Source organism: Vagococcus allomyrinae (genome assembly GCF_017829975.1).
In the GTDB taxonomy this organism is placed as follows: domain Bacteria; phylum Bacillota; class Bacilli; order Lactobacillales; family Vagococcaceae; genus Vagococcus_D; species Vagococcus_D allomyrinae.
In genome coordinates this window covers 1-57671 of sequence record NZ_JAEEGA010000022.1, presented here as the reverse complement: position 1 = coordinate 57671, position 57671 = coordinate 1, and the positions used below count along the sequence as shown (strand labels likewise).

Annotated in this window: 52 protein-coding genes, 1 tRNA gene, 1 riboswitch and 2 other annotated features (1 of these 56 running past the window's edge); of the genes, 5 read left to right on the top strand and 48 right to left on the bottom strand. The window is 40.7% G+C overall.

Annotated elements, in window-relative coordinates; translation table 11 throughout:
* The 5 genes from I6N95_RS24170 to I6N95_RS24150 all read right to left on the bottom strand — a co-directional run.
* Window positions 1-447 carry the beginning of an HD family phosphohydrolase gene (locus tag I6N95_RS24170; protein ID WP_209532306.1) on the bottom strand. The gene continues 1749 nt to the left of window position 1, outside the view, so only the first 447 of its 2196 coding nucleotides appear in the window; the start codon lies at window positions 445-447; the stop codon falls past the left edge of the window.
* Window positions 448-568: 121 nt separating this feature from the next.
* Window positions 569-1534, bottom strand: a complete 966-nt coding sequence (locus I6N95_RS24165; RefSeq protein WP_209532304.1) for a PhoH family protein — start codon at window positions 1532-1534, stop codon at window positions 569-571.
* A 377-nt stretch (window positions 1535-1911) separates the two neighbouring features.
* The gene (locus I6N95_RS24160) at window positions 1912-2361 is read right to left on the bottom strand and encodes a GatB/YqeY domain-containing protein (protein ID WP_209532302.1); all 450 of its coding nucleotides are present in this window, start codon (window positions 2359-2361) and stop codon (window positions 1912-1914) included.
* Between the two features lie 25 nt (window positions 2362-2386).
* Entirely contained in the window at window positions 2387-2563 is a 177-nt protein-coding gene (gene rpsU, locus I6N95_RS24155; protein WP_023605663.1) for a 30S ribosomal protein S21, read from the bottom strand.
* 169 nt (window positions 2564-2732) lie between these two features.
* Window positions 2733-3167 carry a Fur family transcriptional regulator gene (locus tag I6N95_RS24150; RefSeq protein WP_209532300.1) on the bottom strand — a complete coding sequence of 145 codons (435 nt, stop codon included), beginning with the start codon at window positions 3165-3167 and terminating at the stop codon, window positions 2733-2735.
* A gap of 71 nt (window positions 3168-3238) precedes the next feature.
* Between I6N95_RS24150 and I6N95_RS24145 the strand changes: the two genes are divergently transcribed.
* On the top strand, window positions 3239-4066 hold the full coding sequence (locus I6N95_RS24145) for a pyruvate, water dikinase regulatory protein (protein ID WP_209532298.1): 828 nt from the start codon (window positions 3239-3241) through the stop codon (window positions 4064-4066).
* Window positions 4067-4253: 187 nt separating this feature from the next.
* Here I6N95_RS24145 and thrB read toward each other — a convergent pair whose 3' ends face one another.
* The 10 genes from thrB to I6N95_RS24095 form a co-directional block, all read right to left on the bottom strand.
* Window positions 4254-5114 carry a homoserine kinase gene (gene thrB / locus I6N95_RS24140; RefSeq protein WP_209532296.1) on the bottom strand — a complete coding sequence of 287 codons (861 nt, stop codon included), beginning with the start codon at window positions 5112-5114 and terminating at the stop codon, window positions 4254-4256.
* Between the two features lie 67 nt (window positions 5115-5181).
* Window positions 5182-6468, bottom strand: coding sequence for a homoserine dehydrogenase (locus I6N95_RS24135; RefSeq protein WP_209532295.1), 1287 nt, complete (start codon window positions 6466-6468; stop codon window positions 5182-5184).
* 254 nt (window positions 6469-6722) lie between these two features.
* On the bottom strand, window positions 6723-7034 hold the full coding sequence (locus tag I6N95_RS24130; RefSeq protein WP_209532294.1) for an ArsR/SmtB family transcription factor: 312 nt from the start codon (window positions 7032-7034) through the stop codon (window positions 6723-6725).
* Window positions 7035-7463: 429 nt separating this feature from the next.
* On the bottom strand, window positions 7464-9188 hold the full coding sequence (locus I6N95_RS24125; protein ID WP_209532293.1) for a phospho-sugar mutase: 1725 nt from the start codon (window positions 9186-9188) through the stop codon (window positions 7464-7466).
* A 171-nt stretch (window positions 9189-9359) separates the two neighbouring features.
* On the bottom strand, window positions 9360-10700 hold the full coding sequence (gene glnA, locus I6N95_RS24120; protein ID WP_347340602.1) for a type I glutamate--ammonia ligase: 1341 nt from the start codon (window positions 10698-10700) through the stop codon (window positions 9360-9362).
* Window positions 10701-10728: 28 nt separating this feature from the next.
* A complete protein-coding gene (locus tag I6N95_RS24115; protein ID WP_209532291.1) occupies window positions 10729-11106 on the bottom strand; it encodes a MerR family transcriptional regulator in 378 nt (125 codons plus the stop codon).
* 424 nt (window positions 11107-11530) lie between these two features.
* Window positions 11531-12784 carry a methionine gamma-lyase family protein gene (locus tag I6N95_RS24110; protein WP_209532290.1) on the bottom strand — a complete coding sequence of 418 codons (1254 nt, stop codon included), beginning with the start codon at window positions 12782-12784 and terminating at the stop codon, window positions 11531-11533.
* The gene (gene hflX, locus I6N95_RS24105; protein WP_209532288.1) at window positions 12784-14022 is read right to left on the bottom strand and encodes a GTPase HflX; all 1239 of its coding nucleotides are present in this window, start codon (window positions 14020-14022) and stop codon (window positions 12784-12786) included. Before hflX ends, I6N95_RS24110 begins: the two co-directional genes overlap by 1 nt.
* A gap of 35 nt (window positions 14023-14057) precedes the next feature.
* Complete coding sequence (miaA, locus tag I6N95_RS24100; protein ID WP_209532286.1) at window positions 14058-14999, bottom strand: tRNA (adenosine(37)-N6)-dimethylallyltransferase MiaA; 942 nt, start codon at window positions 14997-14999, stop codon at window positions 14058-14060.
* On the bottom strand, window positions 14999-15760 hold the full coding sequence (locus I6N95_RS24095) for a glycerophosphodiester phosphodiesterase (RefSeq protein WP_209532284.1): 762 nt from the start codon (window positions 15758-15760) through the stop codon (window positions 14999-15001). Before I6N95_RS24095 ends, miaA begins: the two co-directional genes overlap by 1 nt.
* Before the next feature lie 177 nt (window positions 15761-15937).
* Here I6N95_RS24095 and I6N95_RS24090 point away from each other — a divergent pair, with 177 nt between their 5' ends.
* Window positions 15938-16105: a DUF3042 family protein gene (locus tag I6N95_RS24090; RefSeq protein WP_209532282.1), complete on the top strand. Its 168-nt coding sequence runs from the start codon at window positions 15938-15940 to the stop codon at window positions 16103-16105.
* A 75-nt stretch (window positions 16106-16180) separates the two neighbouring features.
* Here the strand turns inward: I6N95_RS24090 and I6N95_RS24085 are convergent, their stop codons facing one another.
* The 10 genes from I6N95_RS24085 to I6N95_RS24040 all read right to left on the bottom strand — a co-directional run bounded on the left by I6N95_RS24085 (window position 16181) and on the right by I6N95_RS24040 (window position 28515).
* Window positions 16181-16384: a cold-shock protein gene (locus I6N95_RS24085; RefSeq protein WP_209532280.1), complete on the bottom strand. Its 204-nt coding sequence runs from the start codon at window positions 16382-16384 to the stop codon at window positions 16181-16183.
* Window positions 16385-16578: 194 nt separating this feature from the next.
* On the bottom strand, window positions 16579-17274 hold the full coding sequence (gene radC, locus I6N95_RS24080) for a RadC family protein (RefSeq protein WP_209532277.1): 696 nt from the start codon (window positions 17272-17274) through the stop codon (window positions 16579-16581).
* Between the two features lie 58 nt (window positions 17275-17332).
* Window positions 17333-17998 carry an HAD family hydrolase gene (locus I6N95_RS24075; RefSeq protein ID WP_209532269.1) on the bottom strand — a complete coding sequence of 222 codons (666 nt, stop codon included), beginning with the start codon at window positions 17996-17998 and terminating at the stop codon, window positions 17333-17335.
* A 127-nt stretch (window positions 17999-18125) separates the two neighbouring features.
* On the bottom strand, window positions 18126-19415 hold the full coding sequence (locus I6N95_RS24070; protein WP_209532267.1) for a bifunctional folylpolyglutamate synthase/dihydrofolate synthase: 1290 nt from the start codon (window positions 19413-19415) through the stop codon (window positions 18126-18128).
* Window positions 19416-19435: 20 nt separating this feature from the next.
* On the bottom strand, window positions 19436-22078 hold the full coding sequence (locus I6N95_RS24065; protein ID WP_209532265.1) for a valine--tRNA ligase: 2643 nt from the start codon (window positions 22076-22078) through the stop codon (window positions 19436-19438).
* A gap of 132 nt (window positions 22079-22210) precedes the next feature.
* Window positions 22211-22427 (bottom strand) — a binding site (T-box leader).
* A gap of 152 nt (window positions 22428-22579) precedes the next feature.
* A complete protein-coding gene (gene tpx / locus I6N95_RS24060) occupies window positions 22580-23071 on the bottom strand; it encodes a thiol peroxidase (RefSeq protein ID WP_209532257.1) in 492 nt (163 codons plus the stop codon).
* Window positions 23072-23145: 74 nt separating this feature from the next.
* Entirely contained in the window at window positions 23146-23814 is a 669-nt protein-coding gene (locus I6N95_RS24055; protein ID WP_209532255.1) for a redox-sensing transcriptional repressor Rex, read from the bottom strand.
* A 344-nt stretch (window positions 23815-24158) separates the two neighbouring features.
* The gene (gene thiI / locus I6N95_RS24050; protein WP_209532253.1) at window positions 24159-25376 is read right to left on the bottom strand and encodes a tRNA uracil 4-sulfurtransferase ThiI; all 1218 of its coding nucleotides are present in this window, start codon (window positions 25374-25376) and stop codon (window positions 24159-24161) included.
* Between the two features lie 36 nt (window positions 25377-25412).
* Entirely contained in the window at window positions 25413-26561 is a 1149-nt protein-coding gene (locus I6N95_RS24045; protein ID WP_209532252.1) for a cysteine desulfurase family protein, read from the bottom strand.
* Between the two features lie 223 nt (window positions 26562-26784).
* On the bottom strand, window positions 26785-28515 hold the full coding sequence (locus I6N95_RS24040; RefSeq protein WP_209532250.1) for a septation ring formation regulator EzrA: 1731 nt from the start codon (window positions 28513-28515) through the stop codon (window positions 26785-26787).
* Window positions 28516-29256: 741 nt separating this feature from the next.
* Here I6N95_RS24040 and I6N95_RS24035 point away from each other — a divergent pair.
* Complete coding sequence (locus I6N95_RS24035) at window positions 29257-30612, top strand: aspartate kinase (protein WP_209532248.1); 1356 nt, start codon at window positions 29257-29259, stop codon at window positions 30610-30612.
* A 256-nt stretch (window positions 30613-30868) separates the two neighbouring features.
* On the opposite strand, the gene I6N95_RS24030 is transcribed toward I6N95_RS24035, so the two are convergent.
* Genes I6N95_RS24030 through I6N95_RS24020 form a run of 3 tightly spaced genes read right to left on the bottom strand, consistent with a single transcriptional unit; the run spans window position 30869 to window position 33071 of the window.
* Window positions 30869-31369, bottom strand: a complete 501-nt coding sequence (locus I6N95_RS24030; protein WP_209532246.1) for a pyrophosphohydrolase domain-containing protein — start codon at window positions 31367-31369, stop codon at window positions 30869-30871.
* A gap of 18 nt (window positions 31370-31387) precedes the next feature.
* Window positions 31388-32227 carry a Cof-type HAD-IIB family hydrolase gene (locus I6N95_RS24025; RefSeq protein ID WP_209532245.1) on the bottom strand — a complete coding sequence of 280 codons (840 nt, stop codon included), beginning with the start codon at window positions 32225-32227 and terminating at the stop codon, window positions 31388-31390.
* 10 nt (window positions 32228-32237) lie between these two features.
* Window positions 32238-33071, bottom strand: a complete 834-nt coding sequence (locus I6N95_RS24020) for a DUF72 domain-containing protein (RefSeq protein WP_209532242.1) — start codon at window positions 33069-33071, stop codon at window positions 32238-32240.
* Between the two features lie 119 nt (window positions 33072-33190).
* On the opposite strand from I6N95_RS24020, the gene I6N95_RS24015 reads away from it, so the two are divergent.
* The gene (locus I6N95_RS24015) at window positions 33191-34165 is read left to right on the top strand and encodes an asparaginase (RefSeq protein WP_209532240.1); all 975 of its coding nucleotides are present in this window, start codon (window positions 33191-33193) and stop codon (window positions 34163-34165) included.
* Between the two features lie 289 nt (window positions 34166-34454).
* Here the strand turns inward: I6N95_RS24015 and I6N95_RS24010 are convergent, their stop codons facing one another.
* The 14 genes from I6N95_RS24010 to I6N95_RS23945 form a co-directional block, all read right to left on the bottom strand.
* Window positions 34455-35192, bottom strand: coding sequence for a class I SAM-dependent methyltransferase (locus tag I6N95_RS24010; RefSeq protein WP_209532238.1), 738 nt, complete (start codon window positions 35190-35192; stop codon window positions 34455-34457).
* Between the two features lie 113 nt (window positions 35193-35305).
* The gene (locus I6N95_RS24005) at window positions 35306-35767 is read right to left on the bottom strand and encodes an ASCH domain-containing protein (RefSeq protein WP_209532236.1); all 462 of its coding nucleotides are present in this window, start codon (window positions 35765-35767) and stop codon (window positions 35306-35308) included.
* A 12-nt stretch (window positions 35768-35779) separates the two neighbouring features.
* Complete coding sequence (gene thrC / locus I6N95_RS24000) at window positions 35780-37273, bottom strand: threonine synthase (RefSeq protein WP_209532234.1); 1494 nt, start codon at window positions 37271-37273, stop codon at window positions 35780-35782.
* A 224-nt stretch (window positions 37274-37497) separates the two neighbouring features.
* Window positions 37498-39180, bottom strand: coding sequence for an FAD-dependent oxidoreductase (locus tag I6N95_RS23995; RefSeq protein ID WP_209532226.1), 1683 nt, complete (start codon window positions 39178-39180; stop codon window positions 37498-37500).
* An 80-nt stretch (window positions 39181-39260) separates the two neighbouring features.
* Complete coding sequence (ahpC, locus tag I6N95_RS23990) at window positions 39261-39827, bottom strand: alkyl hydroperoxide reductase subunit C (RefSeq protein ID WP_209532224.1); 567 nt, start codon at window positions 39825-39827, stop codon at window positions 39261-39263.
* A gap of 288 nt (window positions 39828-40115) precedes the next feature.
* The gene (locus tag I6N95_RS23985) at window positions 40116-40766 is read right to left on the bottom strand and encodes a YecA family protein (protein ID WP_209532222.1); all 651 of its coding nucleotides are present in this window, start codon (window positions 40764-40766) and stop codon (window positions 40116-40118) included.
* Window positions 40767-41233: 467 nt separating this feature from the next.
* Window positions 41234-42544, bottom strand: coding sequence for an alpha-glucosidase/alpha-galactosidase (gene melA / locus I6N95_RS23980; protein WP_209532221.1), 1311 nt, complete (start codon window positions 42542-42544; stop codon window positions 41234-41236).
* A gap of 109 nt (window positions 42545-42653) precedes the next feature.
* Complete coding sequence (locus tag I6N95_RS23975; RefSeq protein WP_209532219.1) at window positions 42654-43466, bottom strand: AraC family transcriptional regulator; 813 nt, start codon at window positions 43464-43466, stop codon at window positions 42654-42656.
* Between the two features lie 125 nt (window positions 43467-43591).
* Window positions 43592-44731: a hypothetical protein gene (locus tag I6N95_RS23970; protein ID WP_209532217.1), complete on the bottom strand. Its 1140-nt coding sequence runs from the start codon at window positions 44729-44731 to the stop codon at window positions 43592-43594.
* Window positions 44732-44988: 257 nt separating this feature from the next.
* Complete coding sequence (locus tag I6N95_RS23965; protein WP_209532215.1) at window positions 44989-46839, bottom strand: bifunctional homocysteine S-methyltransferase/methylenetetrahydrofolate reductase; 1851 nt, start codon at window positions 46837-46839, stop codon at window positions 44989-44991.
* 21 nt (window positions 46840-46860) lie between these two features.
* Window positions 46861-49143, bottom strand: coding sequence for a 5-methyltetrahydropteroyltriglutamate--homocysteine S-methyltransferase (metE, locus tag I6N95_RS23960; RefSeq protein WP_209532208.1), 2283 nt, complete (start codon window positions 49141-49143; stop codon window positions 46861-46863).
* Between the two features lie 116 nt (window positions 49144-49259).
* Window positions 49260-49525 (bottom strand) — a binding site (T-box leader).
* Between the two features lie 217 nt (window positions 49526-49742).
* Window positions 49743-49826, bottom strand: a tRNA-Leu gene (locus tag I6N95_RS23955).
* A gap of 143 nt (window positions 49827-49969) precedes the next feature.
* Window positions 49970-51064 carry an ABC transporter permease gene (locus I6N95_RS23950; RefSeq protein ID WP_209532206.1) on the bottom strand — a complete coding sequence of 365 codons (1095 nt, stop codon included), beginning with the start codon at window positions 51062-51064 and terminating at the stop codon, window positions 49970-49972.
* Window positions 51064-51978: an ABC transporter ATP-binding protein gene (locus I6N95_RS23945; RefSeq protein WP_209532204.1), complete on the bottom strand. Its 915-nt coding sequence runs from the start codon at window positions 51976-51978 to the stop codon at window positions 51064-51066. Before I6N95_RS23945 ends, I6N95_RS23950 begins: the two co-directional genes overlap by 1 nt.
* Before the next feature lie 241 nt (window positions 51979-52219).
* Here I6N95_RS23945 and I6N95_RS23940 point away from each other — a divergent pair, with 241 nt between their 5' ends.
* Entirely contained in the window at window positions 52220-53203 is a 984-nt protein-coding gene (locus I6N95_RS23940; protein WP_209532202.1) for an NAD(P)H-quinone oxidoreductase, read from the top strand.
* Between the two features lie 65 nt (window positions 53204-53268).
* Here the strand turns inward: I6N95_RS23940 and I6N95_RS23935 are convergent, their stop codons facing one another.
* The 6 genes from I6N95_RS23935 to thiM form a co-directional block, all read right to left on the bottom strand.
* Window positions 53269-53709, bottom strand: coding sequence for an EVE domain-containing protein (locus I6N95_RS23935; RefSeq protein ID WP_209532200.1), 441 nt, complete (start codon window positions 53707-53709; stop codon window positions 53269-53271).
* 1 nt (window position 53710) lies between these two features.
* Entirely contained in the window at window positions 53711-54175 is a 465-nt protein-coding gene (locus I6N95_RS23930; RefSeq protein ID WP_209532198.1) for a MarR family winged helix-turn-helix transcriptional regulator, read from the bottom strand.
* Window positions 54165-54578: an SRPBCC family protein gene (locus I6N95_RS23925; protein WP_209532196.1), complete on the bottom strand. Its 414-nt coding sequence runs from the start codon at window positions 54576-54578 to the stop codon at window positions 54165-54167. The genes I6N95_RS23930 and I6N95_RS23925 overlap by 11 nt, the downstream gene beginning before the upstream one ends.
* 294 nt (window positions 54579-54872) lie before the next feature.
* Complete coding sequence (gene thiE / locus I6N95_RS23920) at window positions 54873-55529, bottom strand: thiamine phosphate synthase (protein ID WP_209532194.1); 657 nt, start codon at window positions 55527-55529, stop codon at window positions 54873-54875.
* Window positions 55513-56337 carry a bifunctional hydroxymethylpyrimidine kinase/phosphomethylpyrimidine kinase gene (gene thiD / locus I6N95_RS23915; RefSeq protein ID WP_209532192.1) on the bottom strand — a complete coding sequence of 275 codons (825 nt, stop codon included), beginning with the start codon at window positions 56335-56337 and terminating at the stop codon, window positions 55513-55515. Before thiD ends, thiE begins: the two co-directional genes overlap by 17 nt.
* Window positions 56337-57131, bottom strand: coding sequence for a hydroxyethylthiazole kinase (gene thiM / locus I6N95_RS23910; RefSeq protein ID WP_209532190.1), 795 nt, complete (start codon window positions 57129-57131; stop codon window positions 56337-56339). Before thiM ends, thiD begins: the two co-directional genes overlap by 1 nt.
* Before the next feature lie 163 nt (window positions 57132-57294).
* Window positions 57295-57419, bottom strand: a riboswitch (TPP riboswitch).
* Window positions 57420-57671: the final 252 nt, after the last annotated feature.

Genomic DNA, 57671 nt, shown 5'->3' with positions numbered 1-57671 from the left:
AATATCATCTTGATTAATTGATTCGAACTTCTTTTTTAAGGCAGCCACTAATTCTTCTGTTGCCGCCGGGGCCACAGTCGCTTTATCCTTGGCAGCACTGCGTTTTGCCTCATATTCTTTATCCACCTCGGTCTTAACTTCTGACACTAAGGTGAATAATTGATTGACCAATTCAACTTGTTTCGTGGCAATGTCTTTGTCATAAGTATACTCCGGATTAACCGTCTCAGCAGCTAAACGACGTTTTTCATCGGTTTCATACTTATTTTCAATGGTCTTATTGGCGCGAATCGTCTCTGAAGCCAAATTTCCTTCTTTGATAGATACGGCCTTTTGGCGCACATTATTATAGAGCAACACAAAACACAGCAGGCCAAACACAATCACTAACCCGGTCATGTACTTCTTGCCTAATTTTTTTTGTAGCGATCCAAAATCTAATTTCATGGCTAATACTCCTTACGACTCGGTAAGCAAACAAACTATGAAAGCCACAACAGCTCCTTCACTCCCTGTTTCCTTCCTTGTTTAGCCTTGCTAAGCGTTACGACAAGGCTATGATACATCCCTACTTGTTTTCTTCTTCGTAGGCATTGATAATTTCTGCAACAACTGGATGACGAACCACATCACTGGAGGTGAATGTCACAAACCCAATTTTTTTTATCGGTTTTAAAGTTTTTTCAGCATGAATTAAGCCGCTCATGACGCCTCGCGGTAAATCAATTTGGGAGACATCGCCATTGACAATCATCTTCGAATTAAACCCGAGACGTGTTAAAAACATTTTCATTTGGGCAATCGTGGTATTTTGCGCTTCATCCAAGATGACAAAAGAATCTTCCAACGTACGACCACGCATGTAGGCGAGAGGCGCTATTTCAATCACGCCACGTTCCATTAACCGATTGGTATGATCGATTCCAAAAATCGCGTATAGGGCGTCATAGACAGGGCGTAGATAAGGGTCAACCTTTTCTTTCAAGTCACCTGGTAAAAAGCCCAAATTTTCCCCAGCTTCAACCGCTGGGCGTGTTAAGACGATTTTCTGAACTTCTCCCCGTTTTAAAGCAGAAATCGCCATGACCACCGCTAGAAAGGTTTTCCCAGTACCAGCTGGCCCAATGCCGAACGTCACATCGCGCTTTTTAATCATCTCGATGTACTCTTTTTGGCCATAATTTTTCACGCGAATGGCTTTCCCATTTTTATCTTTAATAATTTCTTCTTCATAGATATCAGTAAAATATTCCAGTGTTCCTTTTTTGGCCATTTTAAGGGCCGTCACAACATCAGGAGTGCCAATGGGAATACCTCTCAAAATCAAGACTTGCAATTTTCTTAAGACATCGTAGACGGTTTGGACATTTTCTTCCAAGCCGGTAATTTGAATCATTTCACCCCGACTCAAGATTGTCACATGCTGATTTTCTTCAATTAATTTTAAATGCTTATCATGAGTTCCTAATAACTCAGTTGCTTCGGCTTGATTTTTTACGCGGATCTCTAAAGACGCTTGATTTTGTTCTAACAAAAAAAGAACAGCTCCTTCTCTCTTTTATCTCACTATACTAACTCAAATAATACCATACTTTGTCAATTGAAAAAAGATTCTTTACAACTTGTAAGGAACCTTCCACTTATTTAACGGTTTGTCAGCAGCCACTTCCAGCAAACACTCCTTGCCGCCAGTGAGCTAAAAAAACAGAAAATTCCCACTTGATTGACACTAGTGCGACTCATAAATAGGAAAAACGCTGTTGAACTTTCCCTCAAAATTCTCAAACACGAGATCAATGCATTATACCACTGTCTCCAAATTAATCCCAATCAGAAGGTCCCCTGTGACGCTACTGTAACTGCCCCTTGAACGCAAAAAAGCCAAGAAAGTTTCCCTTCTTGGCTTCTTAGTTATTTCTCTTGTAATAATTCTTTGACAATTGCATTGACCATATTTCCATCTGCTTTGCCTTTGACTTTCGGCATGACTGCCCCCATGACTTTACCAAACTCTTTTACAGAGCTCGCACCCGTGGTGTCAATCGCATCAGCAACAATTTGACGAACTTCCGTCTCATCCAATTGCTTTGGTAAATATTTTTCGACAATAACAATTCCCGCTTTTACTGTTTCAACCAAATCATCACGACCAGCATTTTCGAATTCAACAAGTGAATCACGACGCTGTTTCATTTCTCGGGCTAAGACGGCAATTTCTTCATCAGAATTTAAGTCTTCACCTTTGGCGATTTGCTCGTTTTGAACAGAAGCTTTCAACAGCCTTAGAACATCTAAAGACGCTTTGTCTTTGGCTTTCATCGCTGTTTTAATGTCCTCGTTCAATTGGGTAAGAAGCGACATTGGGATCAGCTCCAATCATTGAAAACTAGAATTTCTTACGTTTTCTCGCTGCTTCAGATTTTTTCTTACGCTTCACACTTGGTTTTTCGTAATACTCACGTTTGCGGTATTCTTGCAAAGTACCAGTTTTTGAAACGGAACGTTTGAAGCGACGAAGAGCATCATCAAGAGATTCATTTTTCTTAACAACTGTTTTTGACATATAAATTCCCTCCCCCCGTGCTTAAAAAGTAACCGTTTTTCATAGTTTGATAGTAACTATCTCATAACAAAAAACTGTCCTTATAACATTATAGCGAAAGTCACTTTTAACGTCAACTTAATTCGACAATCTTTTCGCTTTTTTATTATAAGTATTTGCATAATCCTTATTAGACCACAAGACAGTTTTCACACTTCCCGAAGATTTCAAAGCGATGGCCTTCAATTTTGCAGCCAGCCAACTGCTCTTTGAAATAATCCATGGGACACATATGAATTTCTCGGGTAGCGCCACAATTTGTACAGATAAAATGGTGATGATGCCCCATCTCATGATGATCGCAATGAAATCTAAATTTTTTCTCTCCATCCCATTCAGTCTCTTCTAAAAGATGGATATCTGAAAAATCTTTTAAATTACGATAGATCGTGTCATAACTAATACCAGAAAACTGCTGACTCATATACTCATAAACTTCTTTGGCACTGGTGTACTTATCCGCTTCTGCTAAAAAACTCAACAACATTTCCCGCCGCTTGGTGTATTTAAACCCGTGCTCCTTCATTTTTTCTAGTGCTAAATCAATTCTCTTCATCTCTGTCATTATTCAGCCCTTCTCTCTCTTTGATATATGCTATAATAATTATGAAATAAAATCAAGAAAGGGAATTACCTATGACCAAAAAAATCCCCAGTATTTACATCATTTCCGATTCAGCCGGAGAAACAGCTGCCCGTTTAGCTCAAGCCTCCGTGGCACAATATGAAGGCACTGATATTCCATTAGTTAGAAAAACCTTCGTCTGTGAAAAAGAAGATTTGATCGCCTCACTTGAAGAAGCCAAAAATAGTGATGCGATCGTCATCCACACGATGATCTCAGAAGAATTTGTCAAGTTAGCCAATGATTTTTGTGCTGAATGCGGCCTGTTCTGCATGGATTTACTTTCACCATTGGTTAATGAGATCGCCAAGCGAACCGAAATAAAACCGAACCGTGTGGCCGGTGCGGTTCACTCCTTAGATCAAAATTATTTTAGCCGAATTAACGCCATGGAATTCGCCGTCAAATACGATGATGGCAAAGATCCAAAGGGCTTTTTAGAAGCGGACATTGTCTTACTCGGTGTTTCTCGCACCTCCAAAACACCCCTTAGCCTGTTTTTAGCTAATAAAAATCTCAAAGTGGCTAATCTGCCCTTGATTCCTCAAGCCCACATCCCTAAGCAATTGTGGGAAGTCGATCCTAAAAAAATCGTCGGTTTGACTAACGATCCAAATATTCTTAATAAAATTCGGCAAGAGCGGATGAAGGCCTATGGTCTAAATCCAGAAACAGCTTATTCCAATATTGAAAAAATCAAGGAAGAGCTAAACTTCGCCAAAGATCTTTATAAAAAACTGGATTGTCTCGTCATTAATGTTGCCGACCTGTCCATTGAAGAAACTGCCTCGATCATATTAGATGGCTTACATTTACAAGAGCACAGCTACTACGGCTAAAGCTCAAAAAAAGTTGAGGGACACTCGTCCCCCAACTTTTTTACTCTCTAGGAAAGTATAAAACTCTCTCTATATCGCAGTTTGGCTCCTGCTTCACGAGGCAGCCCTAGTCTATCCTTTGATCTCAACAAATGCTAAGTGCTCAAGCAATAAGAGCAACGGCAACGCCTCGTTCAACTTTTCTTCTTTAAAAGACTTGCGTGCCTTCTTTATCAACGGCAAGAATTTCCACTTTGCCTGCCAACCCTAAAGCCTTAACACTTGCTACAAAGGTCTCGGTTAACTCATAGGGACAGAGAGTCAAAATCGTTGGCCCAGCACCACTTAAAACGGTTCCGTATACGCCGACCTGATGACCTAAATCACGAAGCGGTTTTAAATGAGGGATTAACTCCCCTCGGTATTTTTCATGCCATAAATCCTGTTCCATCATCTTACCTGCAAGAGGTAAGTTGCCGTTGAGAACAGCCCCAATCATCACATTGCTAATACCACTAGCTGTGACGGCTTCTTTATAAGGTAGTTCCTTCGGCAAAATATCCCGACTTTCACTAGTTAACAGTTCCTGATCGGGAATAAAAACCACCACATCACAATCGGGGAAATGATGTTTGACGCTGTTAACTTCCTTCTGATCGTAACACGCTACGACAAAATCACCATAGATAGCTGGCCCCACATTATCTGGATGGCCTTCCATCTCTGTTGCGATTGCCAATTTTTCTTTTCTGGTTAAACCCAATTGTCCTTCTCGATTGGCTAGTTCAATGCCTGCGACAATCGCAGTTGAACTACTACCAAGGCCCCGAGCTGGTGGAATATCGGTTTGCATGGTCATTTTTCTTGGCTTAAGATCTGGTTTAAGCGCCAAAGCCGTGGTAATAATCAAGTTACTCTCATCATGAGACACCCCTTCTAACCGATGCTCGATCTGCCACTCTTCTGCTTCAACACCTGTATCTAAATGTAAATACAAGGATAACGCAATGCCACAGGAATCAAACCCACACCCTAGATTAGCACTTGTTGCTGGTACTCTAATTTTCATAAGCTTACTCCAAACTTCTATAAATTCCCCATCTTCATGGTCAAAAATCGATAACGCTCTTTTTCTGTTAATCTGTCCACACTTGGTAAGATGCAACTAACTCAAATTCCGATACACGATTAATTTGTTTGGCTACTTCTGCCATCTGGGCCTTGGTCATCAAATGGGTAATGGCGACAATTCTCGCTTGTTTCCCATCAGACTTCTGCTGAATCAATTGATCAATACTCGCGCCAGCTTCAGTGATAATCTGAGTTAATTTCAAAAATTGCCCGACTTTATCTTCAACATTGACTGAAAAATAGTATTTTGATTCAATGTCTTCATCTTTTGTTAACACTGTCTCACTGGCATAAGAGTTAAACATATGACCACTAATCCCTAAACGAATATTTTTTGCCACTGTAATAATATCACTGACAACACTTGTGGCTGTCGGTTTAGCACCTGCCCCTGGACCGTAATACATCGATTCGCGAACGCCAGAGCTTTGGACATACACGGCATTCATTTCATTTTGAACGGAAGCTAACGGATGGTCAGCGGGTACCAAGACGGGACCAACTTCTGCCGACACACTGCCGTTTGTCTTTTTAGACGAACCTAATAATTTCACGATATAGCCAAGTTGTTGGGCCATTTGAATGTCATCAGATGACATGCCACGAATCCCCTTTTTATCAATATCCGCTAAATCTATGCTCATCCCAAAAGCAAATTGGGTTAAAATAGCTACTTTATAAGCGGCATCGATTCCATCAACGTCATTGGTTGGATCTGATTCAGCAAAACCTAACGCCTGAGCTTCATCTAAGGCTTGTTCATAGGACCAACCTTCGTTGGCCATCTTCGTTAACATGTAGTTAGTGGTACCATTTAAAATGCCTCTGACACAGGTAATGTTATCTGCCGCTAAACTATTAGCAATCGTCCGCAAAATGGGGATCCCACCGGCAACCGCTGCTTCATAATACAAATCGCGTTGATGTTTATTGGCTGTTTCAACTAGCTCCTTACCGTGGAGGGCCAGTAGGTCTTTATTCGCCGTCACCACGTGCTTGCCGCTTTCCAAAGCCTGAATAATATAAGTTTTAGCCGGCTCAATCTGACCGATCAATTCCACTACAACTTGAATTTCTGGGTTGCTTAAAATCTCTTGATAATCTGTCGTTAATTGAATATCATAATGTTTGGCTAAATCAACTTTCTCCGCTTCATCTCTCACCAAGGCTTGCTCGACAACAATTTCTACCCCAGTAACTAAAGATATTTTTTCTTGATGTTCCTTCAAAATGAGAGGAACCCCTGACCCGACTGTTCCTAACCCTAAAACTGCTACTTTTAATTTTTCCATAGACAAACTCCTTACTTAAGCTTTGATTAAAAAAATTTCATCGTTTTTTAATCAAGATAATATCTCTCAGTATACCGAAATTTAGTCGTTTTTGCTAGTCCCAATTACGAATTCACTTAACCATCCCTATCCTTGAAACCTTGTCGCCTGTTCCACCCAGACTCTCGCTAAGTCTGATAGCCCCAAAATCAGCCGCCACCGCTGGAGATAAAAAGAGGAGCGGACAGTCGTTTTGACTGTTCGCTCCTCTTCGCTTAATCACGCCGCTGAGAATGAGTAATGTGTTTAAAACTCTGACCTAAAATATCTACCACATGTTGGTCATCTAATGAATAATAAACAGATTTCCCCTCTTTCCGAGATTTAACCAAATGATTCAAGCGTAAAAGCTTTAATTGATGAGATACTGCTGACTGTTCTAATCCAATACTTTCGACAATAGCACTCACATTTTTCTCCGAATGACTTAATAATGTTAAAATTTTTATCCGCGTTGGATCACTTAAAGCTTTATACAATTGACTCACTTTTTCAATTATCTCTGGTGTCGCCGTCAGTTCAGCCATGTTGTCACTCCTTTTTCTTTTGAAACGTTAGTGTCAAGCCCTAAACACTTTCCTTTGCTTTGATCTCATCAATCTCTAGGCATTATTCTTACCAAGTCATCGGCAGAGAAATAAAGCCACCCTAGCGTTTTAAGGCATTCTTTTTAGTCACTTTTTAACTGCCTGTAAGAGGCCTCTCGTCAAACAATCTAAATACATAGTTCCACTGGATTAACCAGATAATCGCGAGCAACCCCGGTGTTTCTAGCCTTCTTTTCAGCTGAAGGTTAACCCTTGATCGTGATTCAAAGGAGCTATCTAGTCTATTAGTACTACTTCACTATGCTAATATGTTTTCCAAAAAAAGTCTAGCCTTTTTGCTTACAAAACGAAATTATTCTTATTTACAAAAAAGAAGGCAGCAATCGTACTGACCTTCTTTTTCATCGATTATTGAATTAACAACTCAATCGCTTTTGTTATCTCGACTACTTTTTGCGAAACTGTTGCTTGCGTCTCGGCCTTAGCCGCAATATAAAATTTGATTTTGGGCTCAGTTCCTGAAGGACGAATGGCTACCCAACTACCATCTTCTAGAAGATATTTCAAGACGTTCGCTTTTGGTAAGTCAATCGACTCCTTGCTACCATCCCCAAAGATCCTCTCTTGCGCCGCAAAATCCTCAGTTGCAACGACGGCTATTCCACCAAAATCAGTGGCTCGCTCTGTCCGTGCTCTCGCCATTAAGGCGTTAATTTTAGCTGCGCCTTCAATCCCCGCCATCGTCACTGAAATGGTTTTCTCTTCAAAGTAGCCATATTCAGCAAAAATTGCCTGCAAGCCATCATACAGTGTCTGGCCTTTTTTCTTATAAAAAGCCGCGACTTCTGCTAACAACAGAAGCGTTTGGATCGCATCTTTATCGCGAACAAAGGATTTGACCAAGTAGCCGTAACTTTCTTCGAACCCAAAGATGAAAGTATGAGACCCTGTTTGCTCAAATTCTTCAATTTTTTCAGCAATAAATTTAAAGCCTGTTAACACATTTATCATCTCAACATCAAATTTTTGACAGATTGCTGTCGCCATTTCACTTGAGACAATTGATTTTAAAACTGCCCCATTTGCTGGTAAAACTCCAGCATCTTGTTTGGCCGTTAAAATATACTGAATCAATAATGCCCCGATTTGATTGCCCGTCAACACTTGATACGTACCATCCGGCAAACGAACCGCGGCTCCTAAGCGGTCAGCATCAGGATCAGTTGCAACTAACAAATCTGCCCCTTCCGCTTGCCCTAGACGAATGGCATATTCAAAAGCCGAGAGTTCTTCTGGGTTTGGTGATTTAACGGTTGTAAAGTCAGGATCAGCGATAGATTGAGCTGGTTCTAAAATAAATTGCTCAAACCCAGCTTGCTTTAACGCACGCTCACCTAACATCTTACCAGTTCCATGAAGAGGGGTAAAAACTAATTTTAACTCTTTACCGTATTCTTTAATCAACTCAAGATCAATTGACACTGATTTAATATTTTCCAAGTAAGTTGTATCTATTTTGTCGCCAACTATTTCGATATACTCAGAAGGTGATTGGTCACTGTGAGCAGCGATTTTTATCGCTAATGGGTTGTCGATTTGACGCACAAATGTCGTCAAAGCATCGGCATCTTGTGGAGGCATCTGGCCACCGTCAGCGCCGTAGACTTTATAACCATTATAGGCAGCTGGATTGTGACTCGCTGTAATCATAATCCCCGCAACGCAGTTTAACTCGCGAACGGCAAAAGACAGTTCTGGTGTCGGTCTTAAACTTTCAAAGACATACGCTTTGATCTGATGATTTGCTAGTACTCTAGCTGCTTCCAGACCAAATTCTGGTGATTGATGGCGAGAATCGTAGGCGATGACAACCCCTCTGCTTTTAGCAGGTTCATCTAAGGTTTCGATGAAACGCGCCAAACCTTCTGTCGCTTGTCTCACGGTGTAAACATTCATACGGTTGATTCCCGCTCCTAAAATACCTCGCATTCCCGCTGTACCAAATTCTAAAGGTGCGTAAAACGCATCTTCTAATTGCTCAGGATTCGTTGCTAGTTCAGCTAAATTTGCTTTTAAAGCCCCTGGTAAATCTGGCTGTTCTTGCCATTTTTTATATACTTGTTGCCAAGTCATCCAAGCCACCTCTTTCAATAAATTATACAAGTCATAGTATACCATTAATCAGTTTAGTCTGCTGATAATTTTTTCTTAAACAATTAGACTCTCTGGAAGCAACTCTGCCGGACATGTGCACAAAAAAACAGGACGGAGCCCCCCGCTCCATACCTGTTCATTCGTCATCTTTTAGTATAATTCTAAATATTGTTCTCTTTCCCACTCAGATACTTGCTGACGGAAAGCACTCCATTCAAGGCGTTTAGCTTCAACAAAGTTGGCGTAAATATGCTCCCCTAGAGCCTCTTTAATAACTTCGTCTTTGCGCAACGCTTTGATCGCATTATGTAAGGTTGAAGGCAAATCAGTGATTTGCGCCGCTTCCCGTTCCTCTTCATTCATCACATAAATATTACGGTTAACTTCTGCTGGTGGCACAATCTTATTGCGAATGCCATCAAGTCCCGCTTCAAGCAAGACTGCCATTGCTAAGTACGGATTGGCCGATGGGTCAACTGAACGCAATTCCAAACGAGTGGACAACCCACGAGATTCTGGGACGCGAACGAGTGGTGAACGATTGCGCCCACTCCAAGCCACGTATACCGGTGCTTCAAAACCTGGCACTAAACGCTTATAGGAGTTGACAGTCGGATTACAAACCGCTGTATACGCACGAGCATGCTCCAACAAACCGCCTAAGAAATGATAAGCCGTTTGACTTAATTGACGCTCGCCATTTTCATCAAAAAAGGCGTTGCCTTCTTCTGTGAAAAGAGACATATTACAGTGCATCCCTGAACCAGCAATCCCATGAAGTGGTTTAGGCATAAAGGTCGCATGTAACCCGTGACGGCGAGCAATGGTTTTCACCACTAACTTAAATGTTTGAATATTGTCGCAGGCCTCCAATACATCGGCATACTTAAAGTCAATCTCATGTTGACCAGGACCACATTCGTGATGGGACGCTTCAACTTCAAAGCCCAAGTTTTCAAGCTCCAGCACAATATCACGACGACAATCTTCTCCTAAGTCTTGTGGAGAAAAATCAAAGTAACCACCGCTATCGTTAAGTTCGGTTGTCGGTTTACCATTTTCATCTAACTTAAACAAGAAAAATTCTGGTTCTGGACCTAAGTTAAAGGACTTAAATCCCAGTTTTCCCATTTCTTTTATGACGCGCTTTAAGTTACCTCGTGGATCTCCTAAGAATGGCGTTCCTTCTGGCATGTAAATGTCACAAATTAAACGAGCCACTTTGCCATCACCATTTTCCCATGGGAATATCAGCCACGTATTTAAATCTGGAAATAAATACATGTCGCTTTCTTCAATTCTGACAAAGCCTTCAATCGAAGAACCATCAAACATCATTTTGTTGTCCAACACTTTGTCCAACTGGCTGATCGGCACTTCCACATTTTTGATGGTTCCCATTACATCGGTAAACATCAAACGTAAAAAGCGGACGTTTTCCTCCTTGGCAATCTTTTTAATCTCGGCAATTCGCTTGGTATTTTTTTCCACAGTTGTCGTCCCCATTTGTCTTTAGATTTTAAAACCTTGGGCCTTCAGATTGGAAAGGATTACGATTTAAACCACTTTCTGCAAGCAGTTCATCGTAAAAAATCCTCCGCACCTCATTGTCCGTTAAGTGGTAAGCCGCATTTTGTGACTGTTGCTTGACTTTTTCCCGTTCATAAAGTTTATGGATGCCAGCCATGTTATAGCCTGCACTCAACCAATCTTTAATCTCAAGTAAACGATCCACATCATTTAAAGAATACATCCGTTGATTACTACTTGTTCGCTCTGGAAATACTAGCTCCTGTTCTTCGTAATAACGAATTTGCCTAGCACTTAAATCAGTTAGTTTGATAACTGTTCCAATCGGAAAAACAGACATCGACTTCCGTAATTCTTTTTCACTCATAGCAGCCCTCCTCTTAATTGATAATAGAATCATACCAGTTGATAAAAAGACTGTCAACATTTGATGTTAGCTTTCCTAACATCAAAACATATTTTTTTGAAATTTTGTTTATCTCCCAGTCTAAAACATTGATTTTCCAACGTTCTAATCAAATAAAGGCCAATGATTAAATAATTCTAAAGAAGCAAAAAATACTATTTCGACCTTTCCTATTTGGTAAATGACAAAAAAAGCAACTAGACCAATTGTCACCCCTCATAATCTTTATACGAAAAAGACCAATACCTTGAACCGGTCACCCAGCAAAACAAGCTTCATCTCTTTCCCAGTTCACCATTATTCAAATTAGAACTAAAGCCTCAACTGAACGACCAGTCGTAAAAATCAAAAAGCTGTTCCGTCATATTTTGACGAAACAGCTTTTTTAAATGAAAAAAACATCGTTAACTGCGTAACTAACAGCTAATTTGACGTGTTCGTATGTCAAACCACCTTGTACATATAGGATATAAGGCGAACGCAAAGGCCCATCGGCTGTCAACTCCAAGCTAGCCCCTTGAATAAATGTACCTGCAGCCATGATCACATCGTCTTCATACCCTGGCATATAAGCTGGAATTGGGGACACATGAGCATCTACTGGTGAATATCGTTGAATCGCCTGACAGAATTTCACCATAACTTCTTGTTCCTTTAAAGCCACCATTTGAATTAAATCTGTTCGCGGCTCATCCCATTTAGGGGTAGACTCAATCTCAAACTCAGCCAAGAGGGCTGCTGTAAAGATTGCACCTTGAATCGCTTGACTGACCGCATGAGGGGCTAAAAAGAAGCCTTGAATCATCTCATGGGTACTGTTAATCATCGCCCCTGCTTCTTTGCCAACACCCGGTGTCGTCAGACGAACAGCACAGCGCTTAATTAAGTCTTCACGTCCTACGATATAACCACCTGTCTTGCATATTCCCCCACCTGGATTTTTAATCAATGATCCTGCCATCAAGTCAACCCCAACTTCTGTTGGCTCCCTAGTTTCAGCGAACTCGCCATAACAATTGTCCGTAAAAATAATCATCTCAGGGTAGTGGCGACGAATGAAACGAACCATCTCATCGATTTTTGCCACAGTAAAGGAAGGGCGCTGATCATAGCCACGAGATCGCTGAATCGCGATGACCTTGGTTTTCTCAGTCACTTTTTCTTGAATACCAGCAAAATCAACCTGGCCATTTGCTTGCAACGCCACCTGATCATACCCGATGTTGTACTCTTTAAATGAGCCGATCCCGTCTCCTGTGACACCAAGAACTTCAAGTAAGGTATCATAAGGCGTGCCAGTGATGTACAATAAATCATCACCAGGTCGCAATACCCCGAACAACGCCGTCGCAATGGCATGGGTTCCAGAAATCAATTGAGGGCGAACGATTGCATCAGCCGTGCGAAAAACGTCGGCATAAATGGCTTCAAGAGCGTCACGACCTAAGTCATCATAACCATATCCAGTTGACATGGCGAAATGACTTTCCGACAGATGATTATGGCGAAAAGCTGTGAGCACCTTGCTTTGATTCGCTAAAGCGACCTCTTCCATTTCTCGACGCATGGGAATTATCTTGTCATCGACTCGTTCAATTTTTTCGACTAAATCAGGGGGTAACTGAGACGACCAACTCATCACGCTTCTCCTCCTTTAAGCCAACGAGAATTCTTGGAAGCAAACCCCTTAGCAATGTAAACTTCTGCTTCTTCATCAAATTCTTGACTGACTAATAACGTATTCGTCACCAAACGATTCAAGATGTGACCTTCTGCAACCTTTAAGTGTTTTTCATAAGGCTCAAACATCTCCATTATTTTACGTCTGATGCCAGCTTCGACTACCACGCGATCAGCTGGGTTTTGAGCCGAGATTTTTATATTAGGAAAAAGGGTTGGCACGAATGACTGATCATCCACTTGATCCATTTTATTGTAAACAGTCATCAAGGGAATATTAGTCATTTCTAGCTCTTCCAACAAACTCAACACAGTTTTTTCTTGAAGGTGGCGATCTTCAGAACTGGCATCTACCACGTGGAGCAACAAATCCATGTTGCGACTTTCTTCCAATGTTGATTGAAAAGCCTCAATCAGTTGCGTCGGTAGCTCTTGAATAAAACCGACCGTATCCGTTACCGTCACTTGAAAACCTTCTGCCATCTGCCACTGCTTTGTCAACGGATCTAAGGTGGCAAATAACTGGTCCTCAGAATAGGTCTGCGCGTCAGTCAACATGTTCAACAAAGTTGATTTGCCCGCATTGGTATAGCCGATTAGACCAATTTGAAAAACGTTGGCCTCTTGACGTTTTTGACGATTGCGTTCTCGACTGGCCCCAAGTTCTTTTAACTCCCGTCTGATGGTCGTCAATTTATTTCTAATATGACGACGATCTGTCTCTAATTTTGTTTCCCCTGGTCCCCGGGTTCCAATGCCGCCACCTAAGCGAGACAAACTGGTTCCTTGTCCAACTAAACGGGGAAGCAAATAATTCAATTGAGCCAGTTCTACTTGCAGTTTGCCAGCTTTCGATTGAGCTCTCATAGCAAAAATATCAAGAATCAATTGAACTCGGTCCAACACCCTCACATTAACAGCTTCATGAATTATCTGGCTTTGACGAGGGGTTAACGGCTGATTAAAGACGACCAGGTCTGCTTCATGAGCATCGACTAACTGGACTAATTCTGCCAATTTGCCTTTACCGATAATCGTTTGACGGCTCACCATCTGCCTTTTTTGAACTAGTTGGTAAACAACTTCTCCTTGAGCTGTTTCCGTTAAATTTTTTAATTCTTTCATCGATTCAGTAAAATACTGCTGATTACTTTGCGTTTCTACGCCGACTAAAATTACTTTTTCACGTTCTAGCAAAACACATTCAAGCTCCCTTCTAATAAAAGCCCCATCTATTTGTCCAACCAATCTGTTACTGTTGACTGAAGTTCCGTTAACCGCTGTGGGTAAGCGACTAAGTCCCACCATTCAACTGACATGCGATTGCGAAACCACGTTAATTGTCGTTTGGCGTAACGGCGGGAATTTTGCTTCACTTGGGCAACGGCTGTCTCCAAGTCAGACTCCCCTTGAAAATAGGGAAAAAACTCTTTATAACCAATCCCCTGAGCCCCTTGGATCTCGCCTTGCTCATAGACACCACGAGCTTCCGTTAGCAAACCTTCCGCCACCATCAGGTCCACACGCTGATTGATCCGTTCATAAAGAACTTCTCGCTCGGTTGTCAGCCCGATCAACTTTACGTCATACAACGCACTATCCAAGTCACGAAAGTCCACTTGTCTCTGTTCAGTCACGCTCTTGCCTGTCAGTTCAACCACTTCAAGGGCACGAATCACACGCTTGACATTGTTGGGATGAATCGCTTCTGCTGCCCCTCGGTCTTGATCGCGCAATCTCTCCCACAATTTGAGCACGCCGAATCGCTCACAGTATGCGGTCAATTCCTGGCGAAGTTCTGAAGTATCGATGTCCTTTTTCTGCCCCCCTAATTCAAAATCAAATAACAATGATTGAATATAAAGACCAGTTCCACCGACAACAATCGGCAACTTACTTCGATGATGGCAATCAGCCAGATGCTGGCGCCCGCTCGTCTGAAAATCCGCCACCGAAAAATTTTCCTGCTGATCGCGAACATCTAATAAATAGTGGGGGATGCCTTGCTGTTCCTCAGCAGTTGCTTTAGCAGTGCCAATATCGAGCCCTCGGTAAACTTGTAAAGAATCACCACTAATAATCTCACCATTAAACCTTTTAGCTAAATCAACACTTAACGCCGTTTTTCCAACTGCTGTTGGTCCGACAATCACTAATACCTTCTCTTTTCTCACTAATTCTTAACCTCTCCATATGATAAATTAGGATACATTAAGCGACGATAACGCATCGCTTCTCGGGGATAATCCGTATGAATTCCAGCAATTTTTTTTCTAAAACAATCTTGCATATCAAGCTCGTCATTGACTGTCCATGGACGAACCGCCTTCGGATAGGCGCTTATTCGCTCCCCCTGAGCCTTCACCCAATCTATTTTAGGGTGGATAGCACTAATAAACGACAGCCCGCGAGCTTGCTTAATTTTCTTAGGAGATACTCCAATAATATAAGCCTTAGGCGCCGTTGGGTCCAGTTGTTGAGCCAATTCGAGAGACGCCAAATTAAAACTTGAATAAAGGTAGTCAAAAGGCCATGGTTGACTTTGCATCACTTTGACAAGATCCTCTTCAATCCCCATATAAGGTTTTTCATCCGTCTTTATTTCAATATTAAGCAAGCCCTTAAATTCTCTTTCCTTTAACAACTCCAACACTTCCGTCAAAAGCGGCACCCGCTGATCCCTGTAAATTTCGTCAAACCAACTTCCAGCATCCAGTTGTTGAATTTCTTGCAGCGTTAAGTGATCAACTTCTCCCCGTCCATTGGTTGTCCGATCAACTGAATTATCATGAATGACAACCAACACTTTATCTTTCGTGTATTGGACGTCTAATTCAATCCCATCACACTGACAGTCAACGGCTTCTAAAAAAGCGGCAATCGTATTTTCAGGATGAGTTCCTTTACTACCACGATGAGCAATTACTTTTGTCATTTCCACCAACCTCCAATTCATTCCTAATTCTATCACTTTCCAAGCCAAAGTAGTAGAAGAAAGATAGACTTTCCCCTTTCACCGCGCTTCCCCTAAATCAAAATAGTATATCACTAGCTTTTTTTAACAATCTGTTGGATAATAGAACATATCTAATAGATGAAAAGGTGATTAATGATGAAAAAATTTGTATCTGGTTTCCTAGCAGGAACAACTGTAACAGTGGCTACTCTAGCGGGTATCTTATATGGTGTCAAAAAGACAGTCATCGAACCAATTGAAGAAAAAGAAAACATGATTGACGACAACCGTCGCAAAGCAATGCGCAAAAGTCGTGCTCGTTAGTCAGAACCTCCTTAAAAGAAAAAAACACCCAGTCTCCTGTAATAGTGGACTGGGTGTTTTTGATTAAAGTTTAAATTAGTTTTTAGTAACGTTAGCTGCTTGCGGGCCGCGGTCTGTGTCTTCAATTTCAAAAGTAACTGATTGACCTTCTTCTAATGATTTGAAACCTTCTCCTTGGATCGCTGAAAAATGTACAAATACGTCTCCACCATCATTTTCGCGTTGGATAAATCCAAAGCCTTTTTCTGCGTTAAACCATTTCACTGTACCTTGTTCCATGTTGTGTTTCCTCCTCGTGCCTTGTCTTGCACATAATATTGTAATACTTTTGTGGTACGATAGAGGTGTCTGCCATTCATCTTGTTAAACAACTTCTACGTACTAACCTTCTAGAATTACACCTATTATGATAACGTATTAATAAAACAATTGCAAGTACAACCTTTTCAGCCGCTCCCCTAATTAAACCTCCATTAAATAACACGAAGTTCCTTTAAACTGCAATAACTTTGATGGCCAATTACCAAGTGATCCAACAATTCAATCCCCATTAATTCTCCGCATTCTACTACTCTTTTAGTGAATTCAATGTCATTTTCAGATGGATAAGTATCTCCTGAAGGATGATTATGAACTAAAATTATTCTTGCGGCTGAATATTTAACTGCCGATCGAAAGATTTCCCGCGGATGGGCAACACTTTGGTTTAAACTACCGATGAATAACGTTTCCTTCTTAATCATTTCATTCTTTGTATTTAAATACAGGGCCATTAAATGTTCTTGCCGCAAATCCTTCAATTCGTCAATCATCGTCTGACCTATTTCCATGCTCGAGGTGACTTTACCCAATTTAAGCTGATTGGCCTTCGCTAAACGCATGCCAAATTCCACCACCGCTTTGATTTCAACGGCTTTAATTGGACCAACCCCTTTGATTTCTTGAAGTTCTTCACAAGAAGCCATTTTTAAGTCATAAAGGCTGCCAAAGTGATTCAAAATTTGCAAAGAGAGGTGCATCACGTTTTTTTCTTTAGAACCTGTTCGTAGCACAATGGCTAATAATTCTTGATCCGACAGCGCCCCTTCCCCATAGTGAATCAACCGCTCTCGAGGGCGATTAGCCTCTGGTACTTCAGATATTAAATTTCTACTGCCGATTTCTTCCATCAAAAAGCCTCCTTTTTACTTCTTACCTTAAAGATAAGTAAAAAAGAGGCCATTTCATTTATTTTAGGAGCATTTCCTTCACTTCTTTTAAATCTGGCAACACTTTTAAGGTTTTTTCACGAATCTCAGCTGTTGGTTGAAGTAAATCAGGGACCATAATCACATCCACACCAGCGCCATGAGAAGCAAGCACCCCATTAAAAGAGTCTTCTAACATCAAACAATCAGAAGCACGGAATCCTAATCTACTCACAGCTTTTTCTACGATTTCTGGATCTGGTTTTGCTCGGGTCACGTCCTCAGCTGACACAATGTCAATAAAAAAATCACGGATTTTAGCCTTATCCAGTAAGATGTCAATAAAAATTCGCATATTACTGCTGGCGACAACACAGGGAATAGCGGCTTGTTTAAAGTGTCGCAAAATCTCGACAACGCCTGGTTTTAACGCTGCTTGACCGGCCAAAAACATCTGCTTGACTTCTTGGTGGCCTTCTGCCATAAAAGCGTCGATGGTTTCATTAGGAACATCTGAGAAATCCTGATAATAGGCCTGCTGTAATTCCTCATCAGAAACCCCCACATAGCGCATATACAACTCTTCATCGTAGCCTGTTAGCCCATATTTCGGGGCTAATTTCATGCTTGCCTCACAATAAATTGTTTCAGTGTCAAAAAGTAGCCCATCCATGTCAAAAATGATGCCTTTATACTCTTTTATCATTGGAACCTCCTGTTTGAAAAGCTTTTTTGCTTCTTTGGTTTAACCGAAAATGTAGAAAACAGCACAGATCATTTCCAGATCCCCCTTTGTTTCATATGGCCATTGTTAAATCAGACTGGTCAAAGACCTATCCTAGCAGAAACGATCTCACTTGAGAAATAAAGTACAACGAACCGGTGACTAATAATACATCGTCAGGCTTTAACTGTTCTTTAAGTTCCATCAATGATTTTTGCCAATCCTCAATCAGCTCAATCTCTTCCAGTTCAGTTAAAGGATAATCCGTTAACTCATAAGCTTTTGGATAATCAAAAGTGGTCACATGTAAATGCATTTTCGGGACTGTCAATAATAATTGTAACATCTTTTCAACGGCTTTTGGCTTAATTGCTGCAAAAATTGTGTAAATCTGACGATCAGGAAACTCTAATCTCAAATTATCCACTAACACCTGAACAGCTGGTTCATTATGAGCCCCATCGATTAATACTAAGGGAGCCTCGCTGATCGTCTCCATTCTGCCAGCCCACTCCGCTTTTAGCAAAGCACTAGAACAATCGACCTGACTAGGATCATACCCCAAACTTGGGCCTAATTGGCGAAATAGCTCAAGGGCCAATCCAGCATTGTCTCGCTGATGTTGTCCAATCAGTGGAATTTTAACCGCCAACTGAAAATCCTGGCTGCTGAACTCAAAGGACTCCCCTTCAATTCCCAAGGAGCGTTGATTGGTTATGTGATAGTCCACTTGATACTGGGCTATGGGACTGCTTTTTCTTGCAGCTTCTGCGACTAGCACGTCCAAAGCGTCTGTTGAGATATTCCCTGTCACAACTGGACGCCCCTCTTTGATGATCCCGGCTTTTTGTTCGGCAATTTGCGGCAGGGTATCACCTAAGATATCCATATGATCCAGTCCGATTGTCGTAATTCCACTGATTAACGGCGTCATCACATTGGTGCAATCCAAAGTGCCACCTAAACCAACTTCAACAATCGCCACGTCTACCGATTCGCTATAAAAATAATCAAACATCATCGCTGTAATTATTTCAAACTCCGTGGCACCAGCTATTTCAGGCTGTTCATCCAGTTCGGCCACCAACGGTTGAAATTTTTTGACTAAGGCGACTAAATGGTCATCAGCTATCGGTCGATTATTAATCGCAATCCGTTCGTTGAAGGCCGTGATATAAGGCGAGGTGAAGGTCCCAACCACGAGACCTGCCTCTTCTAGTAAACACCTTAAAAAAGTAACCGTCGACCCTTTGCCGTTGGTTCCGCCAATGTGAATGGTCTTAATTTTATTTTGCGGGTTATCCAATCGATCAAGTAGTCCGTTGATCCGATCCAAACCTGGCCGTGATCCGAATGGCAGACGACTATGAATCCACTCGAGAGCTTCCATGTAAGTCATGTCCAAATTCCCCCAGTTAATTATTTACGTAATGTCGCAATTCGCTCCTTGACAGCTGCCTGTTTTTCCAAATAATTTTTTTCTTTTTCACGTTCACCAGCTACGACAGCTTCTGGTGCACTTGCAACAAAGCGCTCATTTGCTAATTTCCCCTGAACCATCTTCACTTCTTTCGTCCATTTAGCCAGTTCTTTTTCCAAGCGACTAATTTCTTCGTCAATATTGATCAAGTCAGCAAGTGGCAGATAAATTTCAGCCCCTGTAATCACAGCACTCATGGCCAGTTCCGGCGCCTCAATATCTGGCGAAATCACCAATTCATCTGGGTTACAGAAACGTTGCACATAATTTTGATTGGTTTTCAGGAACTCTCTGACTTCATCGTCACTTGTCTTAATTAACAATGTAATGGCTTTAGAAAGCGGCGTATTGACTTCTGCTCGAATATTGCGCACCGAGCGAATGACGTCTTTCAAGACTTCCATTCCAAGGGCAGCTTTTTCATCAGATAGCTCAGATACGACTGTTGGGTAACTTGCTATGACAATCGATTCTCCTTGGTGAGGCAGTTTTTCCCAAATAGCTTCCGTTACAAACGGCATAATTGGATGAAGTAAACGCAAGATATTGTCTAAGGCATACACTAGGACGCTGCGGGTCATTTGCTTTTGCTCTTCGTCTTCGCCATATAATACCTCTTTGCTCATTTCAATATACCAATCACAGAAATCATCCCAAATAAAATTGTATAAGTGACGGCCAGCTTCACCAAACTCAAACTTTTCGAAAAGTTTGTTCACTCGATCGATCGTTTCATTAAGACGCGTCAAAATCCAACGATCGGCCACTGTTTGGTGTCCCTCTAATTGTATGTCCTCATAGGTAAAGTCTTCTGTGTTCATCAAAACAAAACGGCTGGCATTCCAAATTTTATTAATAAAATTCCATGAAGCATCCATTTTATCATAACTAAAGCGCATATCCTGTCCTGGCGTTGACCCGTTGGACATAAACCAACGCAAGGCATCTGCACCGTATTTGTCAATGACTTCCATCGGATCGATGCCATTCCCCAGAGACTTACTCATTTTGCGACCGTCTTCCGCACGAATTAACCCGTGCATCAACACATGTTTGAAGGGCGCTTTGCCGGTAAACTCTAAACTTTGGAACATCATGCGACTCACCCAGAAGAAGATGATGTCGTAGCCTGTTACTAAAGTTGAATTAGGGAAGTAACGCTGATAGTCCGCTGACTCCTCATCTGGCCATCCCATCGTTGAGAAGGGCCATAAAGCAGAGCTAAACCAAGTATCTAAGACATCTTCGTCTTGAACCCAATTCTCACTGTCTGCCGGAGCTTTTTCCCCAACATATAACTCTCCAGTTTGTTTGTGGTACCAAGCTGGAATTTGATGTCCCCACCACAATTGACGGGAGATAACCCAATCATGAACATTTTCCATCCAGGTTGCAAAGGTTTGATTAAAGCGTGGCGGATAAAATTCCACTCGATCAGCTGTTTCTTGATTGGCCAAGGCTTCTTTAGCCAATGGCGCCATTTTAACGAACCACTGTGTGGATAAGCGCGGTTCCACCACAACCCCACTGCGCTCAGAGTGACCAACGCTGTGAACCATCTTTTCTATTTTTACCAGACGCCCTTCAGCTTCCAGATCTTTAATCACGGCTTTGCGGGCCGCAAAACGATCCATGCCCTCGTACTTGACACCTAAAGCATTAATCGAACCATCTTCATTCATCACGTTCACTCGTGGTAAGTCATGACGATTGCCTACTTCAAAGTCATTTGGATCATGGGCCGGGGTAATTTTCACAACCCCCGTTCCGAACTCCGGATCAACGTATTCATCCGCAATAACGGGAATCTCTTTGTTGATCAGTGGTAAAATCACCTTTTGACCAATTAAGTGCTGGTAACGCTCGTCTTCAGGGTGAACCGCAACTGCGGTATCGCCTAACATCGTTTCAGGACGAGTTGTGGCAATTTCGACTGACTCACCGCTGCCATCAGCTAGTAAATAGCTCATGTGATAAAAGGCCCCTTCCACATCTTTGTGAATTACCTCTATATCGGATAAGGCTGTTTTAGCCTTAGGATCCCAGTTAATAATGTATTCCCCGCGATAGATTAACCCTTTTTCATAAAGCGTCACAAATACCTTGCGAACTGCTTCTGACAAGCCTTCATCTAATGTGAAACGCTCCCGAGAATAATCAACGGAGATGCCAATTTTGGCCCACTGATCACGGATATGGCCAGCGTACTCTTCTTTCCATTCCCAGGTTTTTTCAACGAACTTTTCACGACCTAAATCGTAACGAGTTAGCCCGTCTTCAGCCAGCTTCTCTTCCACTTTCGTTTGAGTGGCTATCCCAGCATGGTCCATTCCTGGTAACCACAGGGTGTCATAGCCTTGCATCCGTTTGTGACGGATAATAATATCTTGTAGTGTCGTATCCCAGGCGTGTCCTAAATGAAGTTTCCCCGTCACATTTGGCGGCGGAATAACGATGGAATAAGGTTCAGCCTTTGGATCCTCACTCGGTACAAACCGTTTGTCTTCAACCCATTTAGCGTACCGTCCCTTTTCAACTTCTTGAGGTGCATACTTTGGTGCTAAATTTTTCTCTTCTAACATTTTCATCCCTCTTTCGTCTTATCTTATGTCTTAGTCATCCATCACATATCCCACTGGAAATCAATTAGGCTAAGGGCGTTACCTGGCAGGTAACACTCAAAAAACCAAAAAAAGCCCCAAAACACCTTCGTGTTTTAGGGCGTAATTGATACGCGGTACCACCTAATTTATAGCCTGACAGCTACATCTCTAGCGTGAGATAACGATCACGACTCGGATCAACTTACGTTAAGTTCAGCTGATCAACTCACAAGCTACCTTCACATTCTTCCGAGTAAAAACCTTTCAGCCTAAGGGTTTTCTTTCTAATACTGTTTCAAATGCTACTTCTCTTGTTCGACGTCCTGACCATATTTTACATGGAAACCAACTGAACGTCAAACATTCTTCTCAAAAGCCCCTTTTTTAATCAAAAATCTTCAAAATTAAAGGGGTCTCATACATAACAAAACGGAAAAAAATCTTCCACTCGCCTTTTAAGGAAGTGAAAGATCCATGGTTTTAATTTAACGCCTTAACAGCTGCTAGAGCTTCCTCATAGTTTGGTTCAGTTGCAATTTCAGGAACAATCTCTTCGTATACGATGTTCATCTTTTTATCGATAACAAAAATAGCACGAGCTAACAACTCAACTTCTGGCATATACAAACCGTAAAGCTTGCCAAATTTCAACTCTGTGTCATGCAACATTTCCATATCGACCCCTTCAGCAGCACACCAAGATTCTTGTTCTTCTTTGGTATTGTTAGAAATCGTTAAAAAGTGGACACCGTCAATTTGAGCCGCTTCTTGATTAAACCGTTTGGTTTGCAATTGGCAGACACTGGTGTTGATGTTTGGCACCACGCTGATAATAACGGGTTTATCTGAAAGATCTGACAGTTGAATGATTTGCTTGTTTAAATTCACTAAAGAAAAATCAGGCGCCTTTGCTCCTACTTTAGGTTGGTCACCTGCTAATTCTAATGGTTTGCCCTTCAATGTTACTTTCATGATACTGATAACCCCTCTCATATTTTTGATACTTTTAGTATACGAGATATTTTCACTAAAAACAAAAGTCATGCTTATTGATTGGCAAAATTGAACTGATGATTCGACGTAAAGTTTTCATCAAAATAGATCAACGTCTGGAGTTCAGTTGTCAAATCAATATACTGAATCTTGACATTGTCCGGTACTTTCACACGGCCAGGAGCAAAGTTAAGAATAGCAGTGATACCTGAGGTGACAATCGAATCGACTGCTCCTTGAGAATGTTTACTTGGAACAGTTGAAATAGCTGTCATGACACCCTCTTTTTTGACAACCTCTGCTAAGTCATCCATATGGCGGATTGTGATGTTATTAATTTTTGTTCCTACCAAACTTGGATCACTATCAAAGGCACTGACAATGTTTAAATATTCGTTTCTGCGGAAGTTATTTTTAATTAATGCTCTTCCTAGGTTTCCGACACCAATTAAAGCAATACGCTTTTCTACCTGCGTGTTTAAGATATGGCTAAACACTTGAATTAAGTAGCTAACATCATAGCCATAGCCGCTTCTACCAAGCTCACCAAAATGGGAAAAATCACGCCGAATTGTCGCCGATGGTACTTGAATTAATTGACTAAATTCTTTTGACTTAATCCGCTCCACATTAGATTCTTCCAATATTTTTAGGTAGCGATAGTACAAGGGTATCCGTTTAGCTGTAGCATTTGGTATCTTACATTCTTCTTCTTTTTTCATTTTTTCTCACCTCTTGTTAAAACATTCACACTCTAAGTGTACCATTGACCGTGGCTCATTACAATAACTTTGTGAAAATAACGACTAAATAAGTTGAATAAGTAAACATGCTGCTGGGGCTGAACGGCCATAAAAATAACATATAAGCATTGTGCTATGATTGCCTATTCGTTTGAAACACCTTTTGTTTCAACCTTTATCGACCTGCATCTACCACAACCACTCAAAAAGAATAACGACTAAAAGATTAGTTTTAGCGACTTTTGCGTCTTATAACAGGGTGTCTTTTCCTCATCTGTTTGTCAAAAAAAGTGAACAGCCTAAAAGCGCTGTTCACTTGCCTATTAAAGTAGGTCATCAAATTCCTCAGCATCACCGGCTAAGTATTGTTGACCAGATTGTATTTCGCTGATCTTTATGCCAGCAACCGCCCGCTCAATTAACCCTTCAACATCCATTTTATTTTCAAAATCCAGCGTTCGATCTAAACGGGGCTTTGTTTTAGGTTTCGGCGGGGCAAAGATGGTGCAGCAATCCTCAAAAGGTTGAATCGCTAAGTCAAAGGTGTCAATCTTCTCAGCAATTTCAATAATCTCACTCTTATCCATTGCCACGACTGGTCTAATAATCGGCGTTGTTGTCACCTCATTGATGGCTATCATGCTGTGTAAGGTCTGAGAAGCGACTTGACCAAGTGATTCACCATTGATAATGGCCAACCCTTTGCGCTTTTCACGAATTCGATCAGTAATTCGCATCATAAAACGACGCGTGACTGTCATTAAATAGCCCTCATCAACCTGTTTTTTTATCTCTTCCTGAATCTCAGTAAACGGCACTTCAATAAATTGGATACTGCCAACATAAGGAACCAATTTGACGGTTAAGTCTTTTGCTTTATTTAAGGCATGAACACTGGTATAAGGTGGGCTATGAAAATGAACAGCTTCTATTTTTACGCCACGTTTCATTCCTAAGTAGCCGGCAACTGGAGAATCGATGCCTCCTGAAAGCATCAACATGCCACGACCACTTGATCCAACAGGCAATCCGCCAGCACCTTTGATTGTTTCACAAGAAAGAAAGGCTCCGTCTGGTCGAATTTCGACTCGCAAGGTTATATCCGGATTTTTCATATCCACCCCAATACTAGGAATCGCTTGAATGACCTGATGCCCCACTTCCCGATTTAGTTCATTAGTATCCAATTCAAACATCTTATCTGAACGCTTTGTATTAACTTTAAAGCTTTGTCCTTCCTGGTAAACTTCTGTCATCATTGCCACCGCAGTTTGATAAATAGCGTCTGTCGTCTTTGGGATTTTAATAGAGGGGGACACATTTTGAATCCCAAAAATAGGTTTTAAAGCCTTCATCACACCCGTACTATCTTCACCATTCAACAACAAGTGCATCCGATCGCGATTCGCATGAACTTTGACTTTGGGATACTGATTTAAAGCACTTTTTACATTACTTGCTAGGATGCTGATAAAAACCCGCTTATTTTTACCTTTTGTTGAAAGTTCTCCATAGCGGACCATAATTTCTGTATATTCCATGATATTTCCTTTCTATTTGTCACACTTGATAGTTGATTAATCATTAATTTTTGAAAATTGTTTATACAGCTGGTTGAACACAATCATAAATTGTTCAGCTTCCACCATTGTAGAGTTGGCTTCCAGACTTAGACGAATGGCAGTTGTGGCCAGACTGTCGTGAACTCCCATTGCATGAAGTGTGCTTCCCGCCACTTTACTGCGACTTGAACAAGCACTGGTTGTTGAGATGATAATGTCCTTTTGCTCAAAGGCATGAACTAACACTTCTCCTTTGACACCTTTAATCCCAAAGCAGAGAATATGAGGGGCAAAGTTCTCAGTATTTTCTGAAAAAATACTGACTTTATCGTATTTTTTTAATGAATCAAGCAAGTAGTCTTTGATATTGGCTTCTCGATTATTTTTTAACTCCTGATCCTCTAAGTGCAAACGGGCTGCTCGAGACATTGCAACAATCCCCGCCACATTCTCCGTTCCACTGCGATGATTGTGTTCTTGACCACCACCGTTTAACAAAGGCGCAATAATCCTTCCTTTGCGGCTAAAAATAAAGCCTGTCCCTTTAGGCCCATGAAATTTATGAGCTGAGAAGGTCGCAAAATCAACTCGTGGTGTTAGCCAACGATCTTTGGAAACTTTTCCTAAAGCCTGGACAGCATCCACATGGAAGTGAATCGTCGGATAAGCCTCCAAAATTTTGCTAATAGCCTCAATCGGCTGGACACTGCCGACTTCATTATTAACTGCCATGACTGACACTAAAATTGTTTCAGGACGAATAAGCTTCGCTAGGGCAGCTACATCTAAAATCCCTCGTTTATCAACTGGAGCTTTAGAAATCTCAAAACCAAACTGGGCTAATTGTTGCGCAGCCTTTGAGACAGCTGAATGTTCAATATCTGAAATAATAAGATGATTACCAAAACCATGTTTCTCGATTGCGGTTCCTTTTACAACCCAATTATCGCCTTCAGTTCCACCACTTGTAAAATAGATTTCCTCTGGAAAAACCTCCAATAATGCCGCTAATTGCTTGCGAGATTGATCCAATAAGCGTGTCGCCTGACTGCCTAACTGATGCAGACTCGAAGGGTTACCTAAAATTCGCTGACTCGTCTTTACATAGGTATCTAAAACGCTGGGATGAATTTTCGTCGTTGCGCTATTATCAAAATAGATCATGTGCTGCTCCTTTCTTTAAAATGAGTTCTATGTTTGGCCCAATTAATTGGGTCAGTATCGCATCTGACTCACGTAAAATCCTTATTCATTATAGACTTTATTGGCAAAAAATACAATCGCTGTTGCTTATATAGCAAAAGTCTCACTTGCCATAAAATTACTCGTAAAGCAGACAAAAAAACTGTTTCTCTTTGAAGACCTCCAAGAGAAACAGTTTGGTTAATTAAAACTGAGTGATACTTTCTTTGTTGTTAAAATAAAAGGACTCTATTCGTTTAAAGGCTCCTGGTTCAGTTCTTTCCAAGGCAGCACCGATTTCATCCAAAGCATCTTGATAACGATACTCAACATTAAACAACTCTAAACTCTTATCAATCGCTTGACTAATGCCGCCATGACTGTGACGATAGCGATTGGAATACTGCAACATTTGCTCCGTCAAAGCCGCACTGTCAACTAATTCATTGGTTTTTTCTTCAAGGACCTCAATGTCCTTTTCACAGTACTCAACCAAACGATTGATTTGTTCCATATCAATGCGAATCTTATTCAATTCCTTGCTTAACTCTTCGATGCGATCCGTTGCCACATAGAAAAATTCCAAATACTCTTTGGGCACTCCAGGCAATCGCTGCTTATCAACATAACGTTTCATGTTTCGTAAACTAAATTCAAATTCATCAATTTTCTTTTGAGCCAATTTTTCACCCTTACGAAGTGACTGTAAGGAGGTGTTAATTTCGATTTGTTGATTTTCAATTTCATCTAATAAAGAGTAAGCATCTTTCAGACGACTTTCCACTTCGCTGTATACAGCCTCGTGATTTTTTAACTGTTCTTCAATAGCCGTAAACTGTTTTGTCAATTCTTCCAACTGTGTTTGGAAACCACGAGAACGGCCTAATTCGTTATGATTTAGGGCATAACTTTGAGAGATATGATCTAATTCAATTAATAGCTGGCGGTTATTTCGTAAAGCGTGTCCGATGAACTCACGAACAGTTTTCATGTTAGCCTTAACATAGGTTTGAGCTTTGATTTCCGTTTCCATCACTTCGTAAAGTTGATCAATACGTTCTGATATTTCTACATTGTTTTCAGCTACCACTTGCACTTCACATTTTTCTAAATAGGCCATGGTTTTCTTAATGCGTGAATTGACTTTCACAATATTTTTCTTGATTTCATCATCTGGAAATTTAAAATTTTGTTTGACTAGTTTCTTGTGACCATTAATAATTTCTTTCATTTGGTTAGGAAAGACTTTGTCAAGTTCTTCATATAGTGGCGGAATTAATTCCATCACTGCCTCTAATTCATAGGTGTGAGCTTCCGCTTGTTCTAAAACTGAACCAGCTTCCATCGGATCGCCTGCGGTGTTTAAGGCAACAAACTGAGTAAATTCATTTTCAATCGCCTGGACTTGCTTTTGAATTTCACCAATCGCCGGTCCATATTTTTTCGTTTCTTCTTTGGATAAAGCACTGATTTCTTCATATTTGTCTAAGGCTTGCTGAACAGCCAGTGAATTACGTTCTTCACTTTCGCGCAACTCCTTCAACCCCAGGCGAATGGCTTCGACTTGTTCTTCCATCTCATCCATCGTATCATAGGCTTCTTCGATGGCACCTTTAACTTTCATAAATCTAAAGGTTTCATTAAGGTTTTCAACTTCAAAAATCCGACTTTCTAATTCAGCAAAAGAGGCCGTGGAAATATCTGTCCAACGTTGATTCCATTCTCTGAAGGTGTTTTGACTTTGACCTACCAAGTGCATCTTTTTAACTTCTTCGACTTCTTCTATAACAGGCAAATCAAACAAATCGATCTTCCGCTTTTCTAACTCATCCAAACGTTCTTCATTTTTTCTTTTCATTAAAAAAGCGACCAGGTATAGTAACGCTGCAACGGCAATGACCGCACATAATACCCAAATCCATATATTTGATTTCATGAAATTTCCTCCGTTTTTCTATCAATTATCAAGATTACTTATAGTTTTAATGCCAAAGGCAAGTATACCATTTTTGTTACTCTTAAAAACTACAAGTAAGTCATTTTAAGTTTAATTTTAAGTTTATTAACATTTTTTGCATCTACCCTAAATTATAACATAGGAAATGATTTCGTTCACTAGTTAAATGACAAAAGCCTACAAAGATTAATAAATTGGCTTTTTTTAAATGAGCCTCTCCTCTTAATTTCCTCGTAAAAACGCGACATTCAGATGGCTCCCCGACTTCATACTCCCACAATATAAATAAAAAGCCCTCCTCAAAAAAGGCTTTTCCCTAAAAAATTATACAACTAAATCAAGAGAAATGCTAGTTTAAAATCAGTTAAATTTATTATAACATTCTTACTGAAGGAAATTCGAAGAAAGTCACAGCTATTTTTTTTGTTGTCTGATTGGCTTAAATGAGGCTGATTTAGGGATCGTTGCTATGGTATTTTTAGCACGAAGGTCAGCCTTTAATCAACGGCATGCTTTTTGTAGTGATTTCTTAATTAGCTAAAAGACGTCATCATCCAGCTGTTTTTTTTAGAATAAATGCCCCTTTTTAACCAATAATGAGTAAAAAATAAGAATTTTTCTCATTTCCACCTCATTTTATGTTGATTTTACTGTCTCACTTCGGTATTCTGATAAGTAAACATTTAATTAATCTAGTTTATGAATGGTAGGGTGAACACTATGAAAGTTGTAAAATTTGGAGGAAGCTCTCTTGCTTCTTCAACACAATTAAATAAAGTTTTAAACATTGTAAAATCAGATGCTCAAAGAAAGATTATTGTGGTTTCCGCTCCTGGTAAAAGAAGCGCTGATGATGAAAAAGTCACCGATTTACTGATTGATTATGCCGATGCTTTTTTAGCCAATCTTGATTATCAAGAAATTCAAGACCGCATTATTCAGCGTTATGAAGCAATTGCTTATGAATTAGAACTAGGTGAAACCATCATTGGGGATATTCGTCAAGGAATCCTTGGGTTAGCTGAAGAAACTGAATCGAGTCAGGATGCCGCTCGCGTAATGGATCGCTTCAAAGCAAGTGGTGAAGATAATAATGCCAAGCTAGTGGCAACTTATTTCAAAAAGAATGGACTCAATGCTCGCTATATGAATCCCCAAGAAGCTGGCATGATCGTGAGCGATGAGCCTGGCAATGCCCTGATCTTAGCGAATTCTTACAGTCAGATCCTCAAGTTGCGCGATACTGATGAAATTCTTGTCATTCCTGGATTCTTTGGTTATACCAAGGATGGTGACATCTGTACCTTTTCACGTGGCGGGTCTGATATTACCGGTTCGATCATTGCTGCCGGCACTCATGCTGATCTTTACGAAAACTTTACGGATGTCGACGCGATTTATGCCGCTCATCCTGGTTTAGTTAAACACCCACACAAAATTAAAGAATTAACTTTTAGAGAAATGCGCGAATTAAGTTATGCTGGTTTTGGCGTGTTCCATGACGAAGCCTTAATCCCTGCGTTTCGAGCTGGCATTGAAGTGGTTATCAAAAACACCAACAATCCAAGCGCTCCTGGTACACGAATTCTCTTAGATCGGCAACTTGGAGATGAAGGAGTTATTGGAATCGCTGGTGATTCCGGTTTCGCAATTTTTTATATGAGTAAATATTTAATGAATAGAGAAATCGGCTTTGGACGCAAAGTCTTGGAAATTCTTGAAGATGAGTCCCTTAACTACGAACACATGCCTTCAGGGATTGATGATATTTCAATCATCCTCCGAGAGCATCAACTAACATCTGAGGTCGAAGACCGTTTGATTAATCGTTTCAAAGAAGAATTGCATGTGGATGAAATTTACGTCAACCACAACTTATCCATGATCGCAATTGTTGGTGAAGGAATGAAAAGTAATGTGGGAACCGCAGCTAAAAGTACAAATGCGCTCTCTGCCGCTGGCGTAAACTTAGAAATGATTAACCAAGGTTCATCAGAAGTAAGTATTTTATTCGGCATAAAAAGTTGTCATGAAGACATTGCCATTAAAGCTCTGTATAAAACCTTTTTCAATTGATCGCCACAAACCAAAGAGAGAGCTGTTTAACAGCTCTCTCTTTGCCTCTATGGGAAAGTATCAAACTTTCTCTATATCGTAGTTTGGATCCACCTTCACGAGGTAGCTTTTCGCTTCAATACGCCCCTCTTGAAGGTCCTTTTCAAAGGACTCGCAAGAGGGGTTTCCCTTTCATAAAAAAAAGCTTCAACCATAAAGACAGTCTACAAATTGATACCGTTACAAAAAACAAGTCCTTAAAAAAGGACTTGTTTTTTTACTCTCTGCTTTGTTTTAACAGCTCTGATTTGATTTTCTTTTCCGGGGCGAAATCTCGCTCCCAATTTTCAGGTTTCATCACTTTTCCAGTTACAGGGTGAAAGTGAGGCATGCCATCTGGGAATAATTTCCCCATGTTGGCCTCGTGAACAATATTAAATAAGTCCGTCGGATCTACGCCCATCAAAACAAAGGATCCGTAGGTAAAATACAGGGTGTCAATTAACGCGTCTACCTCTTCAACTAGTGGGTCCACAACTGGCTCAGCTTTCGTCTCTATCTTTATCACCGCTTGATCAATACTTTCTTTAAGACCTTCAATTAAGTCCTTAAATTCTTGTTGATCGTTATTAGCGGCGGCATATAAAAACTCCACTAACTCTTCTGCTTTAAATCCTGCTCGATAGCCAGCTTCCTGAGGGGAGAAAAGGGTTGGTTGATGGTTCTCACTTGGATGAAATTTATCATGAAAGTCTTTTGCCTGTTCGTATGGGTTCATCGAAATTCCTACTTTCTATTAAATGATCTTGTAATGACGAAGGGCATTATAAATACCATCCTCAGTGTTGCTAGTCGTAACATAGTCTGCCAGAAGCTTAATGTCCTCATTCGCATTCCCCATCGCTACGCCAAGCCCCACTGACTGCAACATTTCTGTGTCATTCCAGCTATCTCCAAATGCCATACACTGATCAAGTGTAAACCCTAAATGGTTCCCCACTATTTGAATACCAACACTTTTGGAATTTTGCTTCATGATAATATCGACCGTATAAGGGTTGGAACGAGTAAACTTACATTCAGGAAACAATTTTTCCAACATCGGTTGCTCACTTTCTGGGCTGATTAACACACACTGATAAATCGGTTTTTTTAAGATTGGCAAATCTTGATAACGTTGCTTATTTCCCGTTCGACTTATTTTTTGTGCAACTTGCTTAAAGAAAAGTGAATTCCGGGCTTTAGGTAAAAAACGCTGTAGACGTTTGGCCCAGGCTTTTTGACCGATACTCATAATGGAACTGCCAGCCAATTCGTCATGACTGCCAAAAAGAATTTGTCGTTTATTTTGATCACAGTAAGCCGCAATTTTGGCCACTAACTCTGTTGGAAAGGCATTAGCATAAAGCACTTGATCACGGGTGTAAACATATTGGCCATTGTATGTCACAAAAACGTCTAAGGCTAGCTTATCAATTTGCTGGTCAAGGCGCACAGGACCACGCCCCGTTGCCAAACCACAAATAATTCCCTGTGACTTTAATTGAGTTATACTCTCTTTAGTAGAGTCTAAGGCTTTTGCTTGATGGGTCACTAATGTGCCATCGATATCGAAAAATACCGCGTTTATTTTCATTCTCTCTCTCCTAAAATAAATCAATCTGCTCCGGGTTCAACCCTGAGTAGTCAATCGCTAATAACTCTTTTAACGCCAGAGCATTATCAGCTGCGTCACCACCAGAGTTATTATTAAAAATAATGGTCGTCGTTTTAACTTGACTCGCGACTTTAATAACTGCTTCTTTTATCTCTTCCAGTTCCTCCTGATTGTATCGATAAAGGGTTCGTCTCTTACGCCAATCATCCCCTTTAGCTAACCAACCATCTTTATAACGTCCATGAAGACGAAAGATCGCTTTGTCAGGGTGAGTCACAATCGGATAAAAAGGAATCGAGCGATCCTGTACTTGTGGCTCATCGATCGTCAATAAAATAAATTCATGTGCTCGCATAAACGCCAGTGTTTGTTGGAGATATTGAGGTTCGTACCAGCTGGGATGCCGCAACTCTATACTAAGGGGTAGATCACCTAAAAAATGACGCATTCGACGAAGATGTAAAATATTCTCTTTAGTACAATCAAACATAGCTGGAAATTGACATAATATCGCTTCTAATTTGTTAGTTCTTGATAAAGGGGCAATCGCCTTTCGGTACACTTCGTATAGTGAACGCTCCGATTCGTAATAATCTTCCCATGAAGTTTGTAAGGTCATGGCCTGATTGGCTTTAACTAAAAATTTAAACCCATCTGGGGTTTGGCTTTCCCAATTTTCAAAGGTCTTAGGACTAGGTATGCCATAAAAAGGATTATCTATCTCAACAACTGGCAATTTTGAGGCGTATTCTCCTAAGGTTGGTTTTATCTTTTTGAGTAAACTGGTATGTTCCGACCAGGTTGTTAATCCGATGTTAATCATTTTTCCCACCCTCTCATATACATTTTACACAATCTTAATTTGTTTAGCAAAAACAAGTCATTAAGTGACGAATTTGTTATAATGAGTTTGCACAGAAAACTGGAAAGCTGAGGTTAGTCATGAAAAAAATATTAGTTCTTCATACCGGTGGTACGATTGCAATGTCTGAGGATACTGAAACAAAAGCCGTTTCGACAGAAGGAAGAAACCCACTCTTAGATTTACCGACAATTGTTGACCACAATTTAGAGCTGGTTGTCGAAGATTTTTTTTACGTTCCTTCTCCACATATCACACCGGAACACATGCTATCATTAAAAGAGCGGATTTTACTGGGTATCACTGAAGGAATCAGCGGTGTAGTGATCACTCATGGAACTGATACGCTTGAAGAAACAGCGTATTTTTTAGATATCACGATTGGAGACACATTACCCATTGTCATTACCGGTGCGATGCGCTCTAGTAACGAAGTTGGCTCCGACGGTTTATATAATTACATGACGGCGGTACGCGTGGCTGCTAGTGATGAAGCGGCAAACAAAGGAACCTTAGTAGTAATGAATGATGAAATCCATACTGCCCGTTATGTGACTAAAACCCACACAACCAATGTTGCCACTTTTAGAACGCCAACTTTTGGCCCCATCGGCTTAGTGAATAAACACAAGGTTAGTTTTTATCAACAATTAATCACTACCCACACAATGGACATCTCCTCAGTTAAGGGTCGCATTCCGATCGTTAAAGCCTATGCTGGAATGGGAACAAGTCTCTTGGACTTACTGTCCGCCAGCCAAATTGACGGTTTAGTAATTGAAGCCTTGGGAGCAGGGAATCTTCCTCCTCAAACTATTCCCGCCATTGACAGTTTATTGGCGGAAGGTGTGCCCATCGTGCTTGTTTCCCGTTGTTTCAACGGCATTGCTGAAGGGGTTTACGATTATGAGGGTGGCGGTATTCAATTAGAGGAGAAAGGGGTTCTTTTCTGTAATGGCCTGAATAGTCAAAAAGCCCGCATCAAACTTTTAGTCGCCCTTAATGCCCATTTGGACTCGACTGAACTAGCTCATTTTATGATCGAACAAGTATAAACTTTTAAGGGAAGGGCTTCGCATCCTCCCCTTTTTGACTTTATAGGAAAGTATAAAACTTTCTCGATATCGTAGTTTGGAGCCAGCTTCACGAGGCACCACCACGCTTCTCTTCGACCATCAATTGCTATACGCTTCAGCGTATAGCAATTGATGAGATCGGAACGCAGAGCCATTATACTTACAAATTTATTTGTTAGAGATAAGGGACAACGTAGTAAAGCACTAAGCTTTGAAGGACGAAGTAAAGCAATATGAGCAACGGCAACGCCTCGTTCAGCTTTTCTTATTAGCTTTCTTTGGCTTCTGCTGAGACCAATAACATCATCGGCCGTCGTAATTCCTCTTTCAGCTCAGGGTTTTTCCTTAACAATTCCTGGCTCGGCTGTGGCTCCACAATCTGATTCAACTGAAAGCCATTGATTAGCAGGGTATTTAAATAGGTTGTTAAGGTTTTATGGTACTTGACAATTTCTTGTCCTAAAAAACGACTTTGGCGCTGCCCCTCTATATAATAGTTATCCACTGGCCAATGCTTGAGCTGCCCTTCATTGTCATAGCACCATTCTTGCTTGCCTTCTGCGGTAAAGACGGGATGTTCCACCGAAAAAATAAACTGCCCGCCAGGCACTAACAAGCGATTGACATGAGTCACAAGCTTGCCAAAATCGGCGACATAATGAATGGCCAAGGAGCTAATAACAACATCAAAGGACTCCGTCAATTTATCAAGTTCTTGCAGGTCTCCCTCCTGATACACAATCTTTGGCGAATCCGTCATTTCTCTAGCTTTAGCCAACATTTTTTTCGATAAATCAATGCCTAAAACATAAGTCGCCCCTTGATCGACGGCATATCGACAATGCCAACCATAGCCGCAGCCTAAATCCAGTACCCGTTTTCCTGAAAAATCAGGTAACAGTTTTTGTAACTCGTGCCACTCGCCAGCACTTTCTAGGCCATATTTGGATCGATCCATCTCTTGATAAGCCTTAAAAAACTGCTCATCATCGTAGTGATTTGTCATTTTGTTCCTCCTTCGAATCCCTTAAGATTTCGCTATTATTTTCCACTTCAGATGATACTGTCAACTGAAAAGAAAAAGACCAGATTGTCAGATACAATCCAGCCCTGCCCCCTTTACTGATAAACAACCTTAAATTCTTCGTAAACTACTAATAATTCTTCAGAAAAAGTCACTGGATAGCTGACTAACTCTCTCTCCCAAAAATCCTGATGCACGCGTCGCCAATAGGCAAGACTACGATCACCTTCCCCTTCTTGATAAGCATCCTCTGGAGAAATCTCCTTAAAAGGCACTGTTTTGACAGCGATTGTTTGAATCACACATCGTGGCACGTCATTTCCATCTAGACAAATACTATATGAGCCAACTTCTGGTATCGGTTCTCGATCACACTCATAAACAATAAAAGCACTAGCCGTTGCTGTTTTAATTCCCTCTAACACGAGACCTAGTAGCTCATCGGCCATCTCAGGACTGTCTCCAAAAGACCATGCCTCATACGTTATCTGAGAACTGAAATTAAAACTAGCTAAAAATCTTTGCCAAAACGACTCAATCTGACTTTGCTTGGTCATTATCAAAACTCCTTAACTTAACTTTAATATTGATTCCACCGTTTCCTGCATGTATGTTGATTCCACCACAATATCATGTCTAACCTTGGCCGTTACTAATTCACTCACAGCTGAAGGGATTTCCAATTCAGAAATAGCCGCTAATTGCGTCACTAACTCAAAATCATCTGTACTTTCCGCCACCTCACCTGTCAGAGCCCTTACGACGGCTCGTGGAAATTTGTAAGGACTAGCCGTTGACACGATCACCGTAGGATGCTTATCACCAGTTGCTTCTCGGTACTGATCATAAACAGCGGCGGCTACCGCTGTATGAGGATCCAAGGTATACTCCTCTTGTTTAAATACCTGCTTAAGTTCAGCAGCGGCTTCTTCTTCAGTGGCAAAATCTCCATAAAAGTCTGTTAACCCTTCTGACATTTCTTGAGTAATACTGTACTTTCCTACAGCCAACAAGCTGTCCATCAAGGCTTTTGTTTGTTTATCATCATTATTCGCCACATGGAATAACAAGCGTTCCAAATTACTGGATACTAAAATATCCATTGAAGGTGAACTCGTTACCATAAACTCTCGGTTGCGATTATATGTACCTGATCGTAAAAAATCGGCCAGCACATTATTTTCATTTGAGGCACAGACTAATTTATTGATCGGCACGCCAATTTGTTGGGCATAGTACGCAGCTAGGATATTTCCAAAATTGCCTGTTGGGACGGACACATTAATTTCATCTCCCACGGTAATTTCCCCACTGGCTACCAATTGAGCATACGCGTATACATAATACACAATTTGAGGCACGAGACGACCAATATTAATCGAATTAGCTGAAGAAAATTGTTTGCCATTATTCGCCATTACTTTTTTCAATTCCTGATTGTTAAACATTTCCTTCACATTGGTCTGAGCATCATCAAAATTCCCAGTGATTCCCACTACCCAAGTATTTTTTCCTGCTTGTGTGACCATTTGCTTTTCTTGAATTGGGCTAACTCCGTTCTTTGGATAAAAAACGATAATTTTTGTCCCTGGAACATCAGCAAAACCAGCCATAGCAGCTTTCCCAGTATCACCTGATGTGGCAGTCAAAATAACAATTTCCTGATCAACTTGGTTCTTTTTAGCCGCCGTGGTCATAAGATAAGGTAAGATTGACAACGCCATATCTTTAAAGGCTATCGTAGAACCGTGGAAAAGTTCCAAATAATAATCTTTGCCAACTTTTCTTAACGGTGCAATTTTTTCATCGGCAAATTTATGATCGTAAGCAGACTTGATACAATGTGTTAGCTCACTTTCCGTGAAATCCGTCAAAAACTCTTTCATGACTAAATAAGCAACATCTTGATAACTCATTTTCGCCAACTTTTTAAAGTCCAAGTTCAGTATTGGGAGTTCGGTAGGAACATACAGTCCGCCATCAATAGCCAATCCCTGAAGAATCGCTTGAGAGGCGGTTACTTGATTTTTTTTATCCCGCGTACTTTGATAATTTAATGACATCTATGAAAACCCCTTTTCATCTAAAATAATAATGCTTTTAGTATACCATTTTTTAATGAGGTTTTAATAATAAAATGAAATTTTCATTAAAAAAGTGTCATTCTCTTCCATTTTTCCCAGTTATTCCTGGTCAAACACCCAGGAAAGGCTTGATTAACCATAAACCCACATTAAAATAGCATGAGAAAAACACCTATCAGCTCCGATAGGTGTTCAGCCATTTATTAGTTTGCTAATTCTGCTAAAATTTCATCCATATTTTTTGCACCAAAAACCACTTTTTGATCATTAATAATCATAGCGGGAACACTCATGATTTTTTTCTCTTTTTTCAATTCTGGAAATAGTGCCGTATCAATCATTTCTGCTTCAATATTGTGATTAGCTGCTGCAATTCGCTGACAAGCCGCCACTACATCTGGACAATAGTGACAAGTTAGCGAGACACAGATTTGAACTTTGGTTTTAGGCAAGTCCTGGATTTTTTCCAGTTGACCTTCAGCCAACGCTTGACCTTCACTCCCCACATTATAAATGGCCAAAACAAATGAATTTAGCTCATGACCGCTGGGAATGCCACTAAATTTAATGCCGGTATACTCACCAGCTTCATTAAACAAAGCTGTAGCTGGCAATCGTTCCAAATTCATGGCACTTTCTAACGCCCCATCATCCCCACGGGAAATATTTTTCACCACGATTTTGTCACTTAAGGTACTGATTTCGTCAATAAAACTAGAGAGTTCCATCGTTTTAGGATTGCTAGCATCTAAGATATTTTTCAAGGTAACGACCTTGGTCAATTTCCCAAAGATTCCTTTTAGCTGTTCTTTCATTGCTGCTGGGAACCACTCTCCTTTTTTCGCTGGTTCAGAGCTTGCCGCCGCTGCTGATGTTGCCGAAGTTGTTGGTTCTCCATTAACTGTTTTAATTTCCTTATGAGTGACTGGAATACCCAACCGTTCTTTTTCTTCATTTACGTACTGCTGTGCTTTCGTGGCTGCAATCGCCCCATCTGCTACAGCAGTCACAATTTGGCGCAACTCCTTAACCCGTAAATCTCCAATTGCATAAACCCCAGGGATATTGGTTTCCATATTTTCATTTGTTGGGATAAATCCTTGTGGCGTCATGTCAATCTGCTCTTTAAAAATAGCGGTATTTGGTTTATTTCCAGCAAAGACAAACATTCCAAAAGACCCGTCGGATTGATCGGCCTCAAATACAGTTTCTTCTCCAGTCTGGTTATTTACAAAAACCGCTTTCTGTAATAAACCATCCCCACTAATTTCTTTTACTTCTGTGTTGTAGACAATGTCGATCTTCGGATGATTTTTCGCCTGATTAGCGGTCATTTCCGCACAAGTAAAATCAGGTTCGCGAATAATCATGTGAACTTTTTTACCAAAGCGTGTTAGAAAGACGGCTTCCTCTGCGGCTGCATAGCCGCCACCAAGTACAAAAATATCCAAACCAGTAAAGAACTCCCCATCGCAGGTTGAACAATAACCAATTCCTCGGCCAGTAAATTCAACCTCACCGGGAAAGCCAATTTTATTTGGTGAAGCACCTGTTGCAATCATTACTGAACGTGCTTGATAGCGTTTGCCAGATTTTCCCTTTAACTCTTTCACTTCTCCAGATAAATCAACTGCCACAATTTCATCCGCCACAAACTCCGCTCCAAAATCGGCCGCTTGTAACCGCATCTCTTCCATCATAGCTGGACCTGTTCCATTGCGTAAGCCTGGATAGTTAACGATGCTGGATGTGGTGGTAACCTGACCACCAATCTTATCTTTTTCAATAATTAAGACGTCCATCATTGAACGACCAGCATAAATCCCTGCTGAAAGTGCTGCTGAGCCAGCCCCAATCACGACCAAATCATAAATATGTTCACTCACATGATAACCCTCTTTCCTTTTTTCTTAAGAAAAGGCTCCGCCATGATTTCTCAGGTAGAGCCTTCAGTATAATGACTAGACTAGATTTTGCCTACTAAATCTAAACTCGGCGCAATGGTGTCTTCACCTGGTTTCCAATTTGCTGGGCAAACTTGATCACCATGCTCTTCAACAAAGACAGCTGCTTCTAATTTTCTCACAAGTTCTTCCGCATTACGGCCAATGCCCATATCGTGGATTTCATAAGCTTTGATTTCGCCGCGAGGATTAACGATAAATGATCCACGGAAAGCCTGACCTGCTTCTTCATCCATAACACCAAAGAAACGAGATATTTTGCCATTTGGATCAGCGAGCATCGTATACTCAAGGCGTCCAATAGTATCTGTTGCGTCAGCCCAAGCTTTGTGAACAAAGTGACTATCTGTCGACACTGAATAGACTTCACAATCTGCTGCTTGGATCTCTTTATAATGATCTTGTACGTCCCCTAGTTCTGTTGGACATACAAAAGAAAAATCTGCTGGATAGAAAAAGAAAATACTCCATTTGCCTAATACATCTTCAGTGGTCACTTTAAGAAATTCACCTTGACGGTATGCATCTGTTTCGAAATCAAATAATTGTTTGTTAATTAAGTTACTCATTATTCACATTCTCCTTTTCACTAGTTAATATTTTTTATTACATTATTATAATAACAAACAATAACTTGTCTGTCAAAAGAAATTTGATTGCCAAATCCAATACTAAAAATCAGCCTAAATCCGCTATTAACCATGATATCCATGAGACATTCACAAGCAAAAAGTTTGCTACTCGAGTTCCATACTTTCAAATTAACCCACACTACCAATGAGAAATCATACATCTAATTGAGAATGGAAAAATAAGAAAAAAACTGAACTAAAGACCATTCAGTTTTTTCTTTATTCTTATTTTCCGTGACATTTTTTAAATTTCTTGCCACTGCCACAAGGACATTGTTCATTACGTCCAATTTTACTCTTAATATCAATCACTTCAGTCTGCTCCTCTGCCGGTGTAACTTCGACAACTGGTTCTTTGACTTCATTAACTTTATTCCCCATAGCAAAACGATTAAATTGAGCAATTTCGCTTTGTGAATAGTTTGTAGAAAGCTCTTTTTTAGTCGCCTTTTGTGTAGTCCCTTGTGATTTCTCACCCTTTAATGGATGCTCAGTTTGCTCTGAGTCAAAGGATAATTTAGCTAATTTACGTAAAAGTGTGTCAGCATTCCCAATCTTTTTGTCTTCTTTTAAAAAAGTAAAATAGTGAGATAAAATACTAGAAATATCAGAGGCAACTTCTGGGTATTCACTTACTTCTCTAGGAAAGACGTTAACCAAGATGTTTTCTAAGGTTGCCGCTGTCCATTCACGCCCAGCACGCAACTCTTCCTTATACATCCATTCTGATAATGCCATCGTTACAACACCACTATGCCCTTGGGCAGAAGTGCTTAACTCCTTAAATTGTGTACTTTCTTTAAATGCAGCAAACCACTCATTGGCTTGGCTGATGACATTTTCCATTTTCTTTTCAGAAAAATCTTTGTGAGCCATAAAACACCCTCCATAATTTAATTATGTTCCTAGATGAACCTTTATAATTATAGCGGATTTTGAGCATAGTTTCAAATTATTTTCAGTAAACGCCTCTCCTCATCTAAAAATCAATCATTTCAGCAGATACTCCACGCAACTACTAAGCAAAGCTGAATGCGGTGTTGCCGTTGTTCTTATTGCTTTACTTCGTTGTCCCTTTCTCTCTAACAAATAAATTTGTAAGAATAATGACTCTGCGTTCCGATCTCATCAATTGCTATACGCTGAAGCGTCGAGCATTGAAGGTCGAAGAGCTCTTAGAATTGCTTGAGATCGAGGCTTAGCGCAGTGCTGCCTCAGAAAGCTTAATCCAAACTACGATATAGAAAGTTTTATACTTGCCTCTATAGCAAAAAAAAGAGAGCAAAATTACACTCTCTTTTAAGCCTTATCAACTTTTAACTCACTTTTTGATCTGCCTACTCTTAATGGTAGCTTGGCAAATAATCACCATGAGCTTCGATCAACTCGTCCACCAACTGATGAATATCTTCGAGGGATAATTCTGAACTAGTGTGAGGGTCCATCATGGCGGCTTGGTAAATTTTATCTTTTTCCAAAGTCATGGCCGCTTCAACTGTCAATTCCTGAACGTTGATATTCGTCCGATTAAGGGCTGCTAACTGGGTAGGCAATGAGCCGACCACCGTTGGTTGAATCCCATTTTTATCGACTAAACAAGGAACTTCCACACATGCTTCCGCAGGTAAATTCGTAATTAAGCCGGTATTCATCACATTTCCAGCAATCACCGTGGGAACATTGGTCACAATAGCGTCCATGATATAAGAAGCGTACTCCTTACTTCTTTCATGAGTCAAATCGCCATTATGAACGATGTCGTCCCGTTGTTTTTCCCAGTTTGCAATTTGCTCCTCACATCGACGAATGTATTCATCTAAAGGAATTCCTAAATCTTCAATTAATTCCGGATATTTATCTTTTATGAAATAAGGATGGTACTCCGCATTATGCTCGCTTGACTCAGTAATATAATAACCAAAGTGTTTCATTAACTCAAATCGAACCGAATCTTGATGAGGGTTGGCTTTTTCTGCCGCTAATCGACGAATTTCCGGATAAAAATCTTCCCCATTGTGGGTGATCTCCAATAACCAAGCCATGTGGTTAATACCGGCAATTGACCACTTAAATTCCGACAGATCGTATTTATCAGCAATTCCCAAATTCTCAAATAAGTCTGGCACACAAACTTGAACACTGTGACACAAGCCCACTGTTTTAATCTTCGTGCCCTTTAGCATTCCCATCGTTAAAATCGCCATTGGGTTGGTATAGTTTAACAACCAAGCGTCTGGGCAAACTTCTTCCATTTCTTTAGCCATAGCAAACATGACCGGCAATGTCCTTAACCCTCTAAAAATCCCCCCAATTCCCAGTGTATCTGCGATGGTTTGACGAAGGCCATATTTCTTTGGAATCTCAAAATCAATGACTGTGCTCGGTTTGTACCCGCCAACCTGAATTGCATTAATCACGAAATCCGCTCCTCTTAAAGCTTCGATACGGCTATCGTAAGAACGAATATTTGCCAGATTGTTATTACAATTTTGATTAATCGTCTTTAACATAATTTCAGACTCATTTAAACGCTTTTCATCAATGTCATAGAGCGCAATGTCCGCCCGATGTAAACTCGGCGTTAGCATGGCATCTCCTAACACATTTTTAGCAAAAACTGTACTACCAGCACCGATAAACGCGATTTTAACCATCAAAAATTCCTCCTTGTGTTACCTGAAGTAACAAATATGTTTGTTCCTTTATCATAAAGAAATAAGCACAAGAAGAACATAACCTAATTTATCCTAAAGCAAACAATATTTAAGATTGATGAAAACTTGGGGCTAGGCCGTACATCTTTTTATAAGCTCGACTAAAACTCAAGGGACTTTCATACCCCACTGCTATCGCAACTTCGTTAACTCGCATATCTGTTTTTTTTAACAAATAATGAGCTTTCTCTAAGCGATAATCTGATAATAACTGACTGGGATTTTTTCCCAGTTCCTTCTTTGTCAAACTAGTTAAATAGGGAGCCGTCAAATTCAGCGTGCGAGCTAGCTCCTGAATAGAATAATCTGTTCGACCAAAATTATTGTGAATGGCGTTAAGTAGTTTCTCAATATGAACATTCCGTCGATTAATAGTTTGGTAAGTCGAATTGCCTTCCACTTGGAATTCGCCAAATATGGCTTGACTTAGTCCTTGGATATAGAAAGAATTGGTGTCAATCGTCACACTGGCATCTAAGGCCTCAGTGATCCAACTCGTCAACTTTCCCTGATCCTTAACCGTTCCCACTCGATTATAGTCTAACAGGCCTAATAAGCTCAACAGGTCCTCCGTCTGTCCCCCGTTAAATCCTAACCAAAAATACTCCCATGGCTCCACTTCGTCAGCTCGGTAAAAGGTCACCTCACCTGGTTTTATTAAAAAAAATTGACCTGCTCCCAACTCATAGCGAACACCTGATTTTTCGAAAAAACCTTGCCCTTTTATGACATAATGAATAACAAAATGCTCCCTAACATGAGGCCCAAATTGATGACCAGGTAAACAATATTCATGGCCTAAATTAAAAATATGAAACGACTCTATTAGAGGTGGATCGAAATAGTAATCAACGCGTGTCATCTTTTCCTCCTTATATCAGCTAATACCCCTAGTTTACCTTAAATTAACGGCTAATAATAGACTATCTTTACATAAAAAAACTCATTAAACCTATCGAAAATCGATAGATTTAATGAGTTACTGACTTACTTGATAGCTGCTTCCAACTCTTTATATTGGGCCTCTGTTAAGATTATTTTAGCCTGATCTAATAATTCTGTTTTTTCATCATCGCTTAACTCATCTTTGACCTTTTTGTAAGAGTCCAAGATTGTTTTAAACTCTTCATCACTCAGTTGAACTGACGCTTCTGGCGTCATCAACTCACTCATTTCATCTTCCGAAATAATGTCGCCTTTGGCTGGCATTTTAACTGTCGCTTTCTCTGACTTACTGCTCATCACCATGTCGAGTGTGATCGATTTCAAACCAGCTGTTCCCTCTTTTAGTGAAACTAAGGCACGTATCTTGGTCCCATTGGTTTTAGTATTGGCTTTAACTGTCAGCGATAAATCTTTGAGTTCTTTTAAAAGTTCGTCAAAATCCACATCCTCATCAGTTACATATGAAGCAAACTTTTTATCTGATTTGGCTGTTTTTTGAGACAAGTTTACGATATCACTCAGCTCTTTTTTAGTAAATGTATGAGAAATCACATCGTCTTTCTTGGTAAAACTCGTTTTATCCAATCCTTTAATATAGGCGGCAACTTCTTTCTGGTAAGCCTTAGAAAACTCTTGAGCATTTTTCATCTCTTTCACATCGGCATCCGTTTTCGTTTTAGCTGTTGCCTGTTGCAAGCCCATAACATCAATGTACTTTCCTTTTAGTTGATCCAATCCTGGAATTGAGGGAACGTTAGTCCCACCAAAAGCTTGAGCTAATTCCATGACTGAAGACATCACATCAGTTGACATGTACATCTTAGGTTTGTCTCCGATTGACCCAATCATCTCCATGGGAATTTCAGTCCCCATAGCATTTATTTTCATGTTAAGACTGAAGTTTTCAGGGGTTTTGGAATCCGTTTGATAATCAGCTGTTAATTTCATCCCTTTAACTGACGACATCACCATTCCCATCATCGCATTATTCGCTGCATCATCTGTAGTCCCTTGAGCCAGTTCCAAATCCGCAATACTCATTTCTAGTGTCCCTGCATTATTTTTAGTATTGCTAACTTTTTCCATCTGTTCAAGAAACTGGCTTTGAGGTGTTGAGCCACAAGCGGCCAATGTCAAAACTGTTCCAACCATCGCTATTAAAACGCCTAATTTCTTTTTCACTGTCTTCCTCCATCTGAATAATCGTAACTATTCTTTATTAATTGATACTACAAAAATAGCATAGTAAACAGACGGAAGTCAATCCGTCTTCAATACTAAACGAATGTTTTGCGAAAAACAATTAAATTTCACAACGTTTTCAACCTTGAATTGACAGCCTTCTTTCGCAATTTCGCCTATTTCTAAAAAAAAGGTTAATATTTTAAGCAAAAAAAAGAAAACCAACCAACTGGTCAATTTCCTTTCACTACAATGTCTTATTGTGCTTGTTGTTGTTGCTTGTTTTTTTCTTTAACATACGCCGTCAGTTCTGCCGTTAATTCATATTTCATAAAAGGGGTCATCAGATAAATACCGGTAAACTCTCGACAAATACGATCAATTAGCTCTTTGGCTATTTCGATTCCAACTTCCGCTTCGTTTCCGCGTATTTCAGCTTCTTTCATTCGCCGACGTGTCTCATCAGTCAAAACAATCCCTGGTACTTCGTTGTGCAAAAATTCTGCATTGCGGCTTGATACTAGCGGAATCACGCCAATAAAAACTGGAATGCTAATCTCTGACGCTTTCATGACTTCTTTTAGCGTCTCAACTTTGTCGCCATCAAAGATTGGCTGTGTGATAAAAAAATCTGCCCCAGCTTGTTGTTTCTTTTTTAGTAACCTGCCTGCCCGTTCTAATCGGGGAATGTTCAAATTAAGGGCAGATCCTACCTGAAAGTCAGCCTTTTCACCCATGTTTTTCCCTGTATAAGACATCCCCTCATTAAATTTTTTAAACAATTTAATCAGTTCAAAAGAATTGATATCGTATACCGAAGAAGCACCAGGAAAATCACCGACTTTAGCTGGATCTCCTGTTACGGCTAAAACATCGTGAATGCCTAGCTTATGAAGCCCCATAATTTGCGAGTTCAATCCAATCAAATTATGATCGCGGGTGGTCAAATGAACCAATGGCTGCAAGTCATATTCATATTTCAATATCGCAGCTAATGCTAAATTGCTAACTCGAGCACTCGCCAAAGAATTATCTGAAAGGGTAATTGCATCTACCCCCACTTCTTTTAAACGCTCTGCTCCTTTAAAAAAAGAGGTTGTATCCAAGGTGCGTGGTGGTGCTAATTCCACGATAACTGTGTAATTTTTCTGCAACTTATCAATTAATCTAGGATGTTGTCGTTGACTGTTTCTTTTAAGAGCCACCTCCGCTAAAGGGATAACGTTCTTATTGTTGATTAACTGAATGTCTTTTAAGCCTTTGCGGTATGCTGCAATGTGTTCGGGAGTCGTTCCACAACAGCCGCCAATCACCCCTATCCCTTCTTGCCTAAAGAGTTCACCAAAACCTTTGAAATAATCTGCTGCATTCTCATAGACTATTTTTCCATCTTCCAACGCTGGAAAACTCGCATTGGGAAACGCACTTAAGACCACCTTATCAAGTATGGGAACCGATTGAAAACTTTTAGCCACAAAATGAGGGCCCAAATGACAATTAATGCCGACAACATCCGCACCTAGATCGGCCAACTCACCTAAGGCCGATGCCAGACTCTGACCGTTTTGTAAATACCCGACTTCATGTAAGGTAACATTCGTCATGATCGGCAAGTCCGTGGCTTCTCTCGCGATGGCCAATACAGTTTTTAATTCTTCCAAATCATAATAAGTTTCCAATAGCAAACCGTCAACTTGAGCCAGCAACAAACTGTAAAGTTGTTCCTTAAAGCCGCGAACGATATCTGTCATTGAAGGTTCGTTGATCTTGGCATCAATCGCCCCACGAATGCCGCCAATGGTTCCAATGACATATGTTTCACTGCCTTCAGCTGCTTGTCGAGCAATCGCTACCGCCGCCGCATTTATCCTTTGAACCTGCTCCTCCAGGCCATAACGGGCTAACTTTAAATAGTTAGCTCCGTATGTATTCGTTTGAATTATATCAGCGCCTGCTTCGATATAGGCTTGGTGAATTGCCAGAATTGCCTCAGGATGAGATAAATTTAATTCTTCTTGAGATCGGTCAATGCCATATTGGTAAAGCATGGTGCCCATAGCTCCGTCTGCTATTAATAGTTTAGTGCCTAATACGTCTTTTAGTCCCATTGTGGGTCACCTGCTTTCCCTTTATTTGTTTTGGTATTCTTGACGAATAATCTTGGTTGCTTCAACAAGTTTGGCTAATGCAGCAATTGTTTCGGCTTCTTTTCGTGTTTTTAACCCGCAATCTGGATTAATCCAAAACTGTTCCACTGGAATAACCTTTAGCGGTCGGCGAATATTGCCTAGTATCTCTTCTAAGCTTGGGACTCGTGGGCTATGAATGTCGTAAACACCTAAGCCAATTTCCTTATTATAGGTATGTTCTTCAAACGTGGAAATAATTTCACCGTGACTGCGTGAAGCCTCAATTGAGATAACATCTGCGTCTAAAGCATCAATCGTCTCGATCACATCATCAAATTCGGCATAACACATATGAGTGTGAATTTGTGTGTCGTCGGCTACTGAGGTTGTCGTTAATTTAAAGGAATAGACCGCAGCCTCTAAATAGGCTTGCCAACGAGACCGTTTTAAAGGGAGTCCTTCGCGTAAAGCAGGCTCATCTACCTGAATAATTTTAATTCCGGCTGCTTCAAGAGCTTCTACTTCTTTTCTTAAGGCCAAACCGATTTGATTCCCCACCGTCGTTTTTGGAACATCGTCTCGGACAAATGACCAGTTAATAATCGTCACTGGCGCCGTTAGCATCCCCTTAACTGGTCGCGTGGTCAACGATTGAGCGTAAACACTTTCTTTAACGGTAATCGGCTCAATAAAGGCGACATCGCCGTAAACTAGGGGTGGACGAACTGCCCGAGAGCCATAAGACTGAACCCAACCGAATTTAGTCGCCTGAAAACCAGCCAATTTTTGCCCAAAGTACTCCACCATGTCCGTGCGTTCAAACTCACCATGAACCAGCACATCGATGTCTAATTCCTCTTGAATCTCAATCCAACGAGCTGTTTCACTTTCAATAAACTGATCATAAGCAGCTTGAGTCAAGTCACCTTTTAACCATGCCGCTCGCTTTTGACGAACTTCTGGTGATTGAGGAAAGCTACCAATAGTCGTCGTTGGCAATAAAGGCAACTTCAGCCAAGCTTTCTGCGCTTTGATTCGTTCAGAAAACGGCGCCTGACGCTCATTTTTTAAAGCAGATAAACCGGCGATGGCTTTTTTAACTTCAGGATTATTTCGGTCTGGCGACTCATTTAGGGCTGTTATCCCGGCTTGATTAGCAGCTAACTCTTCAACAATCGTTGCCTCCCCTTGATTTCCTCCTTTGGTGACCGTTACTAGCTCAGCTAATTTCTCATCAGCAAAAGCCAAACCACCTAAAAGAACGGGATTTAATGTTACTTCGCTGGACTTAGTAATCGGTACATGCAGCAAACTATTCGATGGTTGTAACCACAACTGCTCTGGTTTAACAATTGCTAACAAGTCTTTTACAAGAGCGACTTTTTTAGTCAAATCACTGGCCCAGACATTGCGACCATCGATGATTCCCGCAGCTAAAATCTTGTTTGATGGAAAACCAATCTCTTTTAATTGTGACAATGTTTCCCCATGATCATGAATAAAATCTAATCCGATGGCCTCTACTGGCAAAGCTAACACTGCTTCTAAATGGTCGACACTTTCAAAATAAGTTTGCAGTTCGAGTTTAACACCGACTTTGGCCAATTGTGCGTAAACTTCGCGGTAATAGTCCAGCTCTGTTTCGCTTACTTCAGTAGCCAAATAAGGCTCATCAATTTGAACCCACTGAACGCCGGCTGCACCCAACTCCTTTAGCACTTGTTCATAGACAGGTACGAACTTGCCCAATAGATCGCTAAAGTCCTCTTCCTGATAACCTTTCCCTAATTTTAAGTAGGTGATAGGCCCAACAATCACCGGCTTCCCTTCAATTCCTAAAGCTTCTTTAGCTTCCAAATAATAAGTTAACCAGCGATTGTCTTTCAATTCTGGCTTAACATCAGCAAGCTCAGGAACAATATAGTGATAATTCGTATTAAACCATTTTGTCATTTCAGAGGCGACTCCCTCTTTGTTGCCACGGGCAATATCGAAATAAGTGGTCAGAGTATTACCATCCCCGGTTTGAAAGCGTTCTGGAATCACATTAAACGCTACACTCGTATCCAAGATGTGATCATACAGTGAAAAATCAGCTACTGGAATAATGTCAATTCCTTTAAGTTGTTGCTTTTTGAGAGCTTCCAAGCGTAATGCTTTGGTAGTTGATAATAACTCTTCCTGAGATCCTTGGCCACTCCAATAGCGTTCTAAGGCACGCTTCCATTCTCTTTTCTCACCTAAACGCGGGTAACCTAAATTCGAACTTTTAATTGCTGTCATGTTTTCTCATCCTCTTCATTTTTTAGTTGATGACACTTTATCTCTACGCTGTATTTTCCCATAAGTTAAAATACAAAAAAACTCCCAACCTTGAATAAATGCCCTAACTGCACTTATTCAAGGACGGGAGTTCGATAAACAAACTAACGCGGTACCACCTTGTTCGCAAAACCATCACTGACTTCGCCTCTCCAAGTACTTGCTCCAATGAGGACCGCATACTCTGACGCTATAATGGGCGTTCCCATTCTGAGTTTACACAGACTGCTCACTCAAACAACTCAGAGACCATTTTCCATTGTGTTTTCGTTATCCCTTTTCAGCTAACGGGACTCTCTGTAAAACTGCCACAGCAATGTACTTTTCTCTTCAACGTTTTCTCATTTAATTTTAATCTTAATTTAACTTATTTACCATATTATCAGAATCCAAATCACTTGTCAACTATTTTAAAATAGTTGTTTCGGCTATAGATAAAACAGATAACGAACCATCTAATTCAACGATAATGACGCAGACAACGGCCACTTATGCGGCTCTGACAGTAAACAAAAAAGCCTGTAGCAGGTTTCACTACAAGCTCTTTTGTTTGTACTTTATGCGGTTGATGAGATTTGAACTCACACGAGGGATTCCCTCGCTACCCCCTCAAGGTAGTGCGTCTGCCGTTCCGCCACAACCGCTAATGGTAACCGATTTAACCGCTACCTGATTAATTATAATAGTCGGGCATAGGTTTGTCAATTAGAGATTAAGTCAATTCTACCCAAACTAGAGGATAGGCGCAGCCTCTCTGCTCCTATCCTCTATCAGAACCTTTAAGTCACTATGACAAGGCAACATCTCGCTTATTAAAGATCAACAAAGTCGTCGTTTGGATTAAAATAATATACACGATAATCCCCAGAACTGTCGCTGGAATACTTAGATTCCCACCAGCCAGATAATTAACATCTAGCACTTGATTGTTTAACCCCAATAAATTGAAAATGAGCCATTTTAACCAATCGTACTTCTCGATAATGCTCGGTAAAATTTGTCCTAAAATACTGCCTGAGAATAAGACGCCCATTCCCACACCAACGGCCAATGCCTGGGAACGAATAACCGCTGAAAAGAAAAAGGCAATCGTGATATAAAGCAACATCAATAAAAAATTACTAGCAAAAAGCTGATAGGCAAGTGTTAGTGCGGTTTTCGTCCCTGTAGCCGAAGACAGAGGCACTGTTAACGATTGACTCGGTAAGATAAAAGAAAAAACAAATGCCGAAATCGCCATTACTACTGAAGTTATCAGCCCATAAATAATCGTCACAATGTATTTTGACCACAGTATTTGCATACGACTATAAGGTCGTGTCAAAAGCAGTTTAATGGTACCTCCAGAAAACTCAGATGCAATGATCATGCTCGCAATAATAACGGCAAACAATGTTGGCAACACGTAAATTTGACCATAGCTACTAAAAAATCCCGCACTTGTTGTTCCATCAGCAGGATCTTGAGGCGTCTCACCTTTGTCTTGATAGGCTTGATAAAAGGCTAGCTCCTTTTCGGCTAACTTGATGGTCTGTTTATCGTATTTTTTTGGTTGAGATTTATAGGTTTCGATGTTACTTTTTAACAAAGTGATCGATTCATCTATGGTCAAGGAAACTTCCTTAACCTCCTCATAGTCAGCATCTTCCATACTCCAAAATTGTTCTTGGCTCATAAAAGTACCATCAGCCACTTGATACGCTGTCATGCCACCTTTAAATTCCGGCTGATCCTCTCTTTGATAATAGACCTGCATGCTCTCATTGCTTTTCAACATCATAAACGCCATAGCAAACATCGCAACTGCTAGAATAATCTGCATAATCCAACTGGCTTTTTTTCCAAATAATTTAAGCCATTCATTTTTTATTAAAACTCCCATTATAGTGACCCTCCTTCCGTTAGTTCAAAGAATCGCTCTTCCAATGAACCGGTTTTAGCAGTAACGGCAAAAATAGCTAGATCACGTGCCACTAATTCCTTAACCACTAACGGAACTTGAGCTTCGGTCATCAACACCTCTAAATGTTGGTCATCGGTAGCTACCGCTTCTACTTCCATCGCCGCCAATAGTCTGACTGCTTCGGCAGCCTTTGACACTTTAAGCAGATATTTAGCGTGAGCCTCATTCATCAGATCGCTCATAGTTTCAATGTGGGTCAACTCACCTTTTTCAATAATGGCAAAACGATCGGTAATCTGTTGAATTTCACTAAGTAAATGACTGGAAATTAAAACTGCCGTTCCTTGTGCTGAGACTTCACGAATAATATCACGAAACTCCGCCATTCCTTGAGGATCCAATCCGTTAGTCGGTTCATCTAAAATTAAGATAGCCGGCTGGTGAACCAATGCTTGGGCTAATCCCAGCCGTTGACGCATACCCAGGGAATAAGTTTTAACTTTTTGCTGGATGGCATCCGTTAATTTCACCCGCGCCACAATTTCTTTCATTCGTTCTTCCGAAATCGATTTTCGACTCATTCGTGTAAACTGTTGCAAATTTGCCCAACCTGACATATACATATAAAATTCAGGATTTTCGATAATCGCACCAACTTCGCTAATCGTCCCTTTAAAGTCAACGCTGACATCTATCCCATTAATTAAAACCGTTCCTGACGTCCGACTGATCAAACTGACTATCGCCCTGATGATCGTCGTTTTCCCCGCTCCATTAGGCCCAAGTAACCCAAAGACCTCTCCTTGATTTACTTCAAAATTAATGTTGCGAACAATGGATTTTTTCCCAACATTCTTTGATAGATTTTTTATTTGCAAAACTGATTTTCCCATAGACACCCTCCTACTTCCTACTTAAACTAAACCACAAAACACGATATTTCTTTGACATTTTTTAGTATACGTTAAAAATGTCTTAAATAAATCATACTTAAGACTTACTTGCGGAAATATTAAGAAATTGGGATTGCCTCTCTTGACCTGTCTCTCCCCATGGAATAACGTCTCTGGAAACCAATTGCCCCCCTTTTTTTCTTGGTTGTGATAGTATTAAAGAAAACGAAAGAAGGATTTTATGAGAGCTATTACGATCAAACAACCTGGAGGTCCGGAACAACTTGAACTAACTGAACTTCCTATTCCTGAACCTCAAAAACACGAACTACTGATTAAGGTTCATGCTACAGCTATTAACCGCACTGATATTATCAATCGCGAAACGCCTTTGGGCTATTTGCAATCCCCGATCTTAGGAGTCGAAGTAAGTGGGACGATCGTAGCTCTTGGTTCTGAAACATCGTACAAAGTTGGGGATTCTGTGATGGGGTTAGTCAACGGTGGGGCCTATGCTGAATATGTGATTATGCCAGCTGAACGAGCTATGTTAGTTCCAGAAAAATTGTCAATGGCAGAAGCTGCTGCGATTCCAGAGGTATTTTTAACCGCTTATCAAACCCTATTCTGGATTGGTCACCTAGCACCTAGCGAAACCGTCTTGATTCACGCAGGCGCTAGTGGTGTTGGAACTGCGGCAATTCAATTAGCCAAACAATTAACGCAAGCCAAGGTCTTAACAACTGCTGGTTCTGAAGATAAACTGACTGTTTGTCGTTCTTTAGGGGCAGATTTCACCTTCAATTACCACCATGGTGATTTTGCGAGACATATTTTGGAAGCCACCAACCAACAGGGTGTTAACTTGATTCTTGATTTTGTTGGTAGCTCTTACTGGCACCAAAACTTAGCAAGTATTGGAACTGACGGTCGCTGGGTTTTAATCGGAACGTTAGGCGGCAATGTTGTGTCAGCTATCAACTTATTTGATTTGATGGCCAAAAGAATCCAGTTAACAGGAACTTTATTGACACCTCGTAGTGACACCTATAAAGCTCAACTTACCAAAGAATTTAGCCATGTTGTTTTACCGCTGTTTAGCGACAATAAAGTCAAAGCGGTTATTGATTCCGTTTTTCCTTTTGAAGAGATTCAAGAAGCCCATCGCCACATGGAAGACAATAAGAACATTGGCAAAATCATCTTGCAAGTCAGTTCAAACTAAAAAATCAAGCTCTTAAAAGGGCCTGATTTTTAGTTTGAACTAACATCTCCACCGTACGCTACTCTTTAAACCCCTGCGTTGTCCTCAACCAGCCCCTCCTTCCTTCCCATGGACAAAACCAGCATGTCAAACAACTCCTCTGAAATCGCAAAATGCCCAAATCTAAGTTGAGATCGCTTGGCTTGCCATTCGGGATGGCCAGCCAAAGCTTTCAGGGGCAAGTCTTGTTCAATCTGATAGTAGTTAACATCTTTGCGAAATGGCATAAAACCAGGGCTCATCTCAACTTGATAAGCTTCTTCTGATTGAATTTGTCCAATGGCAGTAAAATGTTGATAAGGTTCGCTACCTTCTAGACTTAGTTTAGGGCTATAATAGATCAACCAATCCCCTGATTTCATTCGTTGAAGCGGCGCTTTTTTTCCGTGATTCAATTGACAAAATCCGCCTTTCACCCCTAGCTGAACATGTTTTTTGGAAGCGATGCCTATCCAATAATGCGTCATCTTAGTCACCTCCTTCTTCATGTGCCAGAATTAGTTGCCTCAGTTTTTGCTGAAATATGGTTTGATCTTTTCCTAGAACACCAAAGATCTTCTGATCAATCCCTTCAACTATTGGTAATGCTTGATTCATGATAACAACACCTGTTTCAGTCAAAGTTAGCGATTTCGCCCTAGTATCTCTCGAGTGAGGCGTACGTCTAATCAAACTCTTTTTCTCCAATGTTCGCAACACTTGAGAAACCGTCATCACGTCCATTTCTGAAATTTTCGATACCATTACTTGTGTTACTTCTGTTTCATTCTGTTGTAGGTAACCTAATGAAGTCAGCACGATAAATTGGGGATGAGTTAAATCAATTTGATTTAACTCAGACTTAATTTGGTTATGCCAAATATTATAGACTTTAACAAATTGTAAACCAATCGCTCCATCTGCATTCTCTCGATTATGTGAATTAAACTCCATCCGATTCCACTACTTTCTTTAATAAAAACATCGTTTCTGGTACATCATTAAAAATCCCACTTAACATCGGCAACACCTCTTGATTATCTTGATCCAACGTCACCGAATGGCGAATCAATACCCCCTCAGGAATCTCTTGGATATAATGAGCAAAGCTCAGCTTGCCCATGGGTGTTTCCGTAAGATCGATAAATTCCTGATAAGGCACCACTGAGGTCAAGGTGAAAGACATGGGTGGCATCCCTGTTAACGTCATCTGTCCATTTGTGCCTGAAACAAATTCGCCCTCAAGAGAAATTGCCTCTAAATCCTTTTCCCAAACAGACCATTTCTCAATGTTTTCATAGTACTCCCAAACTTGATGACTTGTCGCAGCTACTTTTAATGCAAAACTCAATTCCATTCATAACGCCTCCTAAATAATAATTACACTTATTATAAGTTAACTTACAATAAAACGCAAGAAAAACCAACAAGGGCATCACTCATTGAGCCCTTATTGGTTTTATTAATTTACTCATTCATAGCTGTCCCTGATTGCAATCGGCCTGACAGTCTGATCTTTCATTAATCTGGACAGCCCTGTTCTCAACCTTTCCTCCAGAACATTTTCAGTTAACCATTGACAATTATCGCTCACAACCTGAGATTCCTCTGCCCCCCTAAACAGCTACTATCTCACCTAAAGGGACTCTGTTTAGCTCTTTCCTCCAAGTGCTAGAATCGTTCGGCTGATCCTCGGACTCATCGTAATGGCGGAGATCACCGCCACACCGTCCACGCCAGTGGCCTTTACTGCTGCGACATTGTCCACAGTGATCCCTCCAATCGCCACTTTAGGCAACTTTGGTCCCAACTGCACTGCCTCTTTCAATAGTTTCATCCCCACAACTGGTTGGGCATCAGCCTTGGATTGGGTCTTGAAAACGGGGCCAATGCCAACATAATCAAGTTCTGAAATGGTTAAAGCTTTTTTAAACTGATCTAAAGTATTGATCGATAAGCCAACATCGATCCCTAAAGGCTTGACCTCATTAAGGGTAGCAATAATTCCTCGATCTGATTGACCAACATGAACAGCATCGGCTTTCAGTTTAACCGCTAAAGCGACATCATCGTTGATGATAAAAGGAATACTAGCACGTCGACACAGTTCTTGACACTCTTTCGCTAATTCTTCAACATCCGCCCTCTTTTCCAATGCTCTTGGTCCTTTTTCTCTTAACTGAAAACAAGTAATCCCACCTTGGATCGCTTCAGATAAAAGAGTGACCAAATTTCCGTCAACCACGTCCTGAGTGCCACCAATCAAATAGACCTTCAGAGCTTCTTGCCAGTTAATTCTTTTCGTCATTTGCCCGCTCCTTCCTACCAAAAGCCCAGTGATTCGTCGGTCCTTGTCCATGGCCAATTTTTAGCTCATCTTTAATTGCAGCATCAATAAAGGCTTTACCAGTCCTAACAGCTTCCAAAACTGATTTCCCCTTAGCTAACTCCGCGGTAATACAAGCTGAATACGTACACCCTGTTCCATGAGTATGCTTTGTCTCATAGCGTGGGCCTGCTAACCAATAGCCGGTTCCATCATCAGTTAAGAGATAATCTTTTGCTTCTCTTTGGTTGGCGCCATGGCCTCCCTTGATTAAGACATTGCAACTCCCCATCTTTTGAATCTCATAGGCCGCAACTACCATGTCATCTTCCGACATAATGGTATGTTCTACCAGTTCTTCTGCTTCTGGTAGATTAGGGGTAATTAAGGTTGCCAGAGGCACTAAGGTCTCTTTCATCTCCTTCATCGCTTCAGCCGCCATTAAAGAAGCTCCTCCTTTGGCAATCATTACAGGATCCACTACTAACGGGATCAAAGGATATTTTTTCAGAAAATTCGCAACAGCAATCATATAAGTCTCGTCTACTAACATGCCCGTTTTAACTGCCCCTAAATCAAAATCAGCAAAAACGGCCTCAAGCTGTTCCTGAACTCCTTGCATAGGAATGGGGTAAATTCCATTTACACCTTTCGTATTTTGGGCAGTAATTGCTACAATCACAGAAGTACCAAAAACCTCTCGTTCCTGAAACGTTTTGATATCCGCTTGAATCCCTGCGCCGCCACCACTGTCTGAACCTGCTATTGTACACGCTTGAACTGTTCTCATTATATCTTCTCCTCACTAGCCTTGATTCGCTGTTGATCGCCCTCATTTAATAAGAATAACTGATCCATAAATTGTTCTTTAAAGCTCCCGGGAAAAGGTGATGCCATCGCCGCCTTTTCACCAGCTATTCCATAAGTAATATGAGCCGCCAACGTACTCTCAAAAAGGTCCTGATGGCTGGCAATAAAAGCGCCGCAAACGCCACTTAACAAACATCCCATTCCCGTTACACGGGTCATTAGCTGATGACCATTATCAACGCTGGCCAATCGTTTGCCATCGCTAATCCAGTCTCTTTCACCACTAATTGCCACAACTGATTGATTAGCCAAAGCAACTTCTTGAGCCATTTTCTTCATCGAATACTGACCGGTTCCACTATCAACACCATGAGCTTGCCAAGGTACTTTGGCTAATTGGGCAATCTCGCCAGCATTCCCTCTAATTAAACTTATCTTGAGTTCGGCCAGCAAGGTCTTAACAAGCTTTTGCCGATAGCGACTGACACCAACGCCAACTGGATCTAAAACAATCGGCACCCCTTTTTCATTAGCCGCATGGCCCGCGATTAACATCGCTTCAAAAATAGGTGTCGTAATTGTGCCAATATTTAAAACCAAACAACTTGCTAGGGAGGCGATAGGCCCTACTTCTTCCTTGGCATAAGCCATTATTGGCGACGCTCCAATTGCTAGCAAGCCATTGGCCACATGATTAGCCACTACTTGATTCGTCATATTATGAACCAAGGGGCTTTGTTGCTTCATTCTTCTTAGTTGTTCAAAACTTTTCATCAATCTCTTCCTCTACGGATTATTTTGAGTCATTCGCCTTGAAACGTGAACAATACGCCACACAAAAAAACACTTTCTCAGAATCAGAAAGTGGGTGTCATTACGCATTTTTAAGGCATCTATAAGCCCTAATCAGACAAATTTTTTCGTGTTTTAAATCAAAAAAATCTGTTAGCCACATTTCCTCCGCTGGTATTAACCAGATCAGGTCTAAGGGTCAGGATATATCCTATCTCAGCTCAGCAACCGTTCTTTAGAACCATCACATTCGCCCCCCTAGTGGTCGAACTATTCAATTAATCATACGATAGCATGTCACTTGCAAGAAGGCAAGTAAAAGATAGACTCGTTTATCTTCATGATAAGGTCAGCGCAACTAAGTCCCCTCTTTTATAGCTCCTTGGCAAATTAATCGACAATCGAGTCGAAGTCCGAACGCATTGATTCGCACCCCTCTCACACCACCGTACGTACGGTTCCGTATACGGCGGTTCAACTCATATTGCAGTATGTACTTTTAGATAGTAATCTAAAACAAAG

Coding starts and splice junctions, on each gene's coding strand:
- I6N95_RS24035 (WP_209532248.1), top strand. CDS start 29,257: ATGAAAGTTGTAAAATTTGGAGGAAGCTCTCTTGCTTCTTCAACACAA.
- I6N95_RS23965 (WP_209532215.1), bottom strand. CDS start 46,839: ATGGGACTAAAAGACGTATTAGGCACTAAACTATTAATAGCAGACGGA.
- I6N95_RS24110 (WP_209532290.1), bottom strand. CDS start 12,784: ATGAGTTGGTCGTCTCAGTTACCCCCTGATTTAGTCGAAAAAATTGAA.
- I6N95_RS24095 (WP_209532284.1), bottom strand. CDS start 15,760: ATGACAAAAGTAATTGCTCATCGTGGTAGTAAAGGAACTCATCCTGAA.
- I6N95_RS24135 (WP_209532295.1), bottom strand. CDS start 6,468: ATGGAAAAATTAAAAGTAGCAGTTTTAGGGTTAGGAACAGTCGGGTCA.
- I6N95_RS24065 (WP_209532265.1), bottom strand. CDS start 22,078: ATGTTAGAAGAGAAAAATTTAGCACCAAAGTATGCACCTCAAGAAGTT.
- I6N95_RS24145 (WP_209532298.1), top strand. CDS start 3,239: ATGACCAAAAAAATCCCCAGTATTTACATCATTTCCGATTCAGCCGGA.
- I6N95_RS23950 (WP_209532206.1), bottom strand. CDS start 51,064: ATGGGAGTTTTAATAAAAAATGAATGGCTTAAATTATTTGGAAAAAAA.
- I6N95_RS23940 (WP_209532202.1), top strand. CDS start 52,220: ATGAGAGCTATTACGATCAAACAACCTGGAGGTCCGGAACAACTTGAA.
- I6N95_RS23930 (WP_209532198.1), bottom strand. CDS start 54,175: ATGGAGTTTAATTCACATAATCGAGAGAATGCAGATGGAGCGATTGGT.
- I6N95_RS24115 (WP_209532291.1), bottom strand. CDS start 11,106: ATGAGTGAAAAAGAATTACGGAAGTCGATGTCTGTTTTTCCGATTGGA.
- I6N95_RS24010 (WP_209532238.1), bottom strand. CDS start 35,192: ATGACAAATCACTACGATGATGAGCAGTTTTTTAAGGCTTATCAAGAG.
- I6N95_RS24130 (WP_209532294.1), bottom strand. CDS start 7,034: ATGGCTGAACTGACGGCGACACCAGAGATAATTGAAAAAGTGAGTCAA.
- I6N95_RS23975 (WP_209532219.1), bottom strand. CDS start 43,466: ATGACACGCGTTGATTACTATTTCGATCCACCTCTAATAGAGTCGTTT.
- I6N95_RS24025 (WP_209532245.1), bottom strand. CDS start 32,227: ATGAAAATAAACGCGGTATTTTTCGATATCGATGGCACATTAGTGACC.
- I6N95_RS23925 (WP_209532196.1), bottom strand. CDS start 54,578: ATGGAATTGAGTTTTGCATTAAAAGTAGCTGCGACAAGTCATCAAGTT.
- melA (WP_209532221.1), bottom strand. CDS start 42,544: ATGGTTAAAATCGCGTTTATCGGTGCTGGTAGTACAGTTTTTGCTAAA.
- thiD (WP_209532192.1), bottom strand. CDS start 56,337: ATGAGAACAGTTCAAGCGTGTACAATAGCAGGTTCAGACAGTGGTGGC.
- I6N95_RS24020 (WP_209532242.1), bottom strand. CDS start 33,071: ATGATTAACATCGGATTAACAACCTGGTCGGAACATACCAGTTTACTC.
- I6N95_RS24045 (WP_209532252.1), bottom strand. CDS start 26,561: ATGATCTATTTTGATAATAGCGCAACGACGAAAATTCATCCCAGCGTT.
- tpx (WP_209532257.1), bottom strand. CDS start 23,071: ATGAAAGTAACATTGAAGGGCAAACCATTAGAATTAGCAGGTGACCAA.
- I6N95_RS24125 (WP_209532293.1), bottom strand. CDS start 9,188: ATGACTTGGCAACAAGTATATAAAAAATGGCAAGAACAGCCAGATTTA.
- thrB (WP_209532296.1), bottom strand. CDS start 5,114: ATGAAAATTAGAGTACCAGCAACAAGTGCTAATCTAGGGTGTGGGTTT.
- thiI (WP_209532253.1), bottom strand. CDS start 25,376: ATGGAATATACAGAAATTATGGTCCGCTATGGAGAACTTTCAACAAAA.
- thiE (WP_209532194.1), bottom strand. CDS start 55,529: ATGACGAAAAGAATTAACTGGCAAGAAGCTCTGAAGGTCTATTTGATT.
- I6N95_RS24005 (WP_209532236.1), bottom strand. CDS start 35,767: ATGACCAAGCAAAGTCAGATTGAGTCGTTTTGGCAAAGATTTTTAGCT.
- I6N95_RS24085 (WP_209532280.1), bottom strand. CDS start 16,384: ATGGAACAAGGTACAGTGAAATGGTTTAACGCAGAAAAAGGCTTTGGA.
- I6N95_RS23935 (WP_209532200.1), bottom strand. CDS start 53,709: ATGACGCATTATTGGATAGGCATCGCTTCCAAAAAACATGTTCAGCTA.
- I6N95_RS24070 (WP_209532267.1), bottom strand. CDS start 19,415: ATGACTTACATGGAAGCTCTCGAGTGGATTCATAGTCGTCTGCCATTC.
- ahpC (WP_209532224.1), bottom strand. CDS start 39,827: ATGAGTAACTTAATTAACAAACAATTATTTGATTTCGAAACAGATGCA.
- I6N95_RS24040 (WP_209532250.1), bottom strand. CDS start 28,515: ATGAAATCAAATATATGGATTTGGGTATTATGTGCGGTCATTGCCGTT.
- I6N95_RS24090 (WP_209532282.1), top strand. CDS start 15,938: ATGAAAAAATTTGTATCTGGTTTCCTAGCAGGAACAACTGTAACAGTG.
- I6N95_RS24075 (WP_209532269.1), bottom strand. CDS start 17,998: ATGATAAAAGAGTATAAAGGCATCATTTTTGACATGGATGGGCTACTT.
- rpsU (WP_023605663.1), bottom strand. CDS start 2,563: ATGTCAAAAACAGTTGTTAAGAAAAATGAATCTCTTGATGATGCTCTT.
- I6N95_RS23945 (WP_209532204.1), bottom strand. CDS start 51,978: ATGGGAAAATCAGTTTTGCAAATAAAAAATCTATCAAAGAATGTTGGG.
- metE (WP_209532208.1), bottom strand. CDS start 49,143: ATGACAGCAATTAAAAGTTCGAATTTAGGTTACCCGCGTTTAGGTGAG.
- I6N95_RS24030 (WP_209532246.1), bottom strand. CDS start 31,369: ATGAACCCATACGAACAGGCAAAAGACTTTCATGATAAATTTCATCCA.
- thiM (WP_209532190.1), bottom strand. CDS start 57,131: ATGAAAAGTTTTGAACAACTAAGAAGAATGAAGCAACAAAGCCCCTTG.
- thrC (WP_209532234.1), bottom strand. CDS start 37,273: ATGTCATTAAATTATCAAAGTACGCGGGATAAAAAAAATCAAGTAACC.
- I6N95_RS24150 (WP_209532300.1), bottom strand. CDS start 3,167: ATGACAGAGATGAAGAGAATTGATTTAGCACTAGAAAAAATGAAGGAG.
- I6N95_RS24055 (WP_209532255.1), bottom strand. CDS start 23,814: ATGAAAAAAGAAGAAGAATGTAAGATACCAAATGCTACAGCTAAACGG.
- I6N95_RS23985 (WP_209532222.1), bottom strand. CDS start 40,766: ATGGCTCACAAAGATTTTTCTGAAAAGAAAATGGAAAATGTCATCAGC.
- radC (WP_209532277.1), bottom strand. CDS start 17,274: ATGGAAGAAATCGGCAGTAGAAATTTAATATCTGAAGTACCAGAGGCT.
- I6N95_RS24015 (WP_209532240.1), top strand. CDS start 33,191: ATGAAAAAAATATTAGTTCTTCATACCGGTGGTACGATTGCAATGTCT.
- I6N95_RS24160 (WP_209532302.1), bottom strand. CDS start 2,361: ATGTCGCTTCTTACCCAATTGAACGAGGACATTAAAACAGCGATGAAA.